Raw genomic sequence first — 56,063 nt, forward strand, 5'->3', positions numbered from 1 at the left:
TGGCGTAGAGGGCGCGGTTTTGTGTGAAGCCGAGCCAGAGTTGGGTGCCGGTCCAGGTGCGGTTCCAGGTGGCTGTGAAGGTGAGACGGGGGGGAGGAGGGGGGACAGCGGAGGGATCGGGCGGGGTGAGTTGAATGGCGGTGATTTTGCCGTGGAGGGTGGTTTGGGTGTTGGTGGCGATGAGGGTCTGGCGTTCGATGGCGCGGTTGATTTCGTCGTTGAGCGATGCGTATTCGGAGAAGGCTCCGAGGTTGTCGGTGAGGGCGCGGCGGGCGATGTCGGTGGCGCGGGTGTTGAAGGTGGCGGCTTCGTCGGCAGGGAGGCGGGTGGCGAGGGCACGGGAGAGTTGTTGGTGTTGTTCGATTATGGCGTCGGGTTTGTCAGCGCCTTTGGGTGTGAAGTCGCCGCGGGTGAGGAGGAGGGCGTCGAGAACGAAGAAGGGGATGTCGCCGCGTTTGCGGGTGCCGGTGAGTTCGATGCGGATGCGGTGTTCTCCGGGTGTAAGTTCGAGCGGGGTGGTGGTCCAGGGGTGCCACTGCATGACAAAGGTTTTGTTAAAGACGGCACGGTGAACGGAGGGGCCGGGCTGCCAGGTTTGCCAAGGGGTGTCATCGATGCGCCAGCGGGCGGGGGAAGACCAGTTGGGGTCGTAGTTGCGTGCCCATAGTTGCCAGCGGGCGGCGGAGTCTGGTGCGACAGCGCGGGGAGAGGGGGGGGGGACTGTGAAGGTGTATTCGATGAAAAATGATGACGAGCGGGAGGCGTCCTTCACGTTCATGACGGCAGGAGCGCGTTTTTCGGAGAGGATGTCCCAGTTGGGAGAGTCGGGGAAGTTGGTTGCGGATGGTTTTTCGAGCCAGATGAAGGTGGCAGGGGAAGGGGCGGGGGAGGTGGCCGCATGCGCCGCTTTGTTGAGCGGAGAGACAAGCAGGAGGCATGAGCAGAGGACAAAAGGGGCGGGCAGGGAGGAGCGGAATTTTTGTTTCATGGAGGTGATGTGAATTGTGTTTTCAAACGTTTGAAAAAGTGCAATTCTTTTCTGTCCGATTTCTGTATTCCGGCTCTTTGCCGTGGTGCAGGCAGTCGGAGATACCGGGGTGCGCAGCCCGTAAGTTACAGTTCGCAAACGCTCTTATATGAATTTTAATTTTAAAGATGTATCCATAATTCCAGCACAAGGTATTTTTTCTTTCGATGATTTGCCTCTCCCCGTGTGGCGGGGGCAAGGGGGGGACGGGGAAACGAATTGCCGGAGGGTGCGGGGCGAGCCGGTGCTGCTGGAGCGGGAGGCTGGCGAAAGGGAGGCATCGGGCCGATTGCTGTTTTCCCCGAAAAGGATTCTGCGCGTCCGTGATTCTGGCGGAACGGTGGTCTATCCACGGGAGCGGATACGGACGCCGGGGCAGCCAACGGCAGCGGCGACAGCAGAGGAGGGGAGAGGCGGGAGAAACGGGAGGTTTTGGGTGGATTGGCCTACGCCAGCGCTTGGTCGGGATGAGTTGTTTCCGCTGATTGCGAGCGAGCGCACGATCGAGCGGCATCGCGATGGGCGGCGTCTGATTCATTTTTCCGAGGAGCATTATTTTCACGATTTGCAGGTGTGTGTGGATTACGAAACCGAAGAGGTTTGGCGCGGGCCGAAACCGGTTTGTCAGAGAGAGCAGTTGCCGGGGTTGGCGAGGCGTTGGGGCGGGGGAAATTCACTGCGCTTGGCAGTGTTGGGTGACAGTATTTCAACGGGGGCCAATGCTTCTGGTTATTGCGGGGTGGCGCCGTTTCAACCGGGCTATGTTGATCTGGTCGCAGAGGGTTTGGCGGGCGGGGGGGGGGGGGAGGCGGTTGTTGTGAGGAATTTTTCGGTTGGCGGGAAGACGGCGGCATGGGGTGCGGAGCAGGCACAAATGGAGGCGGTGTGTGGGTTCTCTCCCGATCTTGTGGTGCTGGCGTTCGGGATGAATGACGCGTCCGCGGGTGTGAGCGCGGATGAGTTCGGGGCGAGCATCGGGGGCATGATTCATCGAGTGCGTAGTTTGTTCCCGGATACGGAATTTATGTTGGTTTCGGGAATGAATGCCCATGATGCGTGGCATTTGGCTCGGGCGGATTTGCACGAGGCTTATGGGGGAGTTTTGGCGGAGCTGGCCTTGGCGGGCAGCGGGGTCGTGTTATGCGATGTCCGCGCGGTTTGGGATTTTGTGGCGGGGCGCAAGGGGTTTTGGAGCATGACGGGGAATGGGGTGAATCATCCCAACGATTTTGGGCATCGGCTTTACGCGGATTGTTTGTTGGGGGTGCTCGGATGCGAGCGGCAGGGGAGGCGGGGGGGCGGTCAGCGGGGTCTGGCGCAGGATTCGCGTTCGATGATGGTGGAGGGAACGGTGATGATTTGATGCGGGAGTGAGGGCGTTTTTTTGCGCATCAGGCCGATCAAGAGGTCAATGGCACGGGTGGCGAAGTTGCCGCTTTCCAGCGAAACGGTGCTGAGGGGGACGGGGCCCATGAGTTCATCCGAACTGACGTGGTAACCGAGGAGGCTGATGTCACGGGGGATGTTGATGCCGATGGCATGGAGGCTTTTGGCAAGGCCGCGGGCGAGCGAGTCTTCGGCGGCAAAGATGGCGGTGGGCCAGTCGGTGCGTGGGCGGCTGGCGAGTTGCATGGCGATTTCAATGCCGCCGTGTTCGTGGTCGGTGGCGAGGAAGGTGTCGGTGTCGGCGAGGGGGATGCCGAGTTCGGCAAAGAGTTCGCGGAGGATGCGCAGGCGGAGTTGAAACATGTCGCCGCGTTTGCCTTCCATGCCGGCTGCGGTGGCAATGGCGATGCGGCGGTGGCCGAGCGAGAGGAGGTATTCGAGGCCGAGTCGGAGTCCGTTTCTGATGTCGATGCCGATTTGGTGGCAGGGAACGGTGTGGGCATCGTCGTCGTGTATCAGCCCGAGCATGACAGCAGGGATGCGGGCGTTGTGAAGCAGGGTGGCGGTTTCCTTGAGCGAGGTGTCAAAGACGTTGGGTGCCCAGATGATGCCTTCGACGCAGTTTTCACAGAATTGCTGCATGCCTTTGCGTTCGCGTTCCATGTCCCACCAGGAGAAGTGGACGGAGAGGGTGTAGCCGGCGGCTTCGCCGATGCGTTGAAATTCTTCGAGCGGGGTGGCGAAGAAGCGGCTCATTTCGGTGAGCATTACGCCGATGACGCGGGTGGCGCCTCCAGAGAGTGAGCGGGCAAGGCGGTTGGGGTAGTAGCCGATTTTTTTGGAGGCGGCTTCGATGCGTTCGCGGGTTTCGGTTTTGATGCGGGGGTCTTTGCGGAGGGCGAGCGAGACAGTAGAGTAGTCAACCCCGGCTTCGCGGGCAACGTCCATGATGGTGGGGCGTTTGCCAGTGGCGCCATTGGGGGGGGAGGGGGGGGCGCTACGTGGGCGGCGGGTCTGCGGGAGTTTGGCTGATGTGCTGCGCGGGCGGGCTTTTTTCGAGGAGGCCATTGGGAGATTGTTTCAATCGCTTGAAGTGGCCTTGTCGATTTGTTTGTTGATATGGCTTGTCGTCGGATAGTCCGCGGGCAGGGACGGAGATTGGGGGATGGGCGATTCGCGGTTGTGCTGGAGGCGGAGGGAGGCTGGATTGGAGGTTTATTTTACGAACCATGACGTGCGTTATCGATTTCAGAAACATCAACAGTTTGTGGTGTAGTGTGTTTGTGGAGACACTGGTGCGGCGGGGCGTGTCGCAGGCGGTGGTGTCGCCGGGATCGAGGTCAACGCCGTTGACGATGGCGCTGGCGCGGCATCCGGGGATCGTGGCAACTCCCGTGCTCGATGAACGGTCAGCGGCGTTTTTTGCATTGGGTATCGCCAAGGCGGCGCGCGAACCGGTCGTGCTCGTGTGCACAAGCGGGACGGCGGGGGCGAATTATTTTCCCGCAGTGATCGAGGCGCAGGAGAGCGGGGTGCCGTTGATCGTGGTGACGGCGGATCGTCCGCCGGAAATGCGCGACTGCGGTTCGGGTCAAACCATCGACCAGCAAAAATTGTTCGGCGGATACACGGAGTTTTATCATGAGCTGGCAGTGCCGGAGGCGCGGGTGGAATTGCTGGCGTATCTGCGACAAATGGTGTCGCACGCGGTGGACCGGGCAAGGGGGGGGAGGGGGGGGGGCGGTGTGGTGCATTTGAATGCGCCGTTTCGTGATCCGTTGCCGCCAGTGGCGGAGCAGGCTGGATGCGCGGCGGCGTTGGCTGTCGAGGCGGTGCGCGCAAGCGGCGTTTTGGATGATGCGTTTTTCGCCGGACTTGATGCGGGGGAGCGGCAGGGGGGGGGGGGGGAGCGGAATGTGGAGCGCGGAATGTGGAGTGCGAAATTCGGGGAACGTGCGTTGATCGTGGCGGGGCCGGAGGTGGGGGTGGATGTGCGGGCGTTGCGGGCGATCGCGGAACGGTTGCAGGCGCCGGTATTGCTGGATGTGTTGTCGCCGTTGCGCCAATGCGCGCCGGAGGCATGGGCGCGGGCGTATGGGGTTGCCGGATACGATGCGATCCTGCGCAATGCGGAGGCGGCGGAGGCGTTGCGTCCGGACCGGGTGTTGTGCGTGGGCGGGTGGCCGACGAGCAAGGTGTTGCGTGAGTGGCTGGCGCGTTGTGAGCCGGCGATCACGTTGCTGACGCGCGATGGGCGCAATCGTGATGCGCTGCATGGTAACACGACGGTGTTGGCCGGGGCGCTGGCGTTGATGGATTCGCCGGAGTTGGCGGCGTGCGAGGGCGCGGCGGATTATCTGGCGCGCTGGCAACGGGCGGAGGCGGCGGTGCAGGCGGGACTGGCGGCGGCGTTGGGGGGGAGGGGGGGAGGGGGGGACGATTTGTTTGAGGGGCGCGTGGCTTGGTTGCTCAACCGGGCGTTGCCGGAGGGGACGCCGTTGATGGTGGCAAATTCGATGCCGGTGCGTGACCTGGAGTATTTCTGGCCGGCGTCGGATCGCGGTCTGACGGTTTTGTACAATCGCGGGGCCAATGGGATCGACGGGACGCTTTCGACGGCGCTGGGCGTGGCGCAGGGGCATCGGCGTCCGGCGGTGCTGCTGACCGGGGATCTGGCGTTGTTGCACGATACGAATGGGTTTTTGCTGGCGTCGGGCGGACGCATGAGGGAGGGGGCGTCGCTAACGGTGGTGTTGATTAACAATAACGGCGGGGGGATTTTCGAGCACTTGCCGGTGGCGGCGTTCGATCCTCCGTTTGAGGAGTATTGGGCGACGCCGCAGCAGGTGGATTTTGCGATGCTTTGCGCGGCGTATGGCGTGGAGCATGTGGCGGTGCGCGATGGGCGGCATTTTGAGGAATTGGTGTCGGAGTTGCCGTCGAGAGGTGTGCGGGTGCTGGAGGTGCGCACGGATCGGAAGCGCGACGCGGCGTGTCGCAAGGCGTTGCTGGCACGGGTGGCCGGACAAATCGGTCTGAATGTCTGAGGGTTTGGACTGATTTACCCCGGAGCTTGACGTGCGGGGAGTGCGGTTGTTGTGTCGCGCCTCGGTTTTTTCTGAACGCAGGCGTAGCACAATGGATAGTGTAGCGGTCTCCGAAGCCGTCGATCCGGGTTCAAGTCCCGGCGCTTGCACCAGATACTTACAAAATAAATTACGAGGGAAATTCTTTTGTAAGTATTTTGTCGGTATAAACAACAAAACTGCGACAGTGTTGACAACTAAGTCACGTTTTGGCGTTACTTGGCCATACCATGTTCGCCGTCCTTCGCCCCATCAAACACCCCCGCGTCAACTGGACTGTCAGCTACACAGACCCGGTAAGGATCGAAAAGAGCGGGCGAAAAAAACGCATCGTAAAATATTTCGTGGAGAAAGAGGACGCGCTAGACTACCAAAAGACGGTCAACAAGGGCGTGGTCATGGGCGGCGTGGCGGGGCTGTCGCTTGATGCCCCGGCTCGCGCGGATTTTTTTGCGGCGCGGCAGGCTCTTGATGCGGCGGGGGTCACGTTGTCGCTGACCGAGGTGGCTCAGGATTTTATTGCGCGGCATCCGGCCCGGCAGCAGGCAGCAGTCGCGCTGGATGAGGCGTTGTTGAAAGAATTTATTGACCACAAACAGCGAGTGGAGGGGGCAAGGGATCGGACGGCGGGAAATTTGAAATCTCGTGTGGGGGCTTGGTTCAAGCGCGAGGGCTTGGCGACGGTATCGGATTTGACTCACGAGGCTTGTCTTGCCTTGCGGAGCCGGATGGGGGTCAGCGCCACCACGCGGAAAAATGACATGAACGCGGTCAGCAGTTTTCTGACGTGGCTGGTATCGGAAAAGAAGTTGCTGAAGGTTCACCCGATGAAGGGCACGAAGCGGCCGCGAGCGGATGAGACAAATCGGGTGGTGTGGACTGCCGGGGAGGCAAAGGCGTGGTTTGTGGCGGCAGCCAGGTATCGCAAGGGCCGGTTTGTGCCGGCGCTGGTGGCATTGTTGATGGGCGGATTGCGCCCCAGCGAACAGGAGCACAGCCGGTTTGTGCTGACCGGAAAGCCAGCGTTGCGGGCGCAGGGGGGGAAGTTGCGGGGCCGGGCGGATCGCACGGTGCCGCTAGGCGAGGCGGCGGTTGCGTGGTTAAAAAGATTTTCACCGGCGCAGGATGGCACGTTTCATCCGCTGAGTGTGAAGGGAAGGGCCGCGCTGGAGCGGTTGAGCGGGCAGACTTGGACGCAGGATGCGCCCCGGCACACGTTCATCAGCGCTCGGTTCGCCATCGTTCAGCATGAGGGCAAGGTTGCCCGCGAGGCAGGCACCAGCGTGGACATCATTTTTAGGCATTATCACCGCGTGCTGACGCGCCCGCAGGCGCTGTCCGTGCTGGGTTTCAGGCCATAAGGTCTGCTAGGCTTTGGCTTGCAGTGTTTCCGGTTTGGTGTTTCCTGCATCAGGTTATGAATGCTCCTGTTGTTTCGCACTTTGATGACCCCCAGTATGAGTTGGGGTTGGATTGTGGTTTGAAGGATCTCAACTGGTTGTATTTGCGCCAGTTCCTTCACGAGCTTGAGCGGGACTTTGATCAGAAGCGTGCCTATCTGGCTTATCTGGCCACACGTTGGGTAACAGGTTATGAGATGTTACGGTCGTATCAGGATGCGGTCATCTACCAGTCCACTCCGAGCGAGTTTGAAATGACTTATTTCAAGGCTTGCGCGGCTCAGTTAAAGGGGAAGGGGCTTCATTTGCTCGCTTTGTTGCAACAGAACCCGGGCATGGATTTGGACAGGTCTGTGGGGTTTGGGGCGGATGATGTGATGGCGATTGTGCAGGAAATTGAGATTTCCGCTGGCGTGGTGTATTCGGCCATGACTCCAACGCGGCGCAACAGGCTGGATTCTTTGCTGAATGCAAGCTCCTGAACAGGTTCTCGCACACGTCTTGGACTTGCTTTATTCCCTCAGGGAAGCCCCCACCGGGGATCGCGCTGCTTTGACTCGGCGTATTGATGAGTCCATCCGCTCTTTGCTTGATGACAACAGCGATGTATCTGTCCGCGAAATGCGCGAGTTCATCGTCCACGAAAAATTGCCAGACTTCATCCGCTCTCATAAAAAAAGACACCGGCCCGATGTCGCCAAATAAAAAGAGGCGTGACGCGAAAGCGGCGGGTGGGTAAGGGCTAAGGGCATGAGCTTCTTCCGTTCTTCTCTCGTGTTGGTTTTCCTTGGTTTCACCGCGCTCGCTACTTCCGCTGCGTCTCTTTCCAGTGAGGGCGGGCGGTTCGTTTTTGGTCAAATTAACGATCAAGCGCGTCACATCTATATGCTAGACACTCAAACGGGACGTCTATGGGAAATGGTTGTCGATGAGAACGGAAACCGGCAGCTCTCGCCTGTGCCTTACTGCGCTGTTGGCGGAAAATTTTCTTTGCCCGCTCCGCTAGATGATCCGGCCATCGTTACCGTTACTCCCATCAAGTCTGATACATCCAAGGAACAGGCTACCGCTACCGGGCAAATAAAAGATGAAATGGGTTGCACGGCAGAGGACTATGACACCCTCGCCGCCAAATACGATCGCGAGGGCGAAACCAAGCTGGCCCAGTTGGCACGCGAACGCTCCGCCGCCTTGCGCGCTCAGGAAACAAAATGAGCCGCCCCGCGCTAAGTGTGCGTCCATGCCGCCTCAGCAGACCGAATTTTCTTTCGGTGACGTTGTCCCTTTCCCTACCACAAAAACAGCAAAATGCCCGCGCCGGATTCGCTGCGCGGGCTATGCTTGCCCGCAGATGGCAGAGATGGTGATGTTATTTCGCTGCGCTTTCGAGATGCTGGAAAAGTCCGGTCAAGCAGATGCTTTCTTGTCACGTGCACGGCTTATCTCTGCCTTTTTCAACTCTAATTGAGCAATCCTTTGCACGTCCTCAATCCCCGCAACTTTTCTAGACTCAATTCGTTTCGCCACTTCGGATGCTTTTACCGGGGATACTTCCGGAACTTGTTCTGATAAATCGAATACAGGAGTGATCCCTAACCGCTCCCGCTCTTTGGGGGTAAGCGGTTTATTTATTTCTTTAGCGAGTCGCTCAACTATGCTCACAAGAAGCAGTTCGCGTTCCTTTGGTGTTTCAGATGCGCCAGATACTGTTTGGGCCAGAAAATCGGAAATCAGACTGGAAAGCGTTACTTTTTTTTCTTTGGCGTAAGCTCTGGCCGCTTCAGCGAGTCCGCTGTCCAGCGAGATGTTCAGGCGTTCGTGTTTTGTGACGCCACGGGGGGCAACCTTCATTGGAATGCTCATGCGTGGACATCTTTTTCATGCCCATAAAAAAGAAAATCTATTTTTCTCGCTTGACGTGTGTAAGCAGTTACACACTCTCTTGTGTATGAATCTCAGAGGACGTCCAAAAGGAAAAACCAAACAGCGCGTCAATGCCATGATTGATATCACGTTATACAATCAGGCTCGTCGTATTGCGCTTGCATTCAATGTTTCTTTTTCCTCGATCGTAAATCGGGGGCTTCAGCGTGAACTCAGCATCTTAAAGAGGAAAGAGGCGAAATGAGCCGCGCGAAAAAAACCGCGAAGCGGGCGGAGTCCGCGGAATCGACCCCGGCAGAAGACTATCTCGCCACGTCGGGGCCGTTTACCGGCGGCGAAATCTCCACCGGCAAGGCGCGGGCTTTGCGAGAGTTCGTCCATGCTCAGGCACGGCTCGACCGTATCGAGTTGCTGGAGGCTCATGTGTGTGTGCTGGATGAGCATGGGTGCCATCTTCCGCTTTTGCCGAGGCGCACGGAGATCGTGCTGGCTAATGTGGAAAAACCGTTGTTACGCGCTGTCAGCGATCTGCCTGACTCGTCTGCGCGGTATGAGGCGGAGCTTACGGTGCAGGTGCTCGCCGGGATGTTGCGGCAGGTGCTTGCCCACAATTACATGATCCGGGAGGCGTTTGACCTCACGTATGCCCATTCGGCTCTCACCGTTTGGGATGAGGCGAATGGGGCCAATGAGCCTGATGCAAAATCGACTGGTGCGACAGGGACAACGGGGACTCTGAACTCGGGACGCGAGACTCTGAAAGGGGGGGCGAAATGAGCCGCGCAGCCAATAAATTTGCCGCACTGGTGCGCGGCGACGATGGCGCTCTGCATGTGCGGCGGTTTGCGACTGCCGCAGATGCCGCAGGCGTGGCGGCGCGGGAGCGCGAGTTTGTTCCCGCGTATCCAATCCATCCCGAGGATGTGAAGCCAACCACCAAGGGCTGGCCTCCTTCGCGGCTGGCGCGGGAATTGGGCATCTCGTCTCGCACGATCTGCCGGCGGTGTGAGCGCGATCAACTGCCCTATATCAACCACGGGGGGGCGTCACGGCCTTACCGCCTCATCCCGCTTCACGTCGTCAAACTCGTCAAGCTCTACGGGCTGGCATCCGTGGCACGGATGCGGGCGGCGGGGCAAATCTGAATCCATTTTTTAACTACAACATTCATCTGCACATGAATACAAAAAACGAAACAACAATGACGGCGGGCGGGACGCCCGCGCCACTTCAACAGGAGGCGGGTTTGCCCTCACAGACGCCCGCGCCTTTTCCCCCAATGCCGCTGGCGTTGCCGCCAGTGCGCTTGCACATACAGCAAGCGGTATTGGATTTGGTATATTATGATTCGTTGGCAGATAATGGTAAAACGCAGATACCTGCTGAACGTTTTGAGCAGGCGTTGGCACTGATCCATTGCTCAGAGCATTACCTGCAGAAATTTTATAAGAACTCATGGTCGGAGCTTTTTAGTTGGGTCGAAAGTTACACTCATGATTGGCCCGTTTTTAAAGAGAGGGTAAATGAGTTCAGGAAGTTCGGGATTTTTTGCAGCCCGGAGCGGTCTTTGCAGATTGCGTATAAGTATCTGGCAAAATATGCCGTAAAATGGATTCTTGGAACTAAGCAGGCGCGCAAGGTTTCCGCAGCTCATGCCGCTCACAGGCGCGGGATTAACCGGTCTCTTATCCAAAAGGGGAGGGCTCCCATCGACTGGCGCACGATAGACCGGGACGAAAAGAAACGGAGGGCGGCAGCATGAGCTACGGGTCTCCATCAACGTTCGGGGCGCGCAAAAAGTGGAGTAACCGGCTGACGCCAGTAAATCCCAAGCCGGTAAATCCCAAATCCCAAGTGGACGCCGGACAGCGGACGCCGGACTCTGGCAAGGCAACACCTCGCGCTCAGGTCAAAGGCGATCCGGCTTTCTGGTCAACGGCTCAGATCATCCGCGATACGCGCGATGGGTCCACGAAAACAACGCGCTGGCGGGCGGTCGCTGGGGGCGTGGTCCTCAATACGTGCACGCGGGGGCCGGGCGGGTTGTGCGAGGCCCTTGTGTTCATCCCCGGCGCGAGCGCCGCCGATTTCACCTCATCCGTTAGCGCCAAGCTCACAGCTCCAAGCGCCAAGCTCCAAGCTAATAGCTCCTGATTTTATGTCCTCCTCATCTTCTCCCGCTCCGCACTCCCAAGTTTGCGAAAATTGCCTGTTTTGGTTTAAAAACAAAACGGGCGAGGCGTTGCGCGCCGCCGCAGGCGGGGAGTGCCGGCGGCGAGCAGCGGGGGATTTTCGCTGGCCGCGCACGCGCGCTGAGGATTGGTGCGGGGAGTGGAGCTCCAAGCTCCAAGCTGATAGCTCACAGCCCCAAGCTCACAGCCCCAAGCTCACAGCTGATAGCTCAACGATCACAGCTAATCTTTCTCTCGACATGGAATCCGGGGACGCGCCCCCGTCCGCCTCTGCGTGTGCAGATGCGGGGGCGGATTGCGGCACGGGGAACCGTCAGCGCCGTCGCGCAAGCGGCGGTCAGGCGCATCCGGGCCGTGTCGAGAGAGCCACTTTGAAAAGCTGAAATCTTGTCAGAGGTGTAACCATAAATCCAATACCATGCAAAATAAACGTGATGAGCGAACGCAGCAGGTGATCGACACGAATGTGTTCATCGAACTGCTGGCACAGTTGGGTCGGGGCACTGTTGCCGCCGATCTGGCCGAAAAATATCCGCAGGCCGTGCAGGCTGTGCGCACAACGGGCAAAAAGGCCGAACTGACTTTTTCCCTGATTATCAAACCCGATGGCAAGGGTGAGGTGCAGAGCGTGGAGATCGAGACGGCAGTGAAGTTGAAGCTGCCGGAGCGTGATCGGAAACCGACCGTTTTCTTCATCGAACGCGACAGCAATTTCCTGACGCGGAACGATCCGAAGCAAATGCAGATGTTCCCGGAATCAGAGCGGACGGCGGCGTAAGCGCCGGGCATCCGAGTCAAAAAAGCAATCTGCGGGCGTTTGTCAGAAAAAGCCCGCGCCACAACAAAACCACAATCGAATCGTAGTTGAATTATGAATGCACAAGTTGCACAGACTGAATCAGCGGCCATCGCCGCTCTGGCACACGAGGGACTGAAACCCGAGTTGCAATCCATCGAGGGGCTGAGAGCTCCTTTGCTTCTATGGCCGAAATCGGAAAAGATTTCGAGCTTGGAGGAATTTTTGAAAAACCCCATCCGCAAGAAGGCCAATGTTATCGTTCGTGATTATATGTCGTTTGCTGACTACGTCATCAAACACGCGGAGCCAGGCACAACGGTTTTTTCAAAAGTGTCCGAGGAGGGCGGAACGTTCACCGCCATCATCGACTACCATCACGGCAACGCGGAACACGCGATTGTGGCACCGAGTCACAATGCGATTTACAATCCGGGCGAGGCGCGGAATTGTTCGCACTCGTGCCACTATATTTGCGAGCACACACCGGAGTGGAAACGTTGGCTGTCGCAGAGCGGGGCTGGCATGTCGCAGACGACTGCCGCGCAGTTCATCGAAGACAACATAATCGACATCATCTCTCCGGAAGCGGCGCGGATGCTGGAGGTTGTCAAGACGCTGGAGGCCACGCAGGGCGTGGAGTTCAAGAGCGCGGTGCGGCTCGAAAATGGCGATCGTCAGTTGCACTACGCGCACACGACGACGGCAAAATCGGGTCAACAGGGCGATTTGGAGATTCCGGATACGTTCAAGATTCGCATTCCGGTTTTCCAGAACGGCCCGGCCTACGATGTGGATTGCCGGTTCCGCTACCGCATCAAGGACGGTTCGCTTATCATCTTTTATGAGGTGGTGCGTCCGCACAAGATCATCGAACTGGCGTTGTCCGAGGCGCGGAACGCCATCGTGGACATGCTCAAACCCATCCCGGTTCTGTTGGGTGAGGTGAAATAAGCGCATCAAAAAAATCTTCTCCGGCCCCGGCTGAACCCACGGGGCGGGGGCGCTGTAGTTGCGGATCAGCTACGCGCCCCCGCCTTTGTTGGGGGGAGGGGGGATTTTAAACCACTAATCAACACTAACAGGCACTACTAAGAATGAGTGACCGGGGCAAATGGAGTGATATTTTGCACGGGTTGCGCGGGCTGCGTCTGGCGGTTTATGATGAACTGTTGGAACGGGGACTGCTCGACGCAGCCGCGATCGGGGAACATTTGCGACCGGACCAGCGGGCGGATGTTCAGCTTGAGGATGCCATTGGCTGGCTGGTGCGGCATCGGTTTGTAGTGGCGGGTTCAGGACAGCGCTGGGAGGCGCGCGAGGCCGAGGCCGCGCGCGAGGTTTGGGAGCGTTTGGGGGTTTGTAAGGAAAATTTTGCCGCCGCCGGCAGCTTGGCCTCGGTAAAGGAACGGGGCGACGGTCGTAATCAGGAGGCGCTTGGTAGTGCGCATCTCCACGCGGAGGCCGGCGGCGGCGTCGGCGCAGGGGCAGGGATTGCGGGCGAGACGCCCGCGCCACGGGTGGCGGTGCAGCCGCATCAGGTGGAGTTTTTCGCTTTGGAGGGATATAAATTATGAACAAAAAGGTTATCGTCATTTATCACAGCAAGGATTTCGACGGGCTGTTTTCGTGCGAGATTGCCCGGCGTTATTTCGGCGAATCTGCCGATTACGTGGGCTGGAACTACGGGGAGCCGACGCCGGTTGTGCCGCCGGGTGCACAGATCTACATGATCGACGTTTCCGTGCCGGAGTTGATGCAGCGTTCGGGGTTGGTGTGGATCGATCATCACTTGTCCGCGATGCTGGATTACGGGACGGAGATTGCGGGTTATCGCGTCAACGGTGTGGCGGCATGCCGGCTGGCGTGGCAGTTGTTTTTTGGCGGGCATCGGCGGGTCGATGAAATGCCCAATCTTGAGGATTTTGTTGAGCGCCGGGTGTCGGAGCCTTGGGCGGTGCGGCTGGCCGGCGAGTATGACATATGGGATAAGCGCGATCCGGACGCGGAACTTTTTCAGCATGGTTTGCGGACGTGCGATCCTGACTTTCAGCGGTTGCTGAATTGTGACGACTCCTATGTGCGGCAATTGCTGGCGGGCGGGAGAGTGTTGCAGTTTGCCCGGACGCGGGAGAATGGGTCCATCGTCAGGGGACAGGGGTTTGATGTGCAATGGGAGGGGTTGACGTTCCTCGCCGTCAACGCTGCGCGTTACAACAGTCTGCTGTTCACGGCAGGTTTGCGGCCTGAGCATGATGGTTGCTTGGGGTTTGGTTGGGATGGCAAAAAGTGGCGGGTGTCGTTGTATGGAGTGCCGGGCAAGCCGGAGATCGACTTTGCCGCGATTGCCAAAAAATACGGCGGGGGCGGGCACAAGCAGGCGTGTGGGTTTGAGTGCGAGGTGTTGCCGTTCGGGTTCGGTAGTGGAGGGAGGGGGAAATGAGTGCTCTTACGGAGATCAGGCGGGAGCCTATCGACTTCCACGCCATCGCATCGGAATCCGATGATGTCCGACGGGCGCACTTCGTCCGTATGTTCAAGCCACGCTTCGCAGCGTTGGTGGAAAGCGGGGCGAAACTTCAAACAGTGCGGCCAAAGCCCAAGCGGATGCCTCAAGCTGGCGATGCGATCAGCCTGCGCTGCTGGACAGGTTTACCATATCGGAGCAAGCAGCGCGTGCTGCGTGAGGCCACGATCTCTCAGGTCTCCGAAATAGTCATCGCCGCCGAGGGCATTTCGCCGATCAGGGTCGAACCGCTAGGAACGTCCGGTGCGCTCAACTACTGGCCGAGTCCCGATGTCTTTGCGCACGCTGATGGTTTCGCCGACTGGCCGGAGATGCGTGAATGGTTCGCGACAACGCACGGTCTCCCTTTCGCAGGCATCATCATTTTTTGGGACACCTCAGAGGAGGCACGCAAAAAATGAGTATCAATAAACACACTACACCGGAGTCCGCGATGCCTTCCGCGAAGTGTTCGCCGGGTTGGTGGCTAGCCGGATGGCAAAGACGGTGGCGCGGGGTGACACTCGACGAGGCACACGAGCTGAAAATCTGGCGCCGTCTTCGAGCGGCAGAAGGTCGCTACCGCTTCAACACCCCCGATGCGGAGCGCGTAGCGACTCCGTAGATACATGGTTGGGCTCCGAATTTTAACCCACGAAAACAATGAGCAACGCACTTCAAAAACTCTGCCACACCGGACGCACAACCCGGATGCTTGAACATGCCAAGAGACTCGCGCTTGCCGGTCGCGCCGTCTATGTCATCGCCGATAACGAGCGCGACCGCCGTAGGCTGGAAATCGAATGCTTCAAGACTGGCGAGCCCAATCTCGGGATAAAATTCGAGACGTCGGGATCACCGGGGAACTTCGATTGGGAGCAGATGCGTCTGATCGGCGCTCACCCCAACTGCGTCGTCCTCGTAGATCACCACGCGATTGAGGACAAATACGCGCGGGTCTTGGAGATGCTCCACGCCTACGACGATCCGCCCGCCGAGGACACACCCGATGCGGCGCACGTAGTGACGCCGCCATTACATGGTTCGCAGAATTTGAAAGGATAACATTATGGGACAAGATTCAAAAATAGAATGGTGTCATCACACCGTAAATTTCTGGTGGGGCTGCGCATTCGCGCAGCTTCCAGATGGCTGCATCAGCGAGGAGTGTCGGCATTGCTATGCCTTACTTCTCTCGAAACTTTTCTCGCGGGGAAAGGCCACATGGGGAGCGACAGGGAAGCGCTGGATTCGCCACGAAGCGGCGAGGCGCGAACTCTACAAGTTGGACAAGAGCGCCTTTCAGCGCGGTGTGCGCGAGCGCGTTTTTATCAACAGCATGAGTGACACGTTCGAGGATCGTGACGATCTCAACGAGGCTCGCAGGTTCCTTTGGGATGCCTGCCAATTCGTCACCAACCTCGACATCCTGTTGCTGACGAAACGTCCCGAATGCGTGGTGAGCATGGTGCCTTGTTCGTGGCTGTCTGATTGGCCTGCACATGTGTGGGTCGGAACGACAACGGGCACACAGCAGGCCGCTGACGAACGCGTTCCATATCTGCTGTGCATCCCGGCCCGTGTGCGGTTCCTGAGCTGCGAGCCGTTGTTGGGGCCGGTGAATTTGCGTAGTGTCCCCGATCTGTTTGGCTCCGATTTGGATGCATTGACAGGTGACTCTGGCATTGAGGGGCGCGGGCATACTGGGCCGTCTGCTGAGCGTATTCATTGGGTAATTACAGGGGGTGAGAGTGGACCGCACGCGAGGCCGATGCATCCCGATTGGGCGCGGTCGCTCCGCGATCAGTGTTCATCCGCCGGAGTTGCGTTTTTTATGAAGCAAATGGGAGGTGCGCGGAAGCCGTTCCCTGAAATCCCTGCAGACCTCGTGATCCGCCAATTCCCGGAGGTCTCTAACCAAACGATCTGCGACGCGAAGCGTTCGCAGTGACAACTTGTTACCGGATTTTCACCCGTGAACTACTACAACGAAATCGATCCCAAAGCCGCCACATGGCTCCGCGAATTGATCCGGCAAAATCTTATTCCTGCCGGCGATGTGGACGAACGCAGCATAACCGAGGTTTCCCCGTATGATATTGATGGATACACACAATGCCACTTCTTCGCCGGTGTCGGAGGTTGGCCCCTTGCCTCGCAACTCGCCGGATGGCCTACAACTCGACCTGTTTGGACCGGCTCCTGTCCCTGCCAGCCGTTCAGCGTCGCGGGAAAGCGGCGCGGAGCCGACGATCCTCGACACCTCTGGCCGGTCTTCTTCGACCTCATCCGCGAGTGTCGCCCTTCAGTCGTCTTTGGCGAGCAGGTTGCGAGCGCGGCTGGACTTGGATGGCTCGATGGAGTATGCGCTGATCTGGAAGGCGCGGGTTACGCCGCGGGGGCGGCAGATTTGTGCGCTGCGGGCGTCGGCGCGCCGCACATCCGACAGCGACTCTATTGGGTGGCCGACGCCCAAGGCGCGAGACGATCAGAGTCCGAAAGTTCCGCCCGGCAGACAGGGAGGGCACTCGCTATCGACAGCCGCCCAACTGGTGGGATGGCCGACACCGACAGTTCAGGACTCAGCGAATACAGCGGGTCCGTCGCAATTTCGGAGGAACAGCCTGCCTCTGAATTGCGAGGCCACCTTGGCGCTTGGTCAGACTTCGACCTCATCCCCTGCGCCGACGGAAAATCGCGGCGCGTTGAATCCGGCACATTCCCGTTGGCTCATGGGGTTCCCGCCCGCGTGGGACGACTGCGCGGTTACGGCAATGCCATCGTCCCGCAAGTCGCTGCGGCATTTATCCGCGTATTCCTAGAGTCCGGTAACACTTAATTATGACAACGGACCTTCGTATATCGCCTTCGTATATCGCGCGAAACAAGCCGCTCACTCCTATGCAGATAGGTTGGTTGCGATTGGGGCCAAAGGCCCGCGAAATCATTACCAATCAGATGGAGGCCACGCGCTCAGCCATTCGGCTGCGCAAATGGTCGCTCGCAACAGAGAAAAGTTATTGCGCGTGGGTTCGTCGGTTCGGGGTCTGGTTGATGGTGACGCCCGCCGTCAAGACGTTGCCGGATGCCACGGCACGCGTGACGGCGTTTCTCGCCGGTCTCGTTTCGGGGCCGTCGCCACGGTCGGGAACGACTCTGAAACAGGCGCTCAATGCACTCGTGTTTTTTTACGAGCATGTGCGCGACGAACCGTTGGGAAGGCTTGGCGACATCCCTCGCCCAAAGATGGCTGTGCGGGCTCCTACTGTCCTCACACGCGAACAGGTCAAGGCGTGGATTGGCGCAGTGGAGGATTCGCACGATCAGCCTTACAAGCTGATTTGTCGTTTGCTCTATTTTACGGGGATGCGGATTTCCGAGGTGCTGAATTTGCGCGTGCAGGATATTATTTGGGAGCACTCAGAGATTTTGTTGCGGGCGGCAAAGGGGAATAAGGACAGGCGCGTGCCGTTGCCGTGCGCGGTGATGACGGATTTACGCCAGCAGCTGGAGCGGGTGCGGTTGCTGTGGCAGCGCGACCAGTTCGACAAAGTTCCCGTGGCCTTGCCGGATTCGGTTTTCAATAAATGCCCGCGTTACGGGTTTGGCTGGCCGTGGTTTTTTGTGTTCGCCGCGGGCAAGCATTGCACCCATCCGAGGCTGGGGCATGTAGTGCGGTGGCGACTACACGACAAGACCTTGCAGACAGTGACGCGGGTCGCCGCCGAAAAGGTGGGTTTGCTGGGGGTGGCGACTCCGCACCGGCTTCGTCATGCCTACGCCACGCATTTGCTCGAAAGCGGCGTGGATATTCGGACGGTGCAAGACATGCTTGGTCATGCGGACGTGGCGACGACGATGATTTACACGCACACGAGTGTTCGGGGGGCGTTCACGCGGCAACAAGTGGAGGCACTGGCAGTGTGAGGGGGACTTAGGACTCAGGACATAGGACACAGCTTTTGATAACCAACAATAGTAATACAAAAATGAATACAATAAGCATTACGGGCTGGCTGACGAGGCCGGCGGCGCGGGCGGTGTCACCGATGGGGCGGAATGTCAGGCTGACATTCGATTTGCACACCAAGGATTCGCTTGGACAGGAGTTCCCGATTCGATGCGCGGTGGATGATCTTAACCTCATCGCGTCCTATGAGCCGTTGTTGTTGCCGGGCAAAACGGTGATTGTCATTGGCGAGTTGACAGGGCGGCCGTTTGTCAAAAGCGGCGTCACACAGGGTATCACGAAAGAAATCTTGGTCGTCCGCGCAGAGTTTCCCAATCGAGGGAAGCGGGATGAGGACGGAGAGGAGGGCGGCGCGGAATGAGGCGGCGGGGCTTCTATATCCGCAAAAGTGTGCCAGAGCGTGATCGCGCCTACTGGCGGGCCGAACATGAGACACGCGACAGCAGCGTGCCTGAGAAGGGGACGGGCAAACGGGAGCGCATGTCCCTTGGCTTGGAGTTGTTGTTGATGCGCGCCCGCAAGGGTGTGCCGTTGTCGTTCCATGACATCGCCGCTTGGTGCGGTTGCACCAAAGAGAGCGTGCGTTTGATCGAAGCGAAGGCGTTGAAACGGGTGCGGATGCGCGCGCGGGCGCTGGCAGGGGAGGTGGATCAATGAACCGGGTGCGGCCTGTCATGGTGAGGGAGGGAATTTTAGATAGTGAGCGCGTGTGCCGCCTAGGTCTCGCGCAACAATTGTTTTTTAGAAACCTGCTACACGTCTGCGATGGAGCCGACCGCTTCGAAGCCGACGCTGACGATCTGAGATACACCTTGTATCGCCGTTCGCTCGACAGAGTGCGGGGTCATCACATCCGGCAATGGCTTGCTGAATTGCAGTCCGCCCGGTTGATCGAACTCTACACCAGATCGGGGAAGGCTTACGGTAAAATGCTCAAATACGGACAGCGCGACACGAAGAGGGCCGTTTTGCATCCGCCGCCAGAGGATGAAGCCGAATTGCCGCTGGGGTTGCCGGAGCCGCCCAAACGGGCACGGCGGTCGCCACGGAAAAAACCTGACGATCCGCCGCCAGAGGATGGAACTGAATTGAATAGAAGGGAGGGGGAAGCGGGCGGGACGCCCGCGCCACTCCCCACGCCCCCCGAATCTTTTTCTGATTGGGTGGCACGGCTTCGCCGCGCCTACCCGGCGGCGGACATCGACGGCGAACTGCGCAAGGCAATGGCGCGCAAGGGGGGCACGGTGGAACGCGATTGGTTCGAGCGGCATTGGCTTGGCAATGTTTCGGAAGTCGTAACGCCGGGCGATCTGCGCACGGCGGCGAAGCCAGCCGCGCGCGGCATCCCGGAACCGGATGGTGATTGGCGTAGTGTTTTGGTGGATACGCAATATGGGCCTCACGGGGCTTATGCAGCAGAGCGATGGAATGATTTAAGGGATGATGTTAAGCAATTTGTCATAAAGGAGTTGAGCAAATGAAGGCGGACGATGTTGACAGGATGCGAGAGCAGGCGAGGGAGATTGAGGCGCGGGCAGATGCCGTGGTGTTTGGCGATGCGTGCAAGTTTTGCGGTGTCGGCCCGGCCAGCATTCAGGGTAGGGGACGTGACCGAAACCTTGCGCGGCGGCGTGCGTTCGTCGCATGGATGCTGCGTGAGGAGGGTTGGTCAACGGAGCGCGTTGCGCGGGTGTTGCAACGCACGGATCGGCAGGTGCGGCGAATGATAAATTCGGTGCCGACACAAAGAAATTACAAGTTACGTCCGCTTTAAGCGGACATAACTCAACAAAGGGACTTCTTTTGCGGTGTCGGGGATTCTTTTTTATGGGGCGTGACGCCCGAACCCGACAAACAACAGCTCAAATTCACCGCGATCGAGGCGGCGTTTGTGGCGTCGGGTGTGGGGGAGATTCCGCAGGGTGCGAGCGATCTGACCAAGCGGGAGATGACGTTCGTGTTGCGCATGCTGGAGCACGGACAGATGGCACAGGCGGCGATTGAGGCCGGTTATTCGGAGGCGTCCGCCGCTTCGATTGCCTCAGAAACCCTGAAAAAACCGAAGGTTTTCGCGTTTTACCGGCGTTGTCTCGACAAGGTTGTGACCAACGCGGAGCGACTGACGGCGCGGGTTTATGAGCGCAGCGTCGTGCTGCATGCGCAGGCGCTGGAGGCGGCGCAAAAGCTGGCGGAGGCGAACGAATGGCTGTTGCTGAGCGAGCGCCACGAGAGCGGGAAAAACGCGAAGGATGTCCGCGAATTTGAACTGGCGCGGGAGCGGGCTCAGCGCGACCAAAAGCATTTTATCGGGCTGGCGAATCAGACGGACGCACTGCTTGGTTCGCTACTCGGCAAGATCGTGGGAATCACGATCAACAATCAGACCAATTTCAGCATCGTTGGGGACGCTGATCGTGCGCATCTGTTGGAATTGCAGCGGGAACTTTCGCAGGGCTTGACGCCCGCAACGCCGTCGCTGGCGGGAATAGGCGGGGAAAGGGGGCTCGCACCATGACGGCGGCGCTCACAACAGCGGAGGCGGGCGGGACGCCCGCGCCACATGCTGAAAAGCTCAACCCGATCACGTTTGCCGTGGCGGTGTTGAAGTTGCGCATCTATTCGTGGCAGGCCAAAATCATGGCGTCGGTTTGGTCGGGAAAGCCGACCGTGGCGGCTACGCCGAACGGAGCGGGCAAAACGAGCGTCATCATCGTGGCGCTGGCGTTGACGTTGTTGCATGAGTTTCCGGGCGCGACGGTGGTTTTGACGAGCGCGACTTACCGGGCGGTGTGCGACCAGATTTTCGCGTCGCTGGCGGTCCATCAGGCAAAGTTTTCGGCGTGGAAATGGAATGACACGGAAATCAACGACGGGCAGGGGGGACGCATCATCGGCTTTGCCACGGACAGGGGAGGGCGGTTCGAGGGTTTTCATGCCTATCCGGGCAGGCCGCTCTTAATCATTCTGGATGAGGCGAAGTCGATTGCGGATGATATTTTCGTGGCGGCGGATCGGTGCCAGCCGACAATGTTGCTCTACATTTCTTCGTGGGGCGGGTTGTTCGGGCGATTTCACGACGCATTTTCTCAGGATCGGTTCGCGCAGTTTCAGGCGGGGATTGCGGACTGTCCGCACATCACGCCGGAGTTCATCGAGGCGATGCGGGCGCAGTATGGCGAGGATTCGGACATTTATCGTTCCATGATTTTGGGCCAGAGGCCCAAGGGTAACGAGACGGGTTTTGTTGTGCCGTTCGTTGATTACGAACGTTGCGAATCAAATCCGCCCGTGTGGCAGGAAGGCACCAAACAGGTGTTTTGTGACTTTGCAGAAACCAGCGATGAATGCGTGATAGCCAAGCGGGACGGCAACCGTCTCAGCATCGTTGATGCGTGGATTCCTGACGGGAACACGGCGGGCATCACTGACCGGTTCGAGGGGCATTTGCGCCGTCTGCAAAACGAGGGGTTTGTCATTCGCGGTGACGCGGACGGCACGGGGCACGGTTACATCACGGCGCTGTCATTGCGCGGGATCAAAATCAGCGGCGTGAAAAACAACGATGCGCCGATGGATAATCACTATTTCAACCTTGCGGCGGAACACTGGTGGACCTTCGCCAAGAAGGTAAAATCCAACTTCTGGATTCTGCCGCATGACGAGGTTTTGAAACGCCAACTTTGCTCACGCGAAGAGGTGTATCGGAAAGTTGGAGACAAAAAAGTTTACGGGCGCGAGGACGGGCGGCTTCAACTCATGCCCAAGTCACGGCTTTCGACAAAATCCCCCGATCGTGCGGATGCGCTGGTGGGGGCGGCGTTCGATTATGCTTCGTTCGCGGCATTCACGCTCATGGGCGGCAACGATATGCGTTCGCACTTGGACATGCTTAACGAGGCGCTGGGTTACGGCCCGAACGCTGGAACCATTGAGGGGGCTTGCGCGGGCTAACGCGGGACACACGGACATGGTTACACACGACGAAATTCTAGATGCTCTGAAAGCCCGCGGCACGTGGGAGTCGCAACAGCAGACTTACACGAAGATGCGCAATGAGGGGTTGCGCCGGGTGAATCCGCCGTGGAAAGGAGCGGCGGATATGCACTTTCCGCTGGCAGACATGCTGGTTGAGAAGATGAAACCGTTCTACGTGTCGCAGATTTTTGCAACGGACACGGTGGCGTCGTTCACGGGGCTTGATGCGGCGAGTATGGCGCATCAGCAGGCGGTTTCCCAGTGGTTTGACTACCAGCTCAAGCAGCGCACGGATTTCGAGACGGAGGTTGTTATTGGTTCGGACTACATGCTGGAATCGGGCAAGGTAGTCTTCAAGGCGTTCTGGGAGACGAGCCGCAAACGGTTGAAGATTGAGGCGATCAATCGGTATGACGTCATCGTGCCGAACTGGACGGGACGCCTGGCCGATTGCGACTGGATCGTGCATGTCCAGAGATTCAGCAAACACGCTTTTCGCCGACTGGTGAAGCGGATGGCTTGGACGATTGACGACGACACGATCAACGCGCTCGCCGGTCAGGACGCGACCAACACCGGCGCGGCCTCGGCAGAGCAGAGCAAGTTTCAGCGGCAGGGGATCACCTCACCGTCGAAGGATGATGAGATTGTGCTTTGGGAGGTGTATTCACGAAATGACGACGGGGCGTGGATCATCAAAACGTATTCGCCGGTTCGCCCGGAACAGGTTCTGCGTCCTGATTTCGGGTTGCCTTACAATCAGGGTGTTTTTGCCGACTCGCTCCCACCGCCGCCGTTTTTCGAGATTTCGTGCGAGTTGAAGGATCGGGGTTACTACGATTCGCGCGGCATCGTGAAGCGTGTAGCTCCGTTCGAGGCCTCGCTGTGCAAGGACTGGAACACGGTCAAGGACTACCAGACACTCACCAGCACGCCGATTCTCACGGCTAGCGCCCGCAGCGACGTTGGAAACAACAGCACGTTGCGCTTTCAGCCGGGGCAGGTGTTGCCGTTCCCGCTAAGTGCGGTGCAGATGCCGACGCTGCCAGTGGACACGCAACAGGGGATGCTTGGCACGCGGCAGACGGCGGAACAGTTGGTTGGCGTGCCGGACTTTGGCACGGGCAGTCAGCAGCCGAGTGGCGAGCGCAAGACGGCAAAGGAGGTATCGCTTATCGCCAATGTCATGGGGCAATCCGTGGACATGCGCGCGCGGATTTTCCGCAAGGAGCTCGCCCACGGTCTGGCGATCATGTGGGCGATTCTCAGCCAATATGCACGGGAGGAGTTGGATTATTTTGTCTTGGATAATCTGATACAGATTCCGCCCGAGGCGTTTCAGGGGAAATATCGCATCGAACCTTCCGCATCGGGTGACAATTGGAACCGGACGCTGGTTTTACAAAAGGCCCAGAGTCGGTTTCAGATGTTCCGCAACGACCCGCGCATCAATCAGGATGAGCTTTACCGGGGCTTGCTGGACGCGGACGATCCGCGTCTGACAGCGCGCTTGCTGGTCAACACTGGTTCGCAACAGGCGATGCAGTTAGAGGACCAAGCGCAGGAAATCGGCATTATGCTGATTGGTTTCCCCGCCGAGGTCCGTCCGACCGACGACGATGTTGCGCATGTCCAGAGCATCGCCGGGTTCGTGCAACGGCGGCTCAAGACGGGCGAGCGGCTTTCGCCGGAGACGTTGGTTCTCCTTTCTCAGCACACGGGGCAACACCTCGAATCACTCAAACAGAAGAATCCGCAGGCGTGGAAACAGAATGGTCCAAAGTTGCAGCAGTTCGCCCAGCAGTTGCAGCAGTCCGCCACGCAGGCGGTGCAAGCTGCGCAGATGGCGGCTGCGCAAATGGGAGGGATGGCACCGATGCCGGGAGCGGGCGGGACGCCCGCTCCACAACCGAACGCCGCGCCGGGAGCGATGCCGCAACCAGCCCCCGTGCCCTCACCGTATGACAACCCGATGGCACCGCCAGCGGGCGGCGGTCCCTTAACCATGTAACCCATGAAATTTCTCCTCAAATTGCTCCGCAAAAAACTTCTCCGCTCGCTCCTGACGCGAGACGAGGCGGCCTTGCTTGACTCGCTTTCGCATCCCTACCGCTGGATGCCCGACAATCCCCTTACCGGACGCGAGGGCGAGGAATGGGAACACTTCATCACCGGCAGCGAGTTGGGCCGCAAGCTCGACGTGGCGATGGTCAACTGGGCGCAACAGCAGGCGCAGACTGCCATCGCCGCGCCCGCCGGCCAGATCGAACACGCGGCGGGTTTCGCGCGCGGCTGCATGGCCGGGTGGCAGTTCGCCAAAACACTTTCACGTATCGCCGCAACGGATGCGGCATCATCCGAACCCGATGCCACCACGGCGGCGGCGGGCTTCGAGCACTTCAGGCCGTGATTTCCCAAGGACAAAAACACATGGACACAACCACACAACCCGCCACGCAAACAACCGACGCGCCCGCCACCACGGATGCCGAGGAAGCCGCCGTTTTGGCCGCCGCACAGGCCGCCGACAACGGCACACCGGCCACGGCACCCGCCGCCGCCACCACCGAAAAGCCCGCCGGCCAGCAGCCTGCCACCGCATCGCAGGCAAAACCACAAGACGGCACTCCCTCCGCAACGGGAGACGATGCGAACAAACCCGCTGGCACGGACGCCACCAAGCCCGGCGACAAGCCGGGTGAAAAAACCGACGACGACAAATCCGAAAGCGCCTTCACCAAGGCGCAAAAAGACAAGCAGCGTCGGGATGATAGTTGGAAGGCTCTGAATCAGGAAAAGGAGGCATTGCGTCAGAAGGAAACGCAGTGGCAGGCGCAAGTCGCGCAGTTGCAACAGCAGGTTGCGGAGCTCAAAAAGTCCGCCCCTGTCATCCCCGCTGGTCCCGTCAAGGATGAGCAGGGTTGCACCGCCGAGGATTACGACACCCTTGCCAGAAGCTACGATGGCGAGGGCGAAACCAAGCTGGCCGAACTGGCGCGTGAGCGCGCGGCGGCTTTGCGCGCGAAAGCGCAGCAACAGCAGCAACAGTCGTCCGGGCAACCGTCCGCTCCATCGCAGGCACCGCACACCACGCCCGAATTTCAGGCGCAGTGGAAAGCGAACGCCGCGCAGATCGTGGCGGCAAATCCGGAACTGGCGAGCGCCGAGCATCCGCTTTTCAAGCGCGTGCAGGCTCTCATCGGAGACCAGACTTATGGCCGTTTGCTCATGTCGCATCCGTCCGGGATTTTCGCGGCCCTTGAGGTGGCGAAGATGCAGGAAGCAGCCGCCGGAGCCGAGGCGCTGAAACAGGAATTGACCAAGGCGAAAGCCGAGATCGACCGGCTCAACAAACTCACTCAACCGCTTGGCGGACAGCCGGGCGGCCCCACTGCGACGAAACGCATTGAGGACATGTCCGGCATCGAAGCCGAGGCATTCGTCAAGGCGATGGCGGTCGCGGCGGACAAATCCGGCTGAACGCACTGCCACCGTGCGGGCGCGTGAGGCCGGGCAACGATCACACATCACACACCACAGTTAACACTGTTTTTTACCATGGCTATCGACACAACCACAGTCGCCAACACCATCCGGCCCTACTTCAACAAAAAGCTGTTGGAGGGGGCCAAGCAGCTCGTCACCATGCTGGATTATGCCCAGCTGGAAGACTTGCCCGACAAGGAGGGCGCAACCAGCGTCCGCTTCTTCAAGGCACCCGAACCCGACCTGAAAGCCCAGGGCGCGCCCGCCGCCCTCACCGAAGGCATCCCGCCCACCGTGTATCGGGATGTCACTTACACCACGCTTGACGTCAACCTTGTCCAGCGCGGTCAGGTCGCCAAGGCTACGGACATCGCCACCACCACGGCGCTCTTCAACCACCTCAAACAAGTCATCGAGTTGATGCAGGGCGAGTTTGCCTTGGACGTGGACACGATCCTGCGCAACCAGTGCATCCATCCGACCGCCGGTTTGATGAAGCGCTATGCTCAAGGCGCTACGAGCTTCGCCGCCCTCGCCGCCGCCACGCGTGCGAACGGCCGCATCGTGCCACGCGACGTCCTTGACGCCGCAACGCGCTTGAAAATCAACCGTGCGCCCAAGTTCGGTAACAAGGCTTACGCCTGCCAGTTGCCGCCGCAACTCACCCGCGATATTCTGGAGGACCCGGACTGGAAATCGCTCATCAAGTCGCAATACGCCGACAAGTTTTTCAAGGGCGAGGTCGGAGAAATTTCCGGCGTCCGCTTGGTCGAACAGACCAACCCGTTTGTCGAACTCGACACGGAGGGCACCGAATCCGCCAACCCGGTTGACGACGGCACCGGCAACGGCCTGATTTACTCCGCCATTGTGTGCGGCAAGCAGGCTTACGGCGCGGTCAACATGAACAGCATGGGGGCATCTCCGCACAAACCGCAGATCGTCATCGTGGACAAACCCGACAGCGGCAACCCGCTGGCGCAATTCATCCTCGTTGGATGGAAAGCGTTTTGGGCATCCACCGTCCTGCAAAAACGCTGGGGCATCACGCTCCGCACGAAATCGCAATTCATCGGCTAACCTCGCGCCCCCCTCTCCCTACTTCCCCCTGATTGCATCAGGGGGGTCTTGGGGAATGCCAAGGGCGGCGCGGGTTAGGGGTTTCCCGCGCCGCCCACTTCTTGAAAACGCCAACTGAAAACTGAAATGAATTCACAATTTTTGCCCACCGCTGGCTCACACCACTCGGTCGAATTGGACGACACGCCAAAGCGCCTCATTCACCACGTCTCGCTTAACCGCTCCGCAGCGATGGTGCAGGTTCAGGCGGACGGCGGCGACATCCGCTACACCTTGGACGGCAACACGGAAGAACCTCCTTCCGACACCAAGGGCTTTATCCTGCGCGACGGTGACGCGCCCCTTGTGCTCTCCCGCGCCGAGGCCGATGCCATGCAGGTATTCGGAACCGGCACGCTCCAACTCTGCCAGTATTCAGGCTGACACTACCATGCGACTCGTCCGTCAACAGCGTCAACGCCCCCTCCGCACCCGCGACGGCATCCCGCCGCCACGCAGCCAGTTCATCCGTGTGCTGGTTGATGAAGCGGGCCGCGCGTTGGTTGATGAGGCGGGCCGCGCTTTCAATGCCGGACCGGCGCACGCCCCGATGCCCACCACACCACTCACCTCCTAACTTTTTTAAATCAAATGGCCTATATTGTCGGGACCGTCCGCCCTTACGAAAAACAGGACAGACCCACTCTAATCAGCGAAGACCGCTTTATCACTGATAATGAGCAAAACGGAGTCGGCTCCACACGCTACGCCGATTTTCAGATTCAGCAGGATGCGCGTTATCTCCAAAAAACGCAGCGCAACGCGGCGAACGGCGTGGCCGGGCTCGCAGCGGACGGTCTGCTTGACCCTTCCGTCATGCGCGCCGCCCTCGCCCCTGAACAGGTTGCCGACAATACCGCGCTCGCCGGGCTGACTGTTGTGCAAGGCGACATCGGACGCCGCCTTGTCCGCGTGCAGTCCACCGGCATCAGCTACATCGCCAAGGCGACGGGCACCGGTCTCGACCGCTGGCAGGTTTACGATACCATTCCGACCGCGAGCCAGACCGCCGCAGGCATCGTTCAGCTTGCCACTAATGCGGAGGTCACAGCCGGGACCAACACCACGAAGGCCGTCACGCCCGCGCAGCTTTCGCAGGCGGCATCACGCGTGGTTGCCGGGCGCGTCGCCGTGCCGGTCGGGAGCGATAGCGTCGTCATCACATTCCCGACCGCCTTCGCCGCCGCCCCTGTCATCGTGATTTCGGTCGAAGGACCTGACGACGGGGATTTTTGGCTTGGCCGCATCCACTCGCGATCCGCGACGGGTTTCACTGTCACGATCACCGGCGCGCCCGAATCCGAGGGCTACTTTGTCCACTACCACGCCACGCCAGCTACCGCCTGAACCGCCGTCTTAAAAATCCAATCATCATGAAACGCATCCTGATTTTCACTACACTTCTTTTCCCGCTTTCCGCGTTATTTGGGGCCATGTCCGTTCCCGATGCTCGTTTGACCGGGAACGGGCAAGTGCCGTCCGGTTCCACGCTGACCGTTGCCGCGGGAGGCACGCTCACCGCCGCCCCCGGCTCCATTGTCAACGGGCTGGCGCGCGCGCCCACCGTGGCAATCTTTATCCTGCCTCTTGGCACCGGCTGGCAGGATTTTGAGATAAAAGCCACGTTGAGCAATTTCGGCGAACACACGCCGTTTACGGATTTGTATCTGTATTATCATTCGCCAGACCCCGCGCGCGTGTCAGTGTCAGGCCAGACCGGGCCGAAACCCACCGTGTTCTTCACTGATTCGGGCTGGACCGACCGCCGCCGCTGGCGCAGGCAGTCCACCACTGAGAGCATCTACGCGATGCGCAGTTCCACCAGCGCGACCGTTGCCGCCGCCATCGTGGTTGTCCCCGTTGATGCGACTATCCAGCCAGACAACCCGAACCTCATCTGGAGTTACCAGCGCATTTCCGGGGGAGCTTATGAAAACATCTGGCATCCCATCGTGCCCACCTGGGCGCTCGTTGCCCCCAACCCCTGATCCACTTCCGGCGACGTCCGCCGGTATTCGTAAACAAAATACAAAACCAACATAACAACCATGAAAAAACTCATGATCCTCCTCAGCGTCGCCAGCTTTGCCGGCGCGCTTTTCGCCGCCGCTCCCGCGCCGGTTTTGTCCGCCGCGCAACAGGCCGTTGCCCTGCAAAAACAGGGTGAAGCCGAGTATGCCAAGGGTGCCACTCAGGCCGATCGCGCCGCCAATTACAAGGCATGGCGCGCCACCAACGACGCCACCGTGTTCGCCCTTGGCCTGCCCGTCATCGCCGAGGTGAAGACCCTCGCCCCAAGCACTGCCGGCCTGATTGTCCGCAACTATGTGAACGCGCTCACACGCGAGACCGATCCCATTCAGCCATTGCCCGGCATCCCTCCCGTGCAGGATCTGGCCCGCGAATACGCGCCTTCGCTCTACATCTCCACCTTCGCCAGCGCCGAGGAAATCGCCGTTACTGAGGTGACTACTGGCAACGTTCATGCGTTTGCCAAGGCCGCGAAGCGTCTGGAAAATCCGTCGATCCGTGAAAACGCCTATATCAAAGTCATCGGCAAGGGTGCGATTGATAAGGGTTATACACAATGGTTCAGCAAATACCTGCTGACCAAGACGCCCGCTCAGGAACTGGCGTTGCTGAAAGCCGAGGCCCGCGCCGTGGACAAACGCGAGGCTGGCCCGGCTCGTGACGCATGGCTTCAGAAGCTCATGACGTCCATCGCTGTTTCGGAAAAAGCACAGCCGTAATTGATTCTTAACTACAACCGGGGCCGCGCCGAACGGCCCCGATGCAAGACCAACCCAAACATTCGCCGCCATGCGCACTCTTTTGCTCGCTCCTCTCCTCATGTTGCCCGGCCTGCTCTGTCTCGCCGACAGCACACCAACAGCGCCCAAACAGCCGACCATGCTGGAACGGCTCGCCATGGTGGCTCGCATCGAAAAGCCGCCCGCCGCCCAGCCCGCCGTCACACCGGCCCCGCAATGTGTGGACGCCGCCTCCGCGCAAGACCCGGTCAAGGTCGAGGATGTGCGCGCTCCCGAACCGGAGGTCAAACCCGCCAGTCTGCCCGATGCGCCTGTCAATCCGCTCATCCCGCGCAGCGCCTACCTGTCGCGCCTCATGACCGGGGCCGGGATGACGCGCCCGATCGGCGACCTCCCCGGCGGCACACCCCTCGGCATCTGGCAGCGCCAGATCGACGGACGGGAAAAGCGGCGCGGCTCCGCCGCCGTCGAGTCCGCCCGCATCGAGCTCTTCCGGGCCATCGTGGCTGAATCTGAATACATCTTCACGGACATTGAATTCAAGATGGTATCCACCTCCGCAAAATGACTCCTCCCGTCCTTCACGTCCGCCCGTTAAAGGGCTTCAAATACCAACTCGCGCAGTCGGCTCGGTTCGCCGTTCCGGAGTTCCCGCGCGAACTTGAGTTCCATCACAAATATTTTCGCCTGATGAAAGGAACCCTTTCCGTAAAGGAAGGGTATGCCTGGGATGGGCCGAGCGGCCCAACGCTGGACACACCGGCGAGCATTGCGGCCAGTCTCTGCCACGATGTTTTTTATCAGGCCATCCGGCTGCGTCTGATTTCTCCCGCCCATCGTTGCCGCGCCGACCGCGTGTTTTTGCGCCATTGTCTGGATTACGGCCTGCCGTGGTGGCGTTCGCTCTACTACTTCGCCGCGCTCCGTCTTTGCGGAGGCGAACATGCCCGCCCATTGCCGGAGGGCGAGGCCGGCGAGCCTCCCGACCTTATCATTTCCCCGGACAATCCTCCCGTCGTTTAAAACCAAAGATAAAATGAAAATAGTATTCAAAATCGCACTACTCACCGCCATTGCCCTGTTCTCGGGCTGCGCGGCTTTCCAAAAAACAACAGCATCCGACGCCGCAACCCGTCTCTACTTTCAGACAGACGACGGCCGCCGGGTGGAGCTTGTGCTTCCAAAAAACATGGTCGCAACCAAACTGGAGCTTCGCGCTGGAGATTACTCTCTCTCGGCGGCAGAACTCAAAACCGACGCCTCAACCGTGATGGACTCCGCGGGCGCGGCCAATGCCGCCCAAGCGCAGACCATTTCCGAGATGACCAAGACACTCGGAAGCATCGTTCCTCTCGCCGTAAAAGCCGCCGCCGAAAGCGCGATCCCATAAAATGTCCGCCGCTGAAATTCTCAAAACCATCACGGACACGATCCTGATCCCGCTTTGTATCTGGATTCTCTATACCGTTCACCGGTTGGACAAGCGCGTTGAAATCAACGTCGTTTACGGGAAGCAGCACGAACAAGAAGTCGTAAAACTTTGGGCGGAGATCAATGACACAAAATCGCGTCTCCAACAGATCGACGCCCAGTTGCTTGAACTGCGCCTGAGGTTTCCCGTCACAGATAAAACACCGGACCTCTCCCACCTGATGCCCCGCAAGCATCCGACAAAACCATACACACCATGATCGAACCCGACTCCCCCCCCCCCTCCCCCTCACAGGGCAACACGCTTAGCGTGCCGCTCTCTGTTCTCGAAATCGACGGCACGCCGCCAGCCATTGGCGACGAAGCCGAAGCGATGGTCAAAGTCCGCATCGTCTCCACCGATGAGGCCGCCGGGACCGCGCAAGTCGAAATCGTTGCCGTCAACGGTCAGGACGTTTCCTCCCCCGCCCGCGAACCGGGCGAAGCGGACATCGCCCGTCTGGCCGCCGCCGCCGACGCAAAACTCTAGCCAACCCGCCATGCCGATCTACGAATATCAGGAAACTGAAACGGGGCTGACATTTGACGCCCATTTCCCGGTCGGCAAAGCGCCGGATGCTATCACGTTCCGGCGTGTCACCGTCCCCCGCCGTGTCGGAACCATTGTCGGGGCGAAACCGCCGTCCATGGGCGAACAACTCATGGGCGGATTTCGCGCCCTCGAAGAGGCAGGCAAGCTCAATGACCATAACCCGAATTATCTTCCGATAAATGTAGTCAAAAAAACACTACAAACGCCGGACTGAGTCAAAAAGCTGAAAGCTCCAAGCTCATAGCTCCAACTACCAACCGCTCTCAACATGCCCGTCCAAGTCGAAATCGCCCGCCCCGCGTTTGTGGATTCAGACACGCCAAACGCCCGCCAGTTCAATGACGTCACGGTCAAAACCGCCACCGTGCCCGATGCCGCCGCCACCACGGAAGGCGTTGTGCGCCTTGCGGGTGACCTCGCCGGCACAGCCGACGCGCCCCAACTCGCCGTTGTCAGCAGCCTCAACGCCGGGGAATACGGGAAAACCGACCTCAACGTCCCGTCCATCACGGTCGATGCCAAGGGGCGCGTCACCAAGGCCGAGGATCGGGCGTTGCCAATTTCGGCGGACGCCGCCAACGCGCTCAACGCCGAGACGGCTCAGGCTCGCTGGGAGGCTCTGGGATTCGCCACCTCCGCACTCGCCACGATCATTTACAAACAGGTCATGCAACTGCATTACCCGATTGGCGAAATCCTCATCACGCGCCGTAGCGGAAATCCAAATACATGGTTGGGATTCGGCACCTGGGTTGCGCACGGCGGCGGTCGCATGATTGCCGGTCACGACGGCGGCGACGGGGATTTCAACGCTATCGACAAGACCGGCGGCGGGAAAACGCACACACTCACGCAAGCGCAACTCCCGGCGGCAAAAGTCACCTTCCCGTCGCAGAACTTGCAAACCAATGAGGACGGAGAGCATCAGCACGAATATGAGGATGCTTACTACGCGGGCATCGTGGGTCAGGCACCGGAAGGTGTGAAGACCGCGACAATACCGCTCAACCGGGGCACCAGCAATAATTCCTACGGTAGCCCGCGCGTAGCATGGCTGCGCAGTGCCACTACGCCATCCGGCGGAAAACATAAACACACATTCTCCATGTCACAGGTGCAGTCCAACAACCTCGGCACCGGCGCGGCCATCAACCACCTGCCGCCCTATCAGGTTTATTTTATTTGGAGGCGCACGGCATGACGCTAAAACAACTCACGGAATTTTGCGCCGAAAAAATCGGTATCAATGACATCACAACACGCGAGCTTGCCGCGAAATTCGCCGCCGTCCGCTGGTCAATGATTTGGGATTCGCGCGCATGGACGCAGTCTCGCATTTATGATGCGGTCAGCGTCCCGACCGGACAGCAGGAAGTGACCTTGCCCGTGGATTTCACGTTGGTTCACACGGCGCGCTGGAACAAAAACCCCATCCTGCCGATGGACGACATCACGGCCTTTCACCAAGACCCCGGCGCATGGGATGCGTCGGGGCCGATTGTCGCTTTCAGCGCGTTGCCCAAGGATGCCGAGGGCCGCGCCCGCATCCGCCTAACGCGTGTTCCGGTCGAGTCCGGCACCCTCTACATCATCGGCAAACGCCGTTGCCCGCCGCTCGTCAATGACAACGACGAACCCACGCTGACCGGAATCTCGGAATGCCTCACGGCATTCGTCATGGCCGATCTAGAGCAATGGCAGCGTCAGTTCACCAAGGCCCGCGAGTTTTTGTCCGAAGCCAACGCCTTGCTCAAACAGGCGGTGGAAATCGACACACAGCAGGCAACGCAGGTCGTCCAAGTCATCCCGAACATTCAGCAACTGGAAACTTCTGACTTCTGATTAGCCTTCCATGTCCCTGCAACTTTTCAGCGACACCCTTGACGACGATCCGGCCACAGCGGCCTGTGACGGGTTTGTCGGTGCGGATTTTGCCACGAAGCCTAATCTGCTTGCCGAGGGCATCGTTCGGGCCGGGGAAAATGTCTGGATGGATGCTGACCGCATGGTCAACACCCGGCCCGGCTTGCGCATGGTGTCGCTGTTGCTTGAGAACAACGAGCCGTTGCCCGCCGATGATGAGGAGATGCGCATTCAGGGCATGGGCTACTACGACACGCCCGACATCGAACGCCTCATTGTCGCACGCGGCGGCAAGCTCTACGCCATCCACAGCGATGACGCCGCCGCGCTTTGGACACTGCTGGAGGGCGCGCCGGAAATCGCCCCCGGCCCTGTCCGCTTCTGCCAGATGGTGGACCGCCTCTATTATCTGGACGGCGCGGGCGTCCTCAGATGGTGCGCGTTGATCGTTAACACATGGGAACACGGCACGATCACGAAATTTTCCAATGGCACGGACATGCCGGCGTGGCAGTTTTTGTGCGCCCACCAGTTCCGCCTCTGTCTGGTGCAACGCGGCGGGCATCGCATGTATGTTTCGGCAGTTGGGCAGGCGAGCGCGGAGGCGGATTGGATTGTCACAGACAACGTTCGCGTTGGCACCGGCGAGGGAGACCCCATCCGCTCTCTCGTCTCCGCCATGGGCGGCGGCCTTGGCGTGTTTTGCGCGGGCAGCGTCTGGAGCATCGATTCTTCCGACCCGGTTGTCGGCAACTGGTCAATCATGAAGGTGACGGACATCGCCGGTTGCGCCGAGGGCAACACGGTGGTCGCAGTCGGTCAGGACATCTATTTTCTCTCGCAATGGGGCGTGTGCTCGCTGGGCGCGCTGCAAACGACGGATTCGATTTCCCCGGCGAGCACGATTTCAGCGCCGATTCAGCCTTTTTTGGATCGCATCAACTGGAGCCAAATCCGCAACGCATGGGCCACGGTTTGGGGCGATCTTTACCTGCTGGCCCTGCCTTTGGATGAAGACACGTTGCCCATAAAAATTTTCCCGTTCCATCTGCGCACCAAGACATGGATGTGCCCTTGGACGGCGAAGCTCGCCCCGCTGTTGCTGCGCGAGGAACCGACCGGCCCCCTCGCCCTCGAAACCGAAGCGGGGGAATTTTTGATCGACGAGGCCGGCCCCGCGCCAGTCGGCAACGTGCTCGCCGACGAAACGACGGGCACTCAGGGCGCGGTTGACCTGATCCCCTTTCGCGGGTTTTCGTGTGGCATCATCTCCCGCTTTGGCGGTTTGTCAGAAACGATCATCGGGGACAGCAACGGGCGCGTGTTCCTCCTTGATCCGTCATGGGAAAAGGATGACAGCCTGCCGAATCGTTCGCAGGAAATTCCCTCGTGGGTGACAACAAAATCACTGGATTTTGAATTCCCTTCGCATCTCAAACAGCCGTTTTGGATGCAGGTGTTGTTCTTCAAATCCACCGCGCGCGGCGTGCAACTCAACCTTGTGCGCGACGGGTTGCTGTCATGGCCGGACACGGCACTGGAGGAATGCGAAAAAATTGAACGTTTCGAGACGATGGGCGGCGCGGCGTTTTTCCCGATCACGTTCCCGATACACTTTCAGCGCACGTCCTCTTTCGAGGTGAAACGGCACATCCGCGACATGCCGCGCTTCCTCGAATGCGGTCTGCAAATCCACTGCGCGCGCGGTCGCTTGCGCCTGCGCAGCGTGCGCTTCGCCACGTTTCTCGACACCCCGGAACTGCTCTAAACCATGGTTACGCTCCCGGCAAAACTCATCGCCTTCTCACTCGCCAGCGAGCCGTTCCGCTGTCCGCCCGGCCCTTATGAAGTCATGGCGTTTTTGCGAAAGCATTCGCCGTTTACGCGTCCGTGGTCGATTCGCGCCCTCGCCGACTGGTTTTTCTTTCACTGGCACAATGGTTCGATCCTTTGCGTGCGTGACGGTTCGCGCATCGTTGCCGCCGCCGTCGCCCGTCAGGTCGATTTCCCTAGGGAGGCACTGGAAGACGACTATCTGAATCTTGAAAACGGCCGCATCGTCTGGATCGACATGATTGCCAGCGTTCGCCCCCGCGGGTTGCGCCTGCTGGCCCTGCTTTTGGTCCAGAATGTCCGGGGCACGCCGCTGGCCGTGTGCGGGCGCGTAGTGGCCCATAACTTCCGTCCACGCGTCATACCGTGGCCCGTTTTTTTGTCCAAAATCATCAACTCTCAACCGCAAAAAAAGGAATAATCATGGGTGGCAAAGGCGATGAACCACAACCGGCGGACTATGCCGCCGCGCAACAAGAGGCACTTTACACGCAATACGATTTGCTGCCGAGCCAGCGTATGCTTGAGCAGGCCGCCAGCCAGGGAAAAAAGATCCAGTATGTCGATCCGCGCACTGGCGAGACCAAGACCGCCGATTTTACCGGACTCGGCGATTTTGAAAACACCAAGGCTTACGTCGATTTGCTCGCACAAGTCACCGATGACATGTCGGAAAAAGACTATGCGCGACGGCTCGAATACGGGATAAAAAATGCGCAGGCCGCCGCCGATGAAGTCAAGGCCGCCGATCCGCTCGCGTATGAGGTCCGGCAAGACGTCACGCAAAAAATAAAAGATCAGGTCAACGCGGAGACGGAAACATTTGACCCGTCCGCCGACCTCGCACGCGAAGCCGCGCGCGCCGGAAGCGAAGGGCAGGCTTCGCAAAACATGACGGCTTTGCTCGCTCAGCTCGCACAGGAATACCAGCTTGGCGGACAGCTTGACGCGCAGACTCAACGGCAGTTGACCGACCAGACGCGCAGCGGGCAGGCCGCGCGCGGCAATTACCTTGGCGATGCCGCCGCCGTCGTGGAATCCGCCACGATGGGGCAGGCCGCCGAGGCCCGCAAACAGCAGCGGCTTGGCAACCTCATGACGGGCATCGGTCAGGAGGCGCAGTTGGCGCAACTCGGCATCGGAGCGGCGCAGGCTCAGGCCAACGAAGAGCGTTCCGCACGCGCCGAGACATGGGGCCATGAACAACAGGCGCTCTCTAACGCGAGCGCGATTGTCTTGGGGCAACCGATCACAAACCAGTTTGGCAGTCTCGCCGCCGCCCAACAGGGCGCGGCACCGGGCGCGGCCAACTTCGCCGGGCTCGTTCAGAGCGGCACCAACTTCAACGCCAACGCCGGTTCCGAAATCTTCCAGATGCAGGGTCAGAACTACAAAACACAGATGGAAAATCAGCAGGATTCGCCCTGGATGAGCCTGCTGGGCGGCGCGGCCGGCGCGGCCATGATGTCGATCTAACGTCCATCCGGACTCACCTAACATACAAAACAACAGTATCAGAAAGGAAACTACACAATGGCACGGGTATCACATCTCGCAGACGGGCTTACGCTCGGCATGAAAATCGGCGCTGACGCACGGCAGGCGCGCGCAGACCGCGATCTGCGCAAGGAACTCACACAAAAACAACTGGACGCGGATGCCGCCCGCTGGCGCGAACGCATGGCTCACGAAGTCGATATGCAGGGCCGTGGGTTTACACATGCCGCAGACCAAGCCGAACGCGGCTTTGGCTACAGCATGAAACTTGGCGACGCCGACCGCGGTCACCGCACCAGCGAGCGGCTGGGAAGCCAAGATTTCACACTAAACCGCGACGCCCTGCAACAGGGCTTCAAGTCCGGCGAGAGCGAGAAGCAACGGCTGTTCGAGGATATCCGCTTGGGCAAGCAGCTTGACCACGACGCACGGCAGCGGGGAATCGACCGCACACTGCGCCAGAGCCTCGCCGACGCCGAACTGACGTCCAAGAATGTGCCGCAGGCTGTTGTCACCATGACAGACCCGCGCGACACAAACAACGTCATCAGGACTTCCGGCCCCGCCGCCACCCTGCTCGCCTCCCGACTCGGCACTGGCAGTATGGGGCGCGCAGGCGGATCAACGCCATCATTCGGCGAGCTTCCTGTGGTGGGGAAAACATATTCGAGAAATGAGGACGGAACGGTTTCCACCGCTCCGCTGGCGCGGCCCGCCGCGCCGACGTTCGATCCGAAGAGCGAAGGAAGGATTGTGAATGGACCGGACGGCAGACGCTACGTGATCAAAAACGGCACGCCGATTCCCGCAAACTAAACGCAAATCACGCACATGACAAACCCTCCGCTTCCCACAGGCTGGACCTATGCGGACGAAGAACCGTCCGCGACAAACCCTCCGCTCCCCACAGGCTGGACTTATGCAGAGCCGGAAACGGTCGGAACGATCCGGGGGACGTTCAACAGCGCGAAGCGCGGCGGTCATGCGGCGTTGCAATCGCTGGATGCGGTCGGTCTGGTAGCCCGGTCGAATTGGGACAGGCAACTCGCCGAGTGGGAAAATTCGCCCAATCCCAAGTTGCGGGAACGTGCGAGAAAAAATCGTGAGCTCATCCGTGAGCAGACTCCGCAAATCATTCAGGACATCGCCGGGCGACAGGCGAAAATTGAAGCCTTGCCGCAAGCCCCCGGCAAGGAGGCGTTCGACCAAGCGGAGGGAGCTTGGGCGAAGTTGGTGGAAGCTGGTAAAAGTCCAATACAGGCCATTGCCGGGCTCTCCGCCGAGAGCATCCCGGCCAGCGCGCCCAGCATCGCCCTTGGCGCGCTAGGCTCCGCGGGGGGGCCGGTGGGAACCGCAATCGGAGCGGGAACCGGGTCGTATGCCATGGAATATGCCGGCACGCTCATCGACGTAATCCGTCAGGAAGGCGGCGATTTTCAGAAACCGAAAACCATCCAAGCGATTTTGAATGATCCTGAAAAAATCGCGGCGATTCAGGCCAAGGCGGCAAAGCGGGGCGTGCCCGTGGCGGTAATGGATGCGTTATCGGCGGGTCTGGCCGGTCGATTGTTCCGTGCGCCTGCGAAGAGTCTGATTGGAAAGATCGGCCAAGGCACGGCGGAAGTCGGCATTCAGGGCGCGTTGGGCGGCGCGGGTGAAGCGTTTGGCTCCCTCGCTGTCGGGGATAAGGTGGACTGGGGCGCCGTGGTTGCCGAGGCATTGGGCGAAGTCGGCCCCGGCAGTGTGGAGATTGGCACCGGCGTTGTCCGTGACCGGCTTTCCGACACCGGGAAAAATGTCCGTGAATCCGAAAAGACACTACAGGCTCAACAGAAACAACTTATTGCCGGGCAACGTCCCGCGCAGATGTTTCCAATCGGACCTGACGGCGTGGAGGCCAGCGGCGAACTGAATCTGCCGAGGGGCATGGCCCGCCTGCAAACCGAGCGCGGCGTCTTTCACTACAACCCGCGCCTCGTATCCGCCGCCAAAATACGCGAATTGAGCGCAGCGGGCAGGGAAAACGAAATTCTTGGCCTTGGCCCGCTCAACAAAAGCGACGTGGAGAACCGCGCCGCCGCCACTGGCGAGCCCATCGTTGCCATCACGGAACGCACGCCGGACGGCGTTGAAGTCAAAAGCGCGGTCGGCACTCCCGGCACCGCGCAACAACAGGCCGCCGCGCTCGAAAAGCAAAAAACACCCGGCAACACGGTACAGGTGGAACCGGCGCAAGGAGTCATTGCCGACCGGTTGAAGGAAAAATCGGGCGGCTTGGATGAGATCATGGCTCAGGTTGCCACCGCCGATGCGGAGCGTGCGAAGGCGCGGGCGGAAGAGCAGGCGCAACGGGTGGCACGGCTTGAGGCCGCCCGGCAAAAACGCGAGGCGTTTGCCGGTCACTTGGAGGTGGCGCGTGAGACAATGAAAAATCCCGACGCGACGTTTGCGCAGGTGCAGGGCGCGGCCAACGTCATGCGTTTTTACGCGGAGGACAATTCCATCGGGCTGGATGAGGAGTCGGTGTCCCGCGCCCGGCGAGGGGCGGAGGCGCTTTCCCGGCGGCTGGCCGACATGCAGGTGAGAGAGGAGTCCCGGCGCGAAGCGGAGGCGGCTGCGCGTAAACAAAATTCGGATACAGAGGAAGCCTCGAAGCTCGCCCGCATCCGAACCGACAGGGAGCGCATCAACTACATCGAGCGCACGGGGCGCGACCCCGATACTGGCAGGATCGTGGAATTGCGCAATGTGCCCGATGATAACCTGCAAGCACTCGACCCGCAGAAAGAAGGGCTGACACAGGAACAAATCGAAACCGAAATGGAACGCCGGTTCCGCGAGGAGGAACGTGAGTCCGCCGCCACCACGTCTCAGGATTACACGTTGCGCGATCTGTTCTCAGGTAAGAAAAGCGCGATGAGAGCAGCGGGGTTGACCGCCCCGTTACGTCTGCCCATTCCTGAAAAGACCCGCAAAAAAGGCGGACTTGGCGGCGAGTTGCAGATGTTGTGGGAGAGCAATGTTCCGAGCGGCTATTTTAGCAAAACCGCCCCTTCGCTGGACCGTCTGGCTGAGACTTTGCGCGGGCTTGGCTTCCGCGCCGAAACCGAAACGGATGTGGTGGACCTCATGCAACGCGCCTTTAACGGCGAGCAAATTACCCCCACCTTTGACAACTCAACCGAGTATGCCACCGCCAGCCATGAATCGGACACGCTGACCGATGCCGGCGCAGAACGTGAAATCGCTGCGCTGCGCAAAGCCTTCCCGGAATTGACGCGGGAATATGACATCGAAACCGGTCTGGTCGAAGACTTGCTGCGGGCGCGTGGACACGATGAGCCGGTGCCGGAATCCGCCGTGGCCGCGATCAAACGCTTGCGCGGACAGCAGACTCTCATCGTGCTGGCCGCGCGGGCGTGGAGAGACCGTGCGAAGGGCGCGGCCTTGTTCACTCACGAAATGGCGCATGCCTACCTTGACACCCTGCCAGCCGAAACGCGCTCCCTGTTGCGCGATCTTTACGAACGCGAGACGAGCGATCACACCGGTCCGCTCTTCGACAGTAACGGAAAACCCAATACAGACATCGCCTTTTTGCCGGAGCAATTTTCATCGGAGCGTTTGCGACGCGACCCCGATCTTGCATTCAAAGAATGGTTTGCCGAGCGCGTTGCAAAGTTTAACCGCGACTGGATGCGGGGCAAAATCGACGCCACCGGCCACTCCCTGTTGCGACGGCTGGCGCACCAGTTGCGCGAGTTCATCCGCCGCATCTGGTCGGCCCTCGCCGGACGTGATGGCATCGACGCCAACAGCGAACTGTTTGAGGATGCGTTTCGCCGCTGGCTCACCGGCGGCGCGGATGCGCAGACCGGACGCGAGGCAGGCACCGCCTACGCCATACAACAACGCAGGGGAGAATCCCGCGTTGATTACGGCAAGGGGCGGGATAAAAGGGGGATGGTGAAAACCCATCCCTGGCCTAAAGGATTCCCTGATATCATCTGGCATGGCGACCAGACGAGCATCAATGCGCATCCCGAATACCGGGCGGCCAAGAGCGGCAATGTGGGAGCCGCCGTGCGTCTGGTGGGAGCCTTTTTTGAGGCGAAGAAGGTGGATGGATTGGCAAGGCGTTTTCCGAACGCGCTCATTGTCCCCGTCCACGCGGAGGAAGCAACGGGGCGCAATGCCATCCCGTCAGCCTATGCGTCAATGCTCGCCGAGGTCACGGGGTTGCCGGTCTATAGCGAGATTGTGCAGTCCAACCACCGGCGCGCCACGGGGCAAAGCGGATTGTATCGCTGGGCGCGGCGGGCTGAGTTTGCCGGGCCAGTGGAAGCGGGGCGTGACTACATTATTGTGGACGATATGCGTAGCATGGGAGGGACGCTCAATGCACTACGCAACCACATCGAAACCGGGGGGGGGCGTGTTGTGCTGGCATCCACGCTTGGAGCCGACACCAAGCGTTTGCCCGGGGACCGTGTGCCGCTTGCACCGCGCCCCGAGGTGCTCTCTGAGCTTGACCGCCGGTTTGGTTTGGAGAACATAAGCCGCACACTCAATGAACTCGGCATCTACAGTGACGCACGCCACCTCACCGGTCCTGAAGCCTATTGGCTCTCGACATGGCGGGGATCGCTTGACGATTTCAGAAATCGAGTCCTTGCGAGCCGATCTAAAGACGAAGGTAGCGGAAGCACAGCGTCTGATCCGTCAGGGGGCAGCCCGGAATCATCCGATGGCGGCGTAGAATTCGCCACCGCCGCCGGGAGGGAAGAGGGAGGCAAATCGCCCATTGATCCGAAGTCGGAGTCTGAGAAGGCGCAAGAGGTGGTTGACAACATGGCGAAGCCGCCGCCGTCCGCCCGGCTTGACGCGTTGCTGGCAGAGCTTGAGCGGGGCCAAAAATTGCGCAGCGACGGCGCGCGTGCCCAAAATGAGAGCGCGATGGAAGAGGGCAACCGCATCGCGCGCTGGGCAAAGGGCAGGCTCGATCTTGAGTTTCCCGATTGGGAGAGGGATGCCGGACAGAGGGCCGCAAATCCGCCACCCACACCGCCAGCCACGGACGCGGCGTCCAGTGCCCGCCCGTCAAAGGTTGTGCGTGACATCTATGGACATACCTCAAGCAGGCCGTCGTTTCTGGAAAAATCATGGGCCGCGCTTCGTGACATTCTGTATTCCTTCCGGGGGGCCGTGCCAGAACTGCCGGCTTTCCCCTCCGCATGGTTTCGCAACAAGGAAGACCGTTTTATCAACCCGAATGATGCCACCGACGAACTGTCCACGCTGAAAAAGCGTCTGCTCGAACAGGCCGAAGCGATCAAGAAACGCGGGATGCCTGTTAGCGGCACATTGAAAAGGCAGTTGGAACTTTTGGACAAGCTCACCGGCACCGGGCCCGCATTCTACAACCGGATCAAGGAACTCCGGCGCACGCTTCTGGCCGGAAACGATGCCGTGCAAAAAGACGCCGACCGGGCCTTGAAAAAAATCGTGGAACCGTTGTTGAAGGCGGGCGGCGCGCGGTTCGGCGCCGAGGCCTACCGGAAGTTGCAGGGATTGCAGGAACGCAAGCGCAAGCTCGTCAACGCTGGCAAGCCGGTGTCCGCCGACTTGGACACGTCGATTGCCGATTTGGAGAGCCGCATGGAGAGCCAGCCCATCGTGTTGTTCCAGCAATTGCTCATGATGCTGGATTTCCAGTGGCGAGCCGAAAACATCACGCTTGAGGATGGCGGAGCCCCCAAGCTCCCGAATGATATGACACTGCCCGAGGTGCGGGCGGAATTGGCGCGACTCAAGCAGGCTGTGGCGGCACATCCGCAACAGGGTGTGATTCTGGACGCCTTGCGCGCACACATGGACATGGTGAAGAGCATCGCAGACGACTTGAAGGAACGCTCGCTTTTTTCGGCGGATGAACTCGCCAATCCCTACTACTTCCCGCACGTCGTTCTTACCGCATGGGAAGATGGCAAACTAGTGGAGCGAGAAATGCGCATAGAACGCATCAAACCGGACGCGGATGCCGATTTTCGCGGGTATCTGGTCACCCCGGTCGGCAGCGCCCGCAACATCGAAACCGACTATGCGAAGGCCATGTATTACCATCTTGTGCAGGTGGGGGAGCACAATTGGAAGGCCGATGCCGTGCGCGACTTCGCCAAATTCTATGACGTGCGCGAAGCGGCGGAGGAATTAGCCAAGCTTCGGGGGATGAGTCTGGAGCATTTTTTCAATGTGGAACTGGCCCCGGCGGGTTATGCGAAATACGGCGCGGAAAGCATGGACGCATTCACTGCATTCGAGATCAACCGCGCTGCGCTTGCCCGGCGTCTGGGCGTGGCGCTGACCAGCGAAGACTTGCACGAACAGTTCAAAAAACTCGGGGTCGATAACGTGCGGCTCAACGCTGGCGACATCGAATCCGTCCTCCATCAGAGCGAACGTGAAACGTGGATACTGCCGCGCCGGGTGGCGGATGCCTTGCGCGGCATCCATGCCAGAAGCTCGCACACGGAATGGGCGCTTAACCGCGCCCTCAAAAAAGCGCAGGGCTGGTGGAAGCAATGGAAGCTCATGATGCCCCAGAACCATGCCCGTTACGAGTATGGGAACATGGTCGCCGACGCGGAAAAAATCTTTTCATCAACCCCCGGCACCCTGCGCAAACTGCCGAAGGCAATGAAAGAAATCCACGCCCTGTGGCTGGAAAAGGGCGAAATCAGCCCGGAACTGAAGGGCGCGATCAAGGAAGGCGTCATCAACACAATCACGGCCCAGGAGGTTAACGCCTTGCGCACCCTGCGCGCCTTTGAGCAGTTCGAGACGGTTGCCGAGAGAGTCATACGCGAGTTGAAAAACCGTTTTTCGAGCCTCCATTACCAGTGGTTCACCAACTTCATCGGTCTTGGCCACCTGCCATCATGGGAATTGAGCGCCATGCGCGAGGCCATCACCCGTTACGCCAACTACCTGAACAACCTCGAAAAACTGGAAAACAACGCCCGCCCCGACTACGGCGGGTCCTACTGGCGCGACATCGACGCCATGCAAGAGAGCAAACCGGGGGCGGGGGATGCCAACATTCGCAAAGCCGCCAAAATCAGCAGGGACACGTTTGGCGATTATGACAACATCAGCGTTGGCGGACAATACATCCGCGAACACTTGCAGGCGTTTTATTCGTGGACAGAGGTCAATTTCAAATACCATGCCAACGTGCTGCGCAACCTGCGCGACATGTCGAAAGCCGGAATGTTTTCCAAAACCGAGACCGGCAGGAAGCTGGCAAAGGAAATGGCATTCCGCACCGGGAGCGCGGCCGCATCCAAGGCGGGCAAATTCATTATCCGGCTGGCCGTCCCGTATGTGTTGATGCACGCGTTCGCCAGCATCTGGATGGGGGACAATGAGGATGATTTGAGTGAGGAGGACAAGCGGCGTCCCCACCTGACCACCTCCAAACGCAAGGATGGCACGTTTTTCGTCCAATACTTCAACACCGCCTTTGCCGACGTGCTGAGATGGTTTGGAGGTGAACGCTTCATGCATGCCGCCATGTCATGGCTTACGGGAAAAACCGACTTTGCCACGGCGGTTGAAGCGGCGGAGGAAGCGTTGTCCGAGGCCCCCAAGGATTTCGTCAACAACGTTGCGGGGGGACTGTCCCCGCATCTCAAACTTCCCGTCGAAGTCGCGACTGGCAAAAAGATGTTTCCCAACGTGTTCGACATGCGCACAATCCCCGCCTACGACATGAAGCGTTACATTCTCGAATCGTTGACGGACGGTTTCACCGCCGACATGATTGCGCGCGTCGTGGACAAGGATTATTATTCGGTGCGCGACATGGGTTCATGGGTTCGCCAATTGCTCTTACAGCAGCGGTTGCGTGATCCGGAACAGTTTGGCTATTACGCCATCCGGGACAAAGCCGATGAATTTGCGGAGATGAAGCGCGGACGTCCGCGCGGCACCGGTGCCGGTGTGGGAGACGTGCGGGACCAACTCACGCGCAATTTTCGCCGGGCCATCTACAATGGCGATGCTGAGAACGCCATGCGCTTCTACAATCGCCTGCTTGAGGAAGGTTACACGGCGGAGAGTTTTGCGGCCAGCATCCGCTCGCAAGACCCGCTGCATGCAATCAGGAAGGAATGGCGCCGGGAGTTTGTCGAAAGCCTTGATCTGCTGGGGCGTCGGCAGTTGGAAAACGCTTATCGCCACTACGAGAAAATTGCGGCCAGTCGGGGCCGCGAAAAAGTGTTGTTCCCCACGAAGGCGAGCGGCGAGCGAGGCCAGCAACGCTACCAAGCCGCCCCCCGCACGGACTACCTGCAACGTTTGCTTGAAGCGAGCGAGCAACTGACCGATGATGATGAAGTTGCGAAGGCTAACCGGGCGTTGCAGCAAAGCCTTAAAAAACGCTGATTTCTTAAAAGTGGCATTACTCTGACATACCTGATTTCACAAGATGTTGATTGACAATATGTGAGATCAGGTCTCCGAAGCCGTCGATCCGGGTTCGACTCCCGGCGCTTGCACCAGAAAAAGGTCGGGACAGGGCTCCACTGAGAGGAATGTTTGAAATACCATGATCTGGCCTGATCTGGTTTGATTTACCCTCTGGGGGAGGGCGCCAAAAGCGAGCGGGCTGGCGAATGTTTGAAAGGACCGGCCCGCGTGGCGTATGCGAAATGTTTGAAATGGGTCATCGCGCCCGACTGGCGACGCCGTTGGCCGTGATCGCCAGCATCGCCTCCTCCATCACTCGCGCCGACCGCGATGGATCAAACTTCACCGCGCAGAATGCTTGCACGCCGTCGATGGCCTCGGCAGGCGTCCGGGCGTTCATGATAATGTCGCGGATGGGGGGGGGGCACCCATTTCGCGCCGGTTACCAATTTTGACCCGTTTCGGGGCGATTTCCGAACCGTTTCAATCATTTCGCTCGGTTACGGGATGGGAGGCACCAATCAGACGAGTGGCGCAGGGGGGCAAATCCACGAGCAACTCGTCCCCGTCACCGCCCCAGCGGATGTTCGCCGCAGGATCAAGATGATCCGTCAACGCGCACCCTCGCGGCACAACGGGATGCGAGGGCAACCCAAGACGCACGGTTTGCGTTTCGTTGGAAAAATTCACAACCGGCAGCAACCACTCGCAGTCAAGCCAGCGCCAGAGCGGGAAAACGTGCTCGTTGTCACACAAAACCGCGAGTTCGTCGCATTGCCCGTGCGCAAGAACAGGAAGCTCGCGCCGCAAACGCATCAACAAACGAAACCATTCCTCCATGTGCGTTTCGCTCCCGGTAAAGCTCATGAGCGCACCGTCCTCAAAAGCCACCAGCCCCGCAAATGCCCGCGCCAGTGGCAGACCCACATGACGATGCAGCCACTTTTCATTCCAGCGATAAGCCCACACGCTGTCATGCGAATCAACCATCCAGTGGGCAACGGAAACGCCCGGCAGGCGCACCTTGCGCAGATAAGAAAGAGCTTCGCGGGCGACACGCGCGGTCATGAGCTTTTTCTGCATTTGAGTCAGCACGATGCGTTGCACGGCGTAGGGGTATTTCAGATGCGCGGGTTGGCAGGTGAACGGATCGCTGCTTTCCATGAAAAAAATCGTGTCGGGCTTCACCCGCTGCACGGCGAGGTGCAGGCGGCTGACAAGCTGCGCCGCGGCCCCCGCCTGCCAACTGGCCCGATAACCGGCATCCTCCTTCCAGCGATACGCGAAAATCGTCCACCACGGCGCGTCAAAACGAAATCCGTCAATCCCGTATTCGGAAACCAATGACGCGAGGGATTGAACGAAATACTCCTGAAATCCGGGGTGACGCAAATCGAAGGCCCGCGTGTAACCAATCTGCGCCCGGCCGTCCTCGAATTGACAAAACCATTCGGGATGCGCCTCCCACAGAGGATGCTGTTTTGGGGCCTCGCTCCGCCAGATTTCGCTGTGCGCGAGGTGGTTGTTTTTGCCCCAATTGCCGGGTAGCGAATCAATGATTCCGTCCTGAAAATCAAGCGTGCCGTGATCCATGCCTCCGTGCAAAACCACATCAACGATGACCGACATGCCCAAGGCGTGGATGGACTTTGTCAGCGAACGGAAACGTCCGCCGGTGCCTTCGCCATCGCCGTATTGGAGCGCCGGATCGGTGAGTGACGCAGTGGTGTAGCCAGGGAAGGGCTGGCGGGGCATGAGGTAAATCGTGTCAAAACCGAGCGCCTTGATGCGCGGCAGATCGGCGGCGAGCGCCTCGGTGGTGGGATAAGGTTCGAGACGTTGCGGAGGCGTGCCGGTTGTTTCGCCAACGATCATGCGCCAGCCAATGAAGGTTTCGTAAATGTGGGCGTTGTGAACCGGGCGGGTGGCGGGCATCCCGAGGGCATGCAGATGATGGCTGGCATACCAGCGCGGCACGATGTCGGCGGAGGCGGCGCCAATGCCGTCGGAAAGTCCGATGTGGAAGCCGCCGCCACGAAATCCGTGTTGCCCGCCGGACAAACGCCCGCCGACAAAAAGCCGGCACTCAACGGAACGCGATGGCGCGGGGGCAAGATTCCATTGCCACCATTCGCCATCGTCTTTGCGCCAGAGCACGATGCTGCCGCCGTCGCGGAGCGGTTGCGTTTGGAAATTACCCTTGTCCGTTTGCCACGGGAAACGCTGGTCGGCGAATGCCCAGTCCGCCCATTTCCATTCCAAAAAATGCAACCGCTGGCTGTCCTCCCCGTTGTAGTGGATTTCCCAATCCATGCGCAAAACGGGGTCCGCCTTCTCCATGATGTAATGGGTGACGAAACGCCAGAGTCCGTCGCGCTGGCGGACGCTGATTTGCAGGGCGTCGCCGAGGTCGGTTTGTTCGAGTCCCTCGTAAACCGCCGCGCCACCGACGAACACGGAATCCGCCGGCCTCCCGTCCACAATGCAACGCCAGCTATCAACGCCGCCCCGATTGGGGAACGGACGGGGAATGCCGCCGACGCAGGCGCGCAAACCGCGATCGCCGCCATCGTCCGCGTAAATTTGCGCACCGTCGCGGGTGCGCCGGATGCTTGCGAGGCGTCCATCCGCGAGGCCGATGGAAATCCCAAAATGAGGACCGGAAAAGGAACGGAGCTCTGATGGCTTTTTCATGAATCCCAGCCGGCAACAGTGATGTGACGGTCATCGAGATGACCATCGAATTCAGACACGGAAATTATCCCTTATGATAAGTGATCGGGGATTGGGATCAAAAATTTTGGGTGGGGCGGCCGACCGTTGCTCCCTCAGTTTCCGTCGCTCCATTGATCTTGCCAGAAAACATCATGCGACTAGCGACAGATACGGGGCGATCGTCAGACACCAGCGCAAACCACGCTGCGTCAGGTTGACGGACAACATTTGCAGGCAAGGCAGCAATATAGGCACCAGGTTTTGTTTCGGTCGCACTCACCTTTTCCCACACTCGCTTGGGCCAGCCTCCCACATCTCCCTTTGCCGGAGGCGGGCTATGCCAAAGTGTCGCGGCGGTTATGGGGCGGGGGCTTTTTACATGAAATGAAATCGTGGCGACGGTGGGTGAAGTTTGCGAAGTGGCGGGCACCGCAATGTTCACAATAGGAAACGCGTCTCCCTTTCCCTGAAGATGCCATGCGAACCATGCGTCTGCCATATGGGCCATGCCTCCGGTGGCAAGCACTCCGCCAGGCACGGGAAGCTTGTGGTGTGCGTTGGGCGCGTACACGCGATTGACGCCCGGAGTCGTGATCGCGGCGAGGGTGCGTTCGATCGCAGGCGGATAAAAGAAGGTGTCATTCGTAGCCCCGGCGATGAAGAAGGGCGCACTAATGCCGGAGGCTCGTCGACCGGCATCAAGCTGATCAAGCCAGCACTGGCGATCTTTGGCCGCCATGCGGAGCAAGCTGCGATTGAACATCGTCTCCTCAAAAAAACCGCAACCGTAGTTGGAAAAACCTGCGCGTATCTGCCCGCCAAGAAGACCGCAAATCATGGTTGTCATGTAGCCTCCCCATGAACTGCCAATGACTCCAATGTGAGCGGTGTCCACATCGGATTGGGCGCGAAGGAGCGCGAAGGTGTCGAGCGCAGCGACTACGCCTTGATGGATTGTGGAGGCTGCAATCCCCGGCTGCGTGAGCCAGCGCCCGTCAGCATAGGGGCGTCCGGTCCATGGACCGCGTGAGTGTGTTGCTTTTGCCGGATCGGCAATGCCGGGAAGATCGGGGGTAATGGTGAGGTATCCTTTTCGCGCCCACGCCATCGCCCCACGCTCGTCGGCATGTCCCTTGCCTCCGTGCAAGAGCAATAGTCCGGGATGTGGACCAGGGTGGGCGGGACGGGCAATGATGACGTAAACTTCGTTGACCTGACCGGCATCCGCTCCCGTCAAGGCGGCTCTGGATTCAAATACTATCCGCTCCACCCGTGGATCGTCGGCCGATGTCGATTCCGGAGCAGGTGTATCCAAAACAATATGACGGATCAGGTGTGGCGGAGTCTTGGGCGGATCGAAATCGAGAACGGCGTGCCGTTGCGTATTTTCCCGTGCGTTTTCGGCCTGGAGCGGCGCGCGAAACGCCGCCGGGAACAGAAGTGCTGCACCGATGACCATGCACGTGATTTTCCGAACCGGAATGAAATCTAAAACAAACGACATTGGCATCATGGAAGGGGGGGAGGGGAGGTTAGTTTTTGGGGCCGAAATAGGCACCGCCCGGAGTGTCCTTTCCCGGACGGTTAATCTCGGACTGGGGCATCCAGCGCACGCTGAAATCCACCCACAAGGTGTTCACTCCGTTTCCGTGAACGTTCCAACGCGGATCGTCGTCGCCGACGAGAAACTCCAGTGCACGGTTGTCCCGGGCTTGCGACGCCACATGAGAACCGGCCCACAAACCCGAACTTTTTTCCACCAGTCCAGATGATACATCGACCTTGATCGTGTCCGCCACCATCACTCGGCGGGCGGTGATTCCCTCATATTTCACCGCGGTGTCCGCAGACGTGGCACTGAGCCGGGGCATCAACTGGATGTTGCAAAGGTATCCATAGTCCTCCCACAGAAAATTGGCCTTGGCGAGCGGCAGGGTGTGGTTGGACGGGCAATAAAAGGGGGTTCCCGCACCCGAACGCGCACCTGCCTTCCACGGTTTGGAACCGTAGGGAAGCAGCAAAAATATCCAGCGATTTGAATCGGTGGGATAGGCGGGATGTCCGTTCGGGTTGCATGGCAGCCGCCCCTTGTTGTCCGCCATGTAGAGGCCGATCATGGTGCCGATCTGGCGGAGGTTGCTTTTGCAATGCGCTTCGCGTGCCTTGTCTCGCACGCGTCCAAGCGTGACCACGATCAGCGTCGTCAGGATTCCGATGATTACGATCACGGCCAGCAACTCGATAAGCGTGAACGCGCGGCGATGGTGTCCGCGAGGGGTTGATTTGTGTTCGTTGCATCTCATCGAACGCCCTCCGGTTGACGTAGAAACAAGACGAGTTCGCCCGCCTGCAACGTGATCTGTTCGCCCGCCGCAACGGGCGCTGGAATCGTTGTGACGTGCGGGGCATCTGGATTTGGTCTCGAAAGCCAGCCATCAAGCGGTGCGGACATTGTCACCGTTTTTTCGCCGGCATTAAAACAGACAAATGCCGCAGATTGCGGCTGGGCGTCGCGTTCGTGTAGTTTTATGATGGATACGTTTTGGGTTTTGGCTGGCAGGGCCTCAACCACGAGAAGCCGGCCTGTGTGCGTGATGGAAATTCCATACCCCGTGGTTTCTCCGGGAGAGGGCAGTGCGAGGTGCGCCCATGCCTGTTTTCCGTCCGGCACCACCTGCCCGACCTGTGATCCGAAAAACGTGAGTGAGAGTGGTCCGGAGTCCAGTGTGCGGAGGTCGTTGCCAGCGACCACCGGTTGGCCGAGCCTGACGAGGCCCCGGGGCATGTCGTTGCCAGTGCTTTTGGGTTGTCGCGTGACAGTCAGCCAGCCGGCCATGCCGTGTTGGTCGGCAAACCATATTTGGGTCATCAGCCAGCCTTCCGGGGGGCGCGCAGCGGGAGCGCCGTAAGAGCCTCGCCGGGGATGAAAGCGCACCGCTGATGCAATCCAGCCGTCACCGATCAAAGCCGATCGCGAGGAGGTTTCCTGCGGGGCGATCATAAACAGCGTGTTGTTTTTAGTCCACGGTTCGTCCCCCTCTTTGCGCAGGATGGGCAGCGCCACGGTCTCCACGTAATTGTCGAAGCTGAAGGTCGGTTTTGTAGTTTGCGGTGATTGCGATGCTGCGGGCGCGAGCGATCCGCCGGCGCATGTGTCGCCATAGGGCATGAAGGGGAGCACGACTTGCCAGCGTCCGCTCCGAAGCATGGGGCCACCGGCATTGCCGGACCATTCATAGAGGTTCGCGCCAAGGTCCGTCGTGGGAATGGAAGGGATTGTCGGGTCCCAGAAATACATGGCCACGTGGCTGTATTGGAGTTTTTGAGACAACTGGAGTCGTTTTTCAGCCAGGGCGCGCATCAAGGGATTGCGCGAAAGGCCCGCCACGATTTCGACTCCGTGCATGGGACCACCGGGTGTCCAGCGATGCTTCCACCACGGTGTCGCACTTCCGTCGAGCATTCCATTGGACTGCGCCTCGCGGGCGATTCCCGCCATGCGAACGAGTGCTTGGCGTGCGTCGTCATCGCGGGTGAGTTGATAGTAGCGTCCGAGAAAGGTGGCGTCGAAGCCAAGATAAAGGGGGCTCGGTCCTGAATTGCGGATGTAGGGAAATGCGCCGCCCGGAAGTTGTTGCGCCATCGCTTTTTGCGCGAGACGCCTTGCCAGTTGCTCATGGCGTGCGTCGCCAAGGATTCGCGAGGCCAGCGTGAGGACAACCGCGCCTTGGAACTGCGTGTTGGGGGCAACCGTGCTCCACGAAGCACCGGGACCGGAATCCTTGCCGGTAGCGGCGGAGGGGAAGGCTTTCATGTGGTTTTCGTAACATAGGGTCACGGAGGGGCGGGCGGCGTCGAGCCAGCGTTGCCAGCGCATGGGGTCGGTGGTGGCAGCGTTGCCAGTCGTGTCATTATTCCACAAATACAGGCATTCGAGAAGGGTGGTGATGGCCCAGTGGGGCGCGGGTTTTTTCTGCACGTTTTGCGCTAGGGCATCCGTGGCGGCCAGTGCGCGGTCGCGCAAGGTCGCGTCTCCTCGGCGCGCACTTTCACGCGCCGTCGCTCCCCATGTCAGCCAGAAGGTGTCGCTGCCATCCGCCGTGGTGCTGTTGAGCGCGGCAGTCACGTTTTTCTCCGCAAGTTGGATATAGGGATTGTCTGCCGATAGTGACGCGTCGGGATCGCCGATCCAGTGATCTTGGGCAACCCGCTTGTGCAGTGTTGCTGCAAGGGCCATGGTTGACATCGCAATGGCGGGGAGCGTCAGGCAAAGGAATATGCGCAGTGGTAACATGGCGGCGAGGGGGGGGGAGAGGAGGAGGATAGGGCTGTTAAGCGAGGGCGATCAGCGTGCGTTGTCACGCCGACGTTTTCCGATTGTGGCGGCGAGCGCGAGTAATGAACTGGCGACGGCGATCAGCAGCACGGATGCCGAAATTTCAGGGACGGGAACGGCAGCAACCACGATGTTGTCGAAGGACAGCGTCTCGGTGGCCGGAGTGCTGCGGTAAACTGAGAGCTTCAGGGTGCGAAATGCGAACGAAGTTGCATCCTCCGCCGCTGTATCGATGGCGGTGGCCACGAGGCTGCCGTTGATCCGGAGTTCGAGCGAGCCGCCGGCGAGCCATGTGAAGGTGAGCGAATTCCATGCATCGGTTTTGTAAGAGAAATTTTCAGGATGGGGGACTGCTGCTCCGTTGAGTGAAGTTATGCCGCCTTGATTGGTGGAGGTGCCGCCGCCGTAGGTGGAATAAATTTCCGTTGAGGTGCCGCGAAGGACGAAGCCGTAGCCGGCGGTATAAAACTGGCCGGATGCCAGTGTGCCGCTTTGCAGATACCAGGAAGTATTCCATCCGGTGGGGGCGTTACCGATATAAAAATCGAGCGCGAGGCTGATGCCGCCCGTGGCGGTTTGGACGCCGGGGAGTGCATTGGTTGCCCGGATAGTGGTGTTCGCTCCGGTGGCGGTGCTGGCCACTTGGTTTTCCGGGTTTTTCGGGTCCAGGGCGGTGACGAGGGTGGTGGACCATCCGGTGATAGATTCGCCCACGGTTGCGGTTTCGAAGTCCGCGTCGACGAACGGGGTCGCGGAGAGCGTCGCCAGCGGAAGGGTGGCAAGCGCGAGGAGGAGGCCGGTGGCTGCAGTTTTGTGTGTCATGGTTTTCATATGTGTTGGTATTTTTTCGGGTGCGGTGATGAATGTGGTGGTGGTCATGGATGGGTTGGATTTTATTTTTGTATGGTTTTTTGAATACGTATGATTCGCTCGCAGAGATTGCGGAGGGCCATCTTGGTGTCGCCGCGATACCAGGCGTGCCAGCGGCCGGCTTCGCCGATGCGAAAACTGCGCATGGCGGCATCAAGCCCGTCGGTGGCAGTTGTAAAGTCAGGCGAGGGAGTGAGCAGGGCGTCGAGGCTGCGGTAGAGGCCGAGCAGGATGCCGGCTTGGGCGCGAAGATTGGTTTCAAAGAATGAATGCCAGCGGGTGCCTTTTGCGTGAATGGAGGACTGGGCGTCGAGTGTGTTGCAGAGGTCGCGCAGGCGTTCGATGGAGGTGGCAAGGCGTTGCCGGAAGGCGTCCATGCCGTCGGGGCCGACGGGGATTGGGCGGGCGCGGCGGGCGTTGCATGGCGTGAGCGCAAATAGGCGATCGTAAATGAAGCGGCGGGCGGCTCCATCGTAGAGGGTAAAGCCGGGGGAGACTTCCGGGAGGCAATCGAGCAGCGCGGTGTGGAGCGGGAGCAGACTGCCGGGCAGCCAGCGGGCGAGATGGGCTGCGTCAGTAAGCGGGATGGGGTCAGGTTGCCATGTTTGTTCGAGAAATGTCTGCGCGCCCAGCACGTGTTCGCGGAGGTTGGAAACGTTGACGATGGCATAGTACGTGTCGCCGCGTTCGACGAGGGAGGCGATGATGCGGGCGATTTTCGAGGGTCGCGGGCCTTGCGCGAGATGCGGTCCGCAGGGCCAGACGGCCACATGATAATAGCAGCCGCGGGTGTGGGCCGGGGTTCGGGGAAAGTGCCGGAAGTCGGCCTGCAATTCCTGGGTTTCACAATGGTCGGCGAAAACGCAGGTAATGGATTCAGGGATACGGAGGCGTTTGCTGGCGACGAGGTCGGAGCCTTCGAGCCAGAGGGTGAGCGTGGCGGGGGGGGGGGGGAGGCGCGGATCGACTTCGCGGATGATGGCAAGCTGGTCAGCAAGGGCGGCTTCGATGAATTCGCCGGCGCGAGCTTGCGCTTCGGGGTCGTGACTCCAGAGGGGGCGGTCGCCGCGTCCGCGCAGACCGAGTTGCCAGATGATGTGGTCTCCGGCCACGGTGTGCCAGCGCGTGGCGTAGGCCCGCCAGCAGGCGCGCATGGCGGCTGGGGCTTCGCGGTAACTGAAGGGCGCGGTGGTGTAGTTGTTTTTTGAACACCAGGTTTCGTAGGCGAAGTGGGAGACGCCGAGGGGTTCGGCGTGGTGTTGGGATACGTAAAGGCCACGGCGGATGGCGGCGTGGATGATAGCGGCCTCGGGTTCGTTCATGATGTCGATGAACGAGGCGGGGATGATGAGGTTGCCGCGTAGGCGGAGCAGGGCTTCAAAGACCATCTCCATTGTTTCGGCGGTGGCGACGGGTGTGTAGTAATGAAGGAGGCGCGTTTCGTAGCAGTTGTCCTCGTCTTCGAGGGAGATGGCGAATGTGCGGTCGCGGCCGGGCCAGTCGCGGAAGCGTTCGCCGGAGGGGGGCTGCCAGTGGGAGAGGAGGTCTTCGTCGTTGATAAACCAGCCGCGGTGGCGGAACGCGGGCGGCGGGGTTTCGATGCGTTGTGTGGAGAGTCGGCGAAGGAGTTCGGCGATGGCGGCTTGTGTGGTTGGCGCGAGCGGCGCGGGTTCAATGTCTTTCCAGAACCACAATGGGTCCACGTCAAGGAAGCGGTGTGAGAATTCGTAGATGCCGTAAATGGCGCCAAGTTCGTCCGAAGCGTTGAGGTGGATGTGGATGTTGCCGTCGTTCGCGCACGTATGCCGGGGAGAGGGGAGGGAGGGGCTTATTTCAAGGGTGAAGGTTTCCCGTGGCATGGAGTCCGGGACGAGCAGGATTTCCAGATGGATGAAGGGGGCGTCGTTATTGCATTCTGTTTCTGGATACAGAATTTTTTTCAGGTCGCGTTGCAGGTCGGCGAGCGCGGCGGCGACGCCCGGGAGGCGCGAGGCCGCGTTGGGTTCAATGTCTAGAGGCCCGTCTGTCTGGGACGTGGTCCGGGGGGAGCGTGAAATGGCGGGGCGGGGGATGGGTGGCGTGGCGGAAACCATGTTTTCATCCTATCAACCGCGCAGGCGATTGTCATTAACCACAAGTAACAAGAATCAACCGTGAGTGACATTTTTCAGGGGCGATAAAATGCGGTTTCGATGTAGCGCAATTCGGGCAGACGGTGGCGGAGGGCGGGGTTGAAACCTGTCTGGCGGAGGGCCTGACGCCTGTATTTCATAGGGGTTTGTCCGGTGATGCGTTTGAAGGTGCGGCAAAAGAGTGTCGATGAGGAGAAACCCACGAGGGAGGCGATTTCTCCGACGGGATGGTTTGTGCCGCAGAGATGGCTTTTGGCGGCTTCGATGCGCTGGATATTTAACCAGGCGAACACGGTGTCCCCCGTTGTTTCGTGAAAAATGCGGGCAAGGTATTCGCGGCTGAGGTGTGTGCCTCGGGCGATTTGTTCGAGGGTCAGCGGTTTTTCGTAGTTTTCGAGGATGAATTCCTGAGCGGCCTGTACGTGTATGTCGGGCGGGGGAACCGATGTTTTTGCGCGTCGCGCACGAAGTGGCGTGCGGCGGGGGGAGGGGGGAGGGGGGAGGGGCTGAATAGTGCGCAGGGTGTGGGCCAGCAATTCGAAACAAAAGCTGGCGATCATCAGTCGGCAACCCGACTTACGCGCTTCGATTTCGGAGCGCAGTTTGGAAAGGAGTTCGTGGTGATGTGATGTGAGCGCTTGCGGTAAATGATGCACGTCGTGAAACATGGCGCCCACTGGCCGGAGGTCCTCCGGCATTGTCTCTGTGTCCGTCAGCACCGCGGGAG

56 protein-coding genes, 1 tRNA gene and 1 pseudogene (1 of these 58 running past the window's edge) are annotated in these 56,063 nt (G+C 59.7%); 47 read left to right on the forward strand and 11 right to left on the reverse strand.

Annotation, left to right across the window (positions count from 1 at the left end; all coding sequences use genetic code 11):
• A partial coding sequence (locus OBACDRAFT_RS14845; protein WP_043586886.1) for a hypothetical protein occupies positions 1-988 on the reverse strand: 988 nt, incomplete at its 3' end.
• A gap of 511 nt (positions 989-1,499) precedes the next feature.
• Between OBACDRAFT_RS14845 and OBACDRAFT_RS26735 the strand changes: the two genes are divergently transcribed.
• Positions 1,500-2,390 carry an SGNH/GDSL hydrolase family protein gene (locus tag OBACDRAFT_RS26735; RefSeq protein WP_157837103.1) on the forward strand — a complete coding sequence of 297 codons (891 nt, stop codon included), beginning with the start codon at positions 1,500-1,502 and terminating at the stop codon, positions 2,388-2,390.
• On the opposite strand, the gene OBACDRAFT_RS14855 is transcribed toward OBACDRAFT_RS26735, so the two are convergent.
• Positions 2,330-3,481 (reverse strand): LacI family DNA-binding transcriptional regulator, encoded by a 1,152-nt coding sequence (locus OBACDRAFT_RS14855; protein ID WP_043586890.1) that lies wholly within the window; start codon positions 3,479-3,481, stop codon positions 2,330-2,332. The genes OBACDRAFT_RS26735 and OBACDRAFT_RS14855 overlap by 61 nt on opposite strands.
• Positions 3,482-3,642: 161 nt before the next feature.
• On the opposite strand from OBACDRAFT_RS14855, the gene menD reads away from it, so the two are divergent.
• The 6 genes from menD to OBACDRAFT_RS28340 all read left to right on the forward strand — a co-directional run bounded on the left by menD (position 3,643) and on the right by OBACDRAFT_RS28340 (position 8,114).
• Complete coding sequence (gene menD, locus OBACDRAFT_RS14860; protein ID WP_043586892.1) at positions 3,643-5,460, forward strand: 2-succinyl-5-enolpyruvyl-6-hydroxy-3-cyclohexene-1-carboxylic-acid synthase; 1,818 nt, start codon at positions 3,643-3,645, stop codon at positions 5,458-5,460.
• Between the two features lie 77 nt (positions 5,461-5,537).
• Positions 5,538-5,612: transfer RNA gene (locus tag OBACDRAFT_RS14865), tRNA-Arg, on the forward strand.
• A gap of 117 nt (positions 5,613-5,729) precedes the next feature.
• Positions 5,730-6,860, forward strand: a complete 1,131-nt coding sequence (locus tag OBACDRAFT_RS14870) for a tyrosine-type recombinase/integrase (RefSeq protein ID WP_043586894.1) — start codon at positions 5,730-5,732, stop codon at positions 6,858-6,860.
• Between the two features lie 56 nt (positions 6,861-6,916).
• The gene (locus OBACDRAFT_RS14875) at positions 6,917-7,381 is read left to right on the forward strand and encodes a hypothetical protein (RefSeq protein ID WP_043586896.1); all 465 of its coding nucleotides are present in this window, start codon (positions 6,917-6,919) and stop codon (positions 7,379-7,381) included.
• Complete coding sequence (locus OBACDRAFT_RS14880; RefSeq protein ID WP_043586898.1) at positions 7,368-7,604, forward strand: hypothetical protein; 237 nt, start codon at positions 7,368-7,370, stop codon at positions 7,602-7,604. Before OBACDRAFT_RS14875 ends, OBACDRAFT_RS14880 begins: the two co-directional genes overlap by 14 nt.
• A gap of 45 nt (positions 7,605-7,649) precedes the next feature.
• The gene (locus OBACDRAFT_RS28340) at positions 7,650-8,114 is read left to right on the forward strand and encodes a hypothetical protein (RefSeq protein WP_157837104.1); all 465 of its coding nucleotides are present in this window, start codon (positions 7,650-7,652) and stop codon (positions 8,112-8,114) included.
• Positions 8,115-8,306: 192 nt separating this feature from the next.
• Here the strand turns inward: OBACDRAFT_RS28340 and OBACDRAFT_RS14890 are convergent, their stop codons facing one another.
• Entirely contained in the window at positions 8,307-8,762 is a 456-nt protein-coding gene (locus OBACDRAFT_RS14890; protein ID WP_043586901.1) for a DUF6364 family protein, read from the reverse strand.
• Here OBACDRAFT_RS14890 and OBACDRAFT_RS28345 point away from each other — a divergent pair.
• The 40 genes from OBACDRAFT_RS28345 (at position 8,761) to OBACDRAFT_RS25515 (ending at position 45,259) form a co-directional block, all read left to right on the forward strand.
• Positions 8,761-9,027: a hypothetical protein gene (locus tag OBACDRAFT_RS28345; protein WP_157837105.1), complete on the forward strand. Its 267-nt coding sequence runs from the start codon at positions 8,761-8,763 to the stop codon at positions 9,025-9,027. The two genes, OBACDRAFT_RS14890 and OBACDRAFT_RS28345, sit on opposite strands and share 2 nt — an antisense overlap.
• Positions 9,024-9,560, forward strand: coding sequence for a hypothetical protein (locus tag OBACDRAFT_RS14895; RefSeq protein WP_043586903.1), 537 nt, complete (start codon positions 9,024-9,026; stop codon positions 9,558-9,560). The genes OBACDRAFT_RS28345 and OBACDRAFT_RS14895 overlap by 4 nt, the downstream gene beginning before the upstream one ends.
• On the forward strand, positions 9,557-9,928 hold the full coding sequence (locus OBACDRAFT_RS14900; protein WP_043586905.1) for a hypothetical protein: 372 nt from the start codon (positions 9,557-9,559) through the stop codon (positions 9,926-9,928). Before OBACDRAFT_RS14895 ends, OBACDRAFT_RS14900 begins: the two co-directional genes overlap by 4 nt.
• A 32-nt stretch (positions 9,929-9,960) precedes the next feature.
• Positions 9,961-10,545 carry a hypothetical protein gene (locus OBACDRAFT_RS14905; protein WP_157837106.1) on the forward strand — a complete coding sequence of 195 codons (585 nt, stop codon included), beginning with the start codon at positions 9,961-9,963 and terminating at the stop codon, positions 10,543-10,545.
• A gap of 848 nt (positions 10,546-11,393) precedes the next feature.
• Positions 11,394-11,753 carry a hypothetical protein gene (locus tag OBACDRAFT_RS14915; protein WP_043586911.1) on the forward strand — a complete coding sequence of 120 codons (360 nt, stop codon included), beginning with the start codon at positions 11,394-11,396 and terminating at the stop codon, positions 11,751-11,753.
• 93 nt (positions 11,754-11,846) lie between these two features.
• On the forward strand, positions 11,847-12,725 hold the full coding sequence (locus OBACDRAFT_RS25505; protein ID WP_052362066.1) for a DUF2303 family protein: 879 nt from the start codon (positions 11,847-11,849) through the stop codon (positions 12,723-12,725).
• A gap of 143 nt (positions 12,726-12,868) precedes the next feature.
• Positions 12,869-13,348, forward strand: coding sequence for a hypothetical protein (locus tag OBACDRAFT_RS28350; protein WP_157837107.1), 480 nt, complete (start codon positions 12,869-12,871; stop codon positions 13,346-13,348).
• Positions 13,345-14,214 carry a DHH family phosphoesterase gene (locus OBACDRAFT_RS14935; RefSeq protein ID WP_043586917.1) on the forward strand — a complete coding sequence of 290 codons (870 nt, stop codon included), beginning with the start codon at positions 13,345-13,347 and terminating at the stop codon, positions 14,212-14,214. The genes OBACDRAFT_RS28350 and OBACDRAFT_RS14935 overlap by 4 nt, the downstream gene beginning before the upstream one ends.
• 89 nt (positions 14,215-14,303) lie before the next feature.
• Positions 14,304-14,699 (forward strand): ASCH domain-containing protein, encoded by a 396-nt coding sequence (locus OBACDRAFT_RS14940; protein WP_157837108.1) that lies wholly within the window; start codon positions 14,304-14,306, stop codon positions 14,697-14,699.
• A 241-nt stretch (positions 14,700-14,940) separates the two neighbouring features.
• Positions 14,941-15,342, forward strand: coding sequence for a hypothetical protein (locus tag OBACDRAFT_RS14945; RefSeq protein ID WP_043586921.1), 402 nt, complete (start codon positions 14,941-14,943; stop codon positions 15,340-15,342).
• Positions 15,343-15,346: 4 nt separating this feature from the next.
• The gene (locus OBACDRAFT_RS14950) at positions 15,347-16,228 is read left to right on the forward strand and encodes a DUF5131 family protein (RefSeq protein WP_052362067.1); all 882 of its coding nucleotides are present in this window, start codon (positions 15,347-15,349) and stop codon (positions 16,226-16,228) included.
• A gap of 24 nt (positions 16,229-16,252) precedes the next feature.
• Positions 16,253-17,116 (forward strand): DNA cytosine methyltransferase, encoded by an 864-nt coding sequence (locus tag OBACDRAFT_RS14955; protein ID WP_043586923.1) that lies wholly within the window; start codon positions 16,253-16,255, stop codon positions 17,114-17,116.
• 62 nt (positions 17,117-17,178) lie between these two features.
• Positions 17,179-18,204 carry an integron integrase gene (locus OBACDRAFT_RS14960; RefSeq protein ID WP_157837109.1) on the forward strand — a complete coding sequence of 342 codons (1,026 nt, stop codon included), beginning with the start codon at positions 17,179-17,181 and terminating at the stop codon, positions 18,202-18,204.
• 62 nt (positions 18,205-18,266) lie between these two features.
• A complete protein-coding gene (locus OBACDRAFT_RS14965; RefSeq protein ID WP_043586926.1) occupies positions 18,267-18,608 on the forward strand; it encodes a hypothetical protein in 342 nt (113 codons plus the stop codon).
• A 29-nt stretch (positions 18,609-18,637) separates the two neighbouring features.
• Positions 18,638-18,904, forward strand: a complete 267-nt coding sequence (locus OBACDRAFT_RS14970; protein ID WP_157837110.1) for a hypothetical protein — start codon at positions 18,638-18,640, stop codon at positions 18,902-18,904.
• A 50-nt stretch (positions 18,905-18,954) separates the two neighbouring features.
• Positions 18,955-19,728 (forward strand): hypothetical protein, encoded by a 774-nt coding sequence (locus OBACDRAFT_RS14975; protein ID WP_157837111.1) that lies wholly within the window; start codon positions 18,955-18,957, stop codon positions 19,726-19,728.
• Between the two features lie 353 nt (positions 19,729-20,081).
• The gene (locus tag OBACDRAFT_RS14985; RefSeq protein WP_043586933.1) at positions 20,082-20,762 is read left to right on the forward strand and encodes a terminase small subunit; all 681 of its coding nucleotides are present in this window, start codon (positions 20,082-20,084) and stop codon (positions 20,760-20,762) included.
• Positions 20,759-22,198 (forward strand): DEAD/DEAH box helicase family protein, encoded by a 1,440-nt coding sequence (locus OBACDRAFT_RS14990; RefSeq protein WP_043586936.1) that lies wholly within the window; start codon positions 20,759-20,761, stop codon positions 22,196-22,198. The genes OBACDRAFT_RS14985 and OBACDRAFT_RS14990 overlap by 4 nt, the downstream gene beginning before the upstream one ends.
• A 16-nt stretch (positions 22,199-22,214) precedes the next feature.
• On the forward strand, positions 22,215-24,233 hold the full coding sequence (locus tag OBACDRAFT_RS14995) for a hypothetical protein (protein ID WP_157837112.1): 2,019 nt from the start codon (positions 22,215-22,217) through the stop codon (positions 24,231-24,233).
• A gap of 3 nt (positions 24,234-24,236) precedes the next feature.
• Positions 24,237-24,632: a hypothetical protein gene (locus tag OBACDRAFT_RS15000; RefSeq protein WP_043586940.1), complete on the forward strand. Its 396-nt coding sequence runs from the start codon at positions 24,237-24,239 to the stop codon at positions 24,630-24,632.
• A 20-nt stretch (positions 24,633-24,652) separates the two neighbouring features.
• Positions 24,653-25,702, forward strand: coding sequence for a hypothetical protein (locus OBACDRAFT_RS15005; RefSeq protein WP_043586941.1), 1,050 nt, complete (start codon positions 24,653-24,655; stop codon positions 25,700-25,702).
• A 78-nt stretch (positions 25,703-25,780) separates the two neighbouring features.
• Complete coding sequence (locus tag OBACDRAFT_RS15010) at positions 25,781-26,788, forward strand: N4-gp56 family major capsid protein (protein WP_043586943.1); 1,008 nt, start codon at positions 25,781-25,783, stop codon at positions 26,786-26,788.
• A gap of 126 nt (positions 26,789-26,914) precedes the next feature.
• Entirely contained in the window at positions 26,915-27,211 is a 297-nt protein-coding gene (locus OBACDRAFT_RS15015) for a hypothetical protein (RefSeq protein WP_043586946.1), read from the forward strand.
• A gap of 7 nt (positions 27,212-27,218) precedes the next feature.
• Positions 27,219-27,404 (forward strand): hypothetical protein, encoded by a 186-nt coding sequence (locus OBACDRAFT_RS15020; protein ID WP_043586948.1) that lies wholly within the window; start codon positions 27,219-27,221, stop codon positions 27,402-27,404.
• A 14-nt stretch (positions 27,405-27,418) separates the two neighbouring features.
• The gene (locus OBACDRAFT_RS15025; protein ID WP_043586950.1) at positions 27,419-28,174 is read left to right on the forward strand and encodes a hypothetical protein; all 756 of its coding nucleotides are present in this window, start codon (positions 27,419-27,421) and stop codon (positions 28,172-28,174) included.
• 26 nt (positions 28,175-28,200) lie between these two features.
• Positions 28,201-28,815, forward strand: a complete 615-nt coding sequence (locus tag OBACDRAFT_RS15030) for a hypothetical protein (protein WP_052362068.1) — start codon at positions 28,201-28,203, stop codon at positions 28,813-28,815.
• A 60-nt stretch (positions 28,816-28,875) separates the two neighbouring features.
• Positions 28,876-29,577, forward strand: coding sequence for a hypothetical protein (locus tag OBACDRAFT_RS15035; protein ID WP_043586952.1), 702 nt, complete (start codon positions 28,876-28,878; stop codon positions 29,575-29,577).
• 70 nt (positions 29,578-29,647) lie between these two features.
• On the forward strand, positions 29,648-30,166 hold the full coding sequence (locus tag OBACDRAFT_RS15040) for a hypothetical protein (RefSeq protein ID WP_043586953.1): 519 nt from the start codon (positions 29,648-29,650) through the stop codon (positions 30,164-30,166).
• On the forward strand, positions 30,163-30,621 hold the full coding sequence (locus tag OBACDRAFT_RS25510) for a hypothetical protein (protein ID WP_052362069.1): 459 nt from the start codon (positions 30,163-30,165) through the stop codon (positions 30,619-30,621). Before OBACDRAFT_RS15040 ends, OBACDRAFT_RS25510 begins: the two co-directional genes overlap by 4 nt.
• 13 nt (positions 30,622-30,634) lie before the next feature.
• Positions 30,635-30,988, forward strand: a complete 354-nt coding sequence (locus OBACDRAFT_RS15050) for a hypothetical protein (protein ID WP_043586955.1) — start codon at positions 30,635-30,637, stop codon at positions 30,986-30,988.
• A 1-nt stretch (position 30,989) separates the two neighbouring features.
• Positions 30,990-31,289, forward strand: coding sequence for a hypothetical protein (locus OBACDRAFT_RS15055; protein ID WP_043586957.1), 300 nt, complete (start codon positions 30,990-30,992; stop codon positions 31,287-31,289).
• Positions 31,286-31,558, forward strand: coding sequence for a hypothetical protein (locus OBACDRAFT_RS15060; RefSeq protein ID WP_043586959.1), 273 nt, complete (start codon positions 31,286-31,288; stop codon positions 31,556-31,558). The genes OBACDRAFT_RS15055 and OBACDRAFT_RS15060 overlap by 4 nt, the downstream gene beginning before the upstream one ends.
• A gap of 10 nt (positions 31,559-31,568) precedes the next feature.
• Entirely contained in the window at positions 31,569-31,835 is a 267-nt protein-coding gene (locus OBACDRAFT_RS15065) for an FmdB family zinc ribbon protein (protein WP_043586961.1), read from the forward strand.
• Positions 31,836-31,889: 54 nt separating this feature from the next.
• Positions 31,890-32,822 (forward strand): phage baseplate protein, encoded by a 933-nt coding sequence (locus tag OBACDRAFT_RS15070; RefSeq protein WP_043586963.1) that lies wholly within the window; start codon positions 31,890-31,892, stop codon positions 32,820-32,822.
• Positions 32,819-33,463: a hypothetical protein gene (locus OBACDRAFT_RS15075; protein ID WP_043586966.1), complete on the forward strand. Its 645-nt coding sequence runs from the start codon at positions 32,819-32,821 to the stop codon at positions 33,461-33,463. Before OBACDRAFT_RS15070 ends, OBACDRAFT_RS15075 begins: the two co-directional genes overlap by 4 nt.
• 10 nt (positions 33,464-33,473) lie before the next feature.
• Positions 33,474-35,252: a hypothetical protein gene (locus OBACDRAFT_RS15080; RefSeq protein WP_043586969.1), complete on the forward strand. Its 1,779-nt coding sequence runs from the start codon at positions 33,474-33,476 to the stop codon at positions 35,250-35,252.
• A 3-nt stretch (positions 35,253-35,255) separates the two neighbouring features.
• Positions 35,256-35,738, forward strand: a complete 483-nt coding sequence (locus OBACDRAFT_RS15085; protein ID WP_043586971.1) for a hypothetical protein — start codon at positions 35,256-35,258, stop codon at positions 35,736-35,738.
• Positions 35,739-35,740: 2 nt separating this feature from the next.
• Positions 35,741-36,793, forward strand: coding sequence for a hypothetical protein (locus OBACDRAFT_RS15090; protein ID WP_043586973.1), 1,053 nt, complete (start codon positions 35,741-35,743; stop codon positions 36,791-36,793).
• A gap of 99 nt (positions 36,794-36,892) precedes the next feature.
• Complete coding sequence (locus OBACDRAFT_RS15095; protein ID WP_043586975.1) at positions 36,893-37,630, forward strand: hypothetical protein; 738 nt, start codon at positions 36,893-36,895, stop codon at positions 37,628-37,630.
• 15 nt (positions 37,631-37,645) lie between these two features.
• On the forward strand, positions 37,646-45,259 hold the full coding sequence (locus OBACDRAFT_RS25515; protein ID WP_052362070.1) for a phosphoribosyltransferase: 7,614 nt from the start codon (positions 37,646-37,648) through the stop codon (positions 45,257-45,259).
• A 280-nt stretch (positions 45,260-45,539) separates the two neighbouring features.
• Here the strand turns inward: OBACDRAFT_RS25515 and OBACDRAFT_RS28355 are convergent, their stop codons facing one another.
• The 8 genes and pseudogenes from OBACDRAFT_RS28355 to OBACDRAFT_RS25525 all read right to left on the reverse strand — a co-directional run.
• Positions 45,540-45,683 (reverse strand): hypothetical protein, encoded by a 144-nt coding sequence (locus tag OBACDRAFT_RS28355; protein ID WP_157837113.1) that lies wholly within the window; start codon positions 45,681-45,683, stop codon positions 45,540-45,542.
• A 443-nt stretch (positions 45,684-46,126) separates the two neighbouring features.
• Positions 46,127-47,977 (reverse strand): annotated as a pseudogene (locus tag OBACDRAFT_RS31275) (alpha-amylase family glycosyl hydrolase); the annotation flags it as partial.
• Positions 47,978-48,074: 97 nt separating this feature from the next.
• The gene (locus OBACDRAFT_RS15110; protein WP_232767185.1) at positions 48,075-49,502 is read right to left on the reverse strand and encodes an alpha/beta hydrolase family protein; all 1,428 of its coding nucleotides are present in this window, start codon (positions 49,500-49,502) and stop codon (positions 48,075-48,077) included.
• Positions 49,503-49,530: 28 nt separating this feature from the next.
• On the reverse strand, positions 49,531-50,301 hold the full coding sequence (locus tag OBACDRAFT_RS25520; RefSeq protein WP_052362072.1) for a type II secretion system protein: 771 nt from the start codon (positions 50,299-50,301) through the stop codon (positions 49,531-49,533).
• Positions 50,298-52,292, reverse strand: coding sequence for a hypothetical protein (locus tag OBACDRAFT_RS15120; RefSeq protein ID WP_125068827.1), 1,995 nt, complete (start codon positions 52,290-52,292; stop codon positions 50,298-50,300). Before OBACDRAFT_RS15120 ends, OBACDRAFT_RS25520 begins: the two co-directional genes overlap by 4 nt.
• Positions 52,293-52,343: 51 nt before the next feature.
• On the reverse strand, positions 52,344-53,156 hold the full coding sequence (locus tag OBACDRAFT_RS15125; protein ID WP_157837114.1) for a hypothetical protein: 813 nt from the start codon (positions 53,154-53,156) through the stop codon (positions 52,344-52,346).
• Positions 53,157-53,227: 71 nt separating this feature from the next.
• Complete coding sequence (locus OBACDRAFT_RS15130) at positions 53,228-55,297, reverse strand: glycosyl hydrolase 115 family protein (RefSeq protein ID WP_081722084.1); 2,070 nt, start codon at positions 55,295-55,297, stop codon at positions 53,228-53,230.
• Positions 55,298-55,371: 74 nt separating this feature from the next.
• Positions 55,372-56,063, reverse strand: the 3' portion of a protein-coding gene (locus tag OBACDRAFT_RS25525) for an AraC family transcriptional regulator (RefSeq protein WP_052362074.1). The gene runs 280 nt beyond the window's last position; only the last 692 of its 972 coding nucleotides appear in the window; its start codon lies beyond the right edge, outside the window; the stop codon is at positions 55,372-55,374.

Origin of the sequence: Geminisphaera colitermitum TAV2 (assembly GCF_000171235.2) — a bacterium.
Taxonomy (GTDB): domain Bacteria; phylum Verrucomicrobiota; class Verrucomicrobiia; order Opitutales; family Opitutaceae; genus Geminisphaera; species Geminisphaera colitermitum.

What these genes read in the sequence shown, in the direction of transcription:
- OBACDRAFT_RS14855 (WP_043586890.1), bottom strand. Translation starts at nt 3,481, where the DNA reads ATGGCCTCCTCGAAAAAAGCCCGCCCGCGCAGCACATCAGCCAAACTC.
- menD (WP_043586892.1), top strand. Translation starts at nt 3,643, where the DNA reads ATGACGTGCGTTATCGATTTCAGAAACATCAACAGTTTGTGGTGTAGT.
- OBACDRAFT_RS14870 (WP_043586894.1), top strand. Translation starts at nt 5,730, where the DNA reads ATGTTCGCCGTCCTTCGCCCCATCAAACACCCCCGCGTCAACTGGACT.
- OBACDRAFT_RS14875 (WP_043586896.1), top strand. Translation starts at nt 6,917, where the DNA reads ATGAATGCTCCTGTTGTTTCGCACTTTGATGACCCCCAGTATGAGTTG.
- OBACDRAFT_RS14880 (WP_043586898.1), top strand. Translation starts at nt 7,368, where the DNA reads ATGCAAGCTCCTGAACAGGTTCTCGCACACGTCTTGGACTTGCTTTAT.
- OBACDRAFT_RS28340 (WP_157837104.1), top strand. Translation starts at nt 7,650, where the DNA reads ATGAGCTTCTTCCGTTCTTCTCTCGTGTTGGTTTTCCTTGGTTTCACC.
- OBACDRAFT_RS28345 (WP_157837105.1), top strand. Translation starts at nt 8,761, where the DNA reads ATGCGTGGACATCTTTTTCATGCCCATAAAAAAGAAAATCTATTTTTC.
- OBACDRAFT_RS14890 (WP_043586901.1), bottom strand. Translation starts at nt 8,762, where the DNA reads ATGAGCATTCCAATGAAGGTTGCCCCCCGTGGCGTCACAAAACACGAA.
- OBACDRAFT_RS14895 (WP_043586903.1), top strand. Translation starts at nt 9,024, where the DNA reads ATGAGCCGCGCGAAAAAAACCGCGAAGCGGGCGGAGTCCGCGGAATCG.
- OBACDRAFT_RS14900 (WP_043586905.1), top strand. Translation starts at nt 9,557, where the DNA reads ATGAGCCGCGCAGCCAATAAATTTGCCGCACTGGTGCGCGGCGACGAT.
- OBACDRAFT_RS14905 (WP_157837106.1), top strand. Translation starts at nt 9,961, where the DNA reads ATGAATACAAAAAACGAAACAACAATGACGGCGGGCGGGACGCCCGCG.
- OBACDRAFT_RS14915 (WP_043586911.1), top strand. Translation starts at nt 11,394, where the DNA reads ATGCAAAATAAACGTGATGAGCGAACGCAGCAGGTGATCGACACGAAT.
- OBACDRAFT_RS25505 (WP_052362066.1), top strand. Translation starts at nt 11,847, where the DNA reads ATGAATGCACAAGTTGCACAGACTGAATCAGCGGCCATCGCCGCTCTG.
- OBACDRAFT_RS28350 (WP_157837107.1), top strand. Translation starts at nt 12,869, where the DNA reads ATGAGTGACCGGGGCAAATGGAGTGATATTTTGCACGGGTTGCGCGGG.
- OBACDRAFT_RS14935 (WP_043586917.1), top strand. Translation starts at nt 13,345, where the DNA reads ATGAACAAAAAGGTTATCGTCATTTATCACAGCAAGGATTTCGACGGG.
- OBACDRAFT_RS14940 (WP_157837108.1), top strand. Translation starts at nt 14,304, where the DNA reads ATGTTCAAGCCACGCTTCGCAGCGTTGGTGGAAAGCGGGGCGAAACTT.
- OBACDRAFT_RS14945 (WP_043586921.1), top strand. Translation starts at nt 14,941, where the DNA reads ATGAGCAACGCACTTCAAAAACTCTGCCACACCGGACGCACAACCCGG.
- OBACDRAFT_RS14950 (WP_052362067.1), top strand. Translation starts at nt 15,347, where the DNA reads ATGGGACAAGATTCAAAAATAGAATGGTGTCATCACACCGTAAATTTC.
- OBACDRAFT_RS14960 (WP_157837109.1), top strand. Translation starts at nt 17,179, where the DNA reads ATGCAGATAGGTTGGTTGCGATTGGGGCCAAAGGCCCGCGAAATCATT.
- OBACDRAFT_RS14965 (WP_043586926.1), top strand. Translation starts at nt 18,267, where the DNA reads ATGAATACAATAAGCATTACGGGCTGGCTGACGAGGCCGGCGGCGCGG.
- OBACDRAFT_RS14990 (WP_043586936.1), top strand. Translation starts at nt 20,759, where the DNA reads ATGACGGCGGCGCTCACAACAGCGGAGGCGGGCGGGACGCCCGCGCCA.
- OBACDRAFT_RS14995 (WP_157837112.1), top strand. Translation starts at nt 22,215, where the DNA reads ATGGTTACACACGACGAAATTCTAGATGCTCTGAAAGCCCGCGGCACG.
- OBACDRAFT_RS15000 (WP_043586940.1), top strand. Translation starts at nt 24,237, where the DNA reads ATGAAATTTCTCCTCAAATTGCTCCGCAAAAAACTTCTCCGCTCGCTC.
- OBACDRAFT_RS15005 (WP_043586941.1), top strand. Translation starts at nt 24,653, where the DNA reads ATGGACACAACCACACAACCCGCCACGCAAACAACCGACGCGCCCGCC.
- OBACDRAFT_RS15010 (WP_043586943.1), top strand. Translation starts at nt 25,781, where the DNA reads ATGGCTATCGACACAACCACAGTCGCCAACACCATCCGGCCCTACTTC.
- OBACDRAFT_RS15015 (WP_043586946.1), top strand. Translation starts at nt 26,915, where the DNA reads ATGAATTCACAATTTTTGCCCACCGCTGGCTCACACCACTCGGTCGAA.
- OBACDRAFT_RS15020 (WP_043586948.1), top strand. Translation starts at nt 27,219, where the DNA reads ATGCGACTCGTCCGTCAACAGCGTCAACGCCCCCTCCGCACCCGCGAC.
- OBACDRAFT_RS15025 (WP_043586950.1), top strand. Translation starts at nt 27,419, where the DNA reads ATGGCCTATATTGTCGGGACCGTCCGCCCTTACGAAAAACAGGACAGA.
- OBACDRAFT_RS15030 (WP_052362068.1), top strand. Translation starts at nt 28,201, where the DNA reads ATGAAACGCATCCTGATTTTCACTACACTTCTTTTCCCGCTTTCCGCG.
- OBACDRAFT_RS15035 (WP_043586952.1), top strand. Translation starts at nt 28,876, where the DNA reads ATGAAAAAACTCATGATCCTCCTCAGCGTCGCCAGCTTTGCCGGCGCG.
- OBACDRAFT_RS15040 (WP_043586953.1), top strand. Translation starts at nt 29,648, where the DNA reads ATGCGCACTCTTTTGCTCGCTCCTCTCCTCATGTTGCCCGGCCTGCTC.
- OBACDRAFT_RS25510 (WP_052362069.1), top strand. Translation starts at nt 30,163, where the DNA reads ATGACTCCTCCCGTCCTTCACGTCCGCCCGTTAAAGGGCTTCAAATAC.
- OBACDRAFT_RS15050 (WP_043586955.1), top strand. Translation starts at nt 30,635, where the DNA reads ATGAAAATAGTATTCAAAATCGCACTACTCACCGCCATTGCCCTGTTC.
- OBACDRAFT_RS15055 (WP_043586957.1), top strand. Translation starts at nt 30,990, where the DNA reads ATGTCCGCCGCTGAAATTCTCAAAACCATCACGGACACGATCCTGATC.
- OBACDRAFT_RS15060 (WP_043586959.1), top strand. Translation starts at nt 31,286, where the DNA reads ATGATCGAACCCGACTCCCCCCCCCCCTCCCCCTCACAGGGCAACACG.
- OBACDRAFT_RS15065 (WP_043586961.1), top strand. Translation starts at nt 31,569, where the DNA reads ATGCCGATCTACGAATATCAGGAAACTGAAACGGGGCTGACATTTGAC.
- OBACDRAFT_RS15070 (WP_043586963.1), top strand. Translation starts at nt 31,890, where the DNA reads ATGCCCGTCCAAGTCGAAATCGCCCGCCCCGCGTTTGTGGATTCAGAC.
- OBACDRAFT_RS15075 (WP_043586966.1), top strand. Translation starts at nt 32,819, where the DNA reads ATGACGCTAAAACAACTCACGGAATTTTGCGCCGAAAAAATCGGTATC.
- OBACDRAFT_RS15080 (WP_043586969.1), top strand. Translation starts at nt 33,474, where the DNA reads ATGTCCCTGCAACTTTTCAGCGACACCCTTGACGACGATCCGGCCACA.
- OBACDRAFT_RS15085 (WP_043586971.1), top strand. Translation starts at nt 35,256, where the DNA reads ATGGTTACGCTCCCGGCAAAACTCATCGCCTTCTCACTCGCCAGCGAG.
- OBACDRAFT_RS15090 (WP_043586973.1), top strand. Translation starts at nt 35,741, where the DNA reads ATGGGTGGCAAAGGCGATGAACCACAACCGGCGGACTATGCCGCCGCG.
- OBACDRAFT_RS15095 (WP_043586975.1), top strand. Translation starts at nt 36,893, where the DNA reads ATGAAAATCGGCGCTGACGCACGGCAGGCGCGCGCAGACCGCGATCTG.
- OBACDRAFT_RS25515 (WP_052362070.1), top strand. Translation starts at nt 37,646, where the DNA reads ATGACAAACCCTCCGCTTCCCACAGGCTGGACCTATGCGGACGAAGAA.
- OBACDRAFT_RS28355 (WP_157837113.1), bottom strand. Translation starts at nt 45,683, where the DNA reads ATGAACGCCCGGACGCCTGCCGAGGCCATCGACGGCGTGCAAGCATTC.
- OBACDRAFT_RS15110 (WP_232767185.1), bottom strand. Translation starts at nt 49,502, where the DNA reads ATGTCGTTTGTTTTAGATTTCATTCCGGTTCGGAAAATCACGTGCATG.
- OBACDRAFT_RS25520 (WP_052362072.1), bottom strand. Translation starts at nt 50,301, where the DNA reads ATGAGATGCAACGAACACAAATCAACCCCTCGCGGACACCATCGCCGC.
- OBACDRAFT_RS15120 (WP_125068827.1), bottom strand. Translation starts at nt 52,292, where the DNA reads ATGTTACCACTGCGCATATTCCTTTGCCTGACGCTCCCCGCCATTGCG.
- OBACDRAFT_RS15125 (WP_157837114.1), bottom strand. Translation starts at nt 53,156, where the DNA reads ATGACACACAAAACTGCAGCCACCGGCCTCCTCCTCGCGCTTGCCACC.
- OBACDRAFT_RS15130 (WP_081722084.1), bottom strand. Translation starts at nt 55,297, where the DNA reads ATGGTTTCCGCCACGCCACCCATCCCCCGCCCCGCCATTTCACGCTCC.